General features: G+C 70.7%; 53 protein-coding genes (2 of these 53 running past the window's edge). 29 read left to right on the top strand and 24 right to left on the bottom strand.

Translation table 11 applies throughout. From position 1 onward, the window contains the following. On the bottom strand, positions 1 to 993 hold the 5' end (the start) of the coding sequence (locus ACFYPM_RS03485; RefSeq protein ID WP_387190822.1) for a serine/threonine-protein kinase. 1071 nt of this gene lie to the left of the window's left edge; the window shows 993 of its 2064 coding nt (coding positions 1–993); its start codon is at positions 991 to 993; its stop codon lies beyond the left edge, outside the window. Between the two features lie 206 nt (positions 994 to 1199). On the opposite strand from ACFYPM_RS03485, the gene ACFYPM_RS03490 reads away from it, so the two are divergent. Both ACFYPM_RS03490 and ACFYPM_RS03495 read left to right on the top strand, forming a co-directional pair. Next, complete coding sequence (locus tag ACFYPM_RS03490) at positions 1200 to 2783, top strand: methylmalonyl-CoA mutase (RefSeq protein ID WP_387190824.1); 1584 nt, start codon at positions 1200 to 1202, stop codon at positions 2781 to 2783. A 439-nt stretch (positions 2784 to 3222) separates the two neighbouring features. After that, the gene (locus ACFYPM_RS03495; protein WP_387190826.1) at positions 3223 to 4482 is read left to right on the top strand and encodes an amidohydrolase; all 1260 of its coding nucleotides are present in this window, start codon (positions 3223 to 3225) and stop codon (positions 4480 to 4482) included. Here the strand turns inward: ACFYPM_RS03495 and ACFYPM_RS03500 are convergent. Continuing rightward, the gene (locus ACFYPM_RS03500; protein ID WP_387191452.1) at positions 4439 to 5437 is read right to left on the bottom strand and encodes a DUF4349 domain-containing protein; all 999 of its coding nucleotides are present in this window, start codon (positions 5435 to 5437) and stop codon (positions 4439 to 4441) included. The two genes, ACFYPM_RS03495 and ACFYPM_RS03500, sit on opposite strands and share 44 nt — an antisense overlap. Before the next feature lie 93 nt (positions 5438 to 5530). Here ACFYPM_RS03500 and ACFYPM_RS03505 point away from each other — a divergent pair, with 93 nt between their 5' ends. The 3 genes from ACFYPM_RS03505 (at position 5531) to ACFYPM_RS03515 (ending at position 7993) form a co-directional block, all read left to right on the top strand. Beyond that, the gene (locus tag ACFYPM_RS03505) at positions 5531 to 6163 is read left to right on the top strand and encodes an MBL fold metallo-hydrolase (protein WP_387190828.1); all 633 of its coding nucleotides are present in this window, start codon (positions 5531 to 5533) and stop codon (positions 6161 to 6163) included. 4 nt (positions 6164 to 6167) lie between these two features. Next, positions 6168 to 7145, top strand: coding sequence for a hypothetical protein (locus ACFYPM_RS03510; protein ID WP_387190830.1), 978 nt, complete (start codon positions 6168 to 6170; stop codon positions 7143 to 7145). Between the two features lie 104 nt (positions 7146 to 7249). Continuing rightward, complete coding sequence (locus tag ACFYPM_RS03515) at positions 7250 to 7993, top strand: hypothetical protein (protein WP_387190832.1); 744 nt, start codon at positions 7250 to 7252, stop codon at positions 7991 to 7993. 75 nt (positions 7994 to 8068) lie between these two features. On the opposite strand, the gene ACFYPM_RS03520 is transcribed toward ACFYPM_RS03515, so the two are convergent. Next, complete coding sequence (locus ACFYPM_RS03520) at positions 8069 to 8524, bottom strand: gamma-glutamylcyclotransferase (protein WP_387190835.1); 456 nt, start codon at positions 8522 to 8524, stop codon at positions 8069 to 8071. Between the two features lie 106 nt (positions 8525 to 8630). Between ACFYPM_RS03520 and ACFYPM_RS03525 the strand changes: the two genes are divergently transcribed. After that, entirely contained in the window at positions 8631 to 10034 is a 1404-nt protein-coding gene (locus tag ACFYPM_RS03525) for an NAD(P)H-quinone dehydrogenase (RefSeq protein WP_387190837.1), read from the top strand. Here ACFYPM_RS03525 and ACFYPM_RS03530 read toward each other — a convergent pair. Both ACFYPM_RS03530 and ACFYPM_RS03535 read right to left on the bottom strand, forming a co-directional pair. Continuing rightward, the gene (locus ACFYPM_RS03530) at positions 9991 to 10629 is read right to left on the bottom strand and encodes a DUF998 domain-containing protein (RefSeq protein WP_387190839.1); all 639 of its coding nucleotides are present in this window, start codon (positions 10627 to 10629) and stop codon (positions 9991 to 9993) included. The genes ACFYPM_RS03525 and ACFYPM_RS03530 overlap by 44 nt on opposite strands. 152 nt (positions 10630 to 10781) lie before the next feature. Continuing rightward, complete coding sequence (locus tag ACFYPM_RS03535; protein ID WP_387190841.1) at positions 10782 to 11408, bottom strand: DedA family protein; 627 nt, start codon at positions 11406 to 11408, stop codon at positions 10782 to 10784. Positions 11409 to 11928: 520 nt separating this feature from the next. On the opposite strand from ACFYPM_RS03535, the gene thrS reads away from it, so the two are divergent. Next, on the top strand, positions 11929 to 13146 hold the full coding sequence (gene thrS / locus ACFYPM_RS03540) for a threonine--tRNA ligase (RefSeq protein ID WP_387190842.1): 1218 nt from the start codon (positions 11929 to 11931) through the stop codon (positions 13144 to 13146). 64 nt (positions 13147 to 13210) lie between these two features. Here the strand turns inward: thrS and ACFYPM_RS03545 are convergent, their stop codons facing one another. The 5 genes from ACFYPM_RS03545 to ACFYPM_RS03565 all read right to left on the bottom strand — a co-directional run bounded on the left by ACFYPM_RS03545 (position 13211) and on the right by ACFYPM_RS03565 (position 21542). After that, a complete protein-coding gene (locus ACFYPM_RS03545) occupies positions 13211 to 15145 on the bottom strand; it encodes an ABC transporter ATP-binding protein (RefSeq protein WP_387191454.1) in 1935 nt (644 codons plus the stop codon). Between the two features lie 152 nt (positions 15146 to 15297). Next, positions 15298 to 17031, bottom strand: coding sequence for an ABC transporter ATP-binding protein (locus tag ACFYPM_RS03550; protein WP_387190844.1), 1734 nt, complete (start codon positions 17029 to 17031; stop codon positions 15298 to 15300). Beyond that, positions 17025 to 17507, bottom strand: a complete 483-nt coding sequence (locus tag ACFYPM_RS03555) for a MarR family winged helix-turn-helix transcriptional regulator (RefSeq protein ID WP_387190847.1) — start codon at positions 17505 to 17507, stop codon at positions 17025 to 17027. Before ACFYPM_RS03555 ends, ACFYPM_RS03550 begins: the two co-directional genes overlap by 7 nt. Before the next feature lie 735 nt (positions 17508 to 18242). Next, the gene (locus tag ACFYPM_RS03560; RefSeq protein WP_357368583.1) at positions 18243 to 19682 is read right to left on the bottom strand and encodes a GuaB1 family IMP dehydrogenase-related protein; all 1440 of its coding nucleotides are present in this window, start codon (positions 19680 to 19682) and stop codon (positions 18243 to 18245) included. 108 nt (positions 19683 to 19790) lie between these two features. Then, entirely contained in the window at positions 19791 to 21542 is a 1752-nt protein-coding gene (locus tag ACFYPM_RS03565) for an acetyl/propionyl/methylcrotonyl-CoA carboxylase subunit alpha (protein ID WP_387190849.1), read from the bottom strand. A gap of 139 nt (positions 21543 to 21681) precedes the next feature. On the opposite strand from ACFYPM_RS03565, the gene ACFYPM_RS03570 reads away from it, so the two are divergent. The 3 genes from ACFYPM_RS03570 (at position 21682) to ACFYPM_RS03580 (ending at position 24150) form a co-directional block, all read left to right on the top strand. Next, entirely contained in the window at positions 21682 to 22296 is a 615-nt protein-coding gene (locus tag ACFYPM_RS03570) for a PadR family transcriptional regulator (RefSeq protein ID WP_387191456.1), read from the top strand. 121 nt (positions 22297 to 22417) lie between these two features. Then, positions 22418 to 23377 carry an ATP-binding cassette domain-containing protein gene (locus tag ACFYPM_RS03575; RefSeq protein ID WP_387190852.1) on the top strand — a complete coding sequence of 320 codons (960 nt, stop codon included), beginning with the start codon at positions 22418 to 22420 and terminating at the stop codon, positions 23375 to 23377. A 17-nt stretch (positions 23378 to 23394) separates the two neighbouring features. Next, the gene (locus ACFYPM_RS03580; RefSeq protein WP_357241564.1) at positions 23395 to 24150 is read left to right on the top strand and encodes an ABC transporter permease; all 756 of its coding nucleotides are present in this window, start codon (positions 23395 to 23397) and stop codon (positions 24148 to 24150) included. Between the two features lie 220 nt (positions 24151 to 24370). Here the strand turns inward: ACFYPM_RS03580 and ACFYPM_RS03585 are convergent, their stop codons facing one another. The 5 genes from ACFYPM_RS03585 to ACFYPM_RS03605 form a co-directional block, all read right to left on the bottom strand. Then, a complete protein-coding gene (locus tag ACFYPM_RS03585; RefSeq protein ID WP_357572485.1) occupies positions 24371 to 25024 on the bottom strand; it encodes an O-methyltransferase in 654 nt (217 codons plus the stop codon). Further along, on the bottom strand, positions 25021 to 25689 hold the full coding sequence (locus tag ACFYPM_RS03590) for a Maf family protein (protein WP_387190855.1): 669 nt from the start codon (positions 25687 to 25689) through the stop codon (positions 25021 to 25023). The genes ACFYPM_RS03585 and ACFYPM_RS03590 overlap by 4 nt, the downstream gene beginning before the upstream one ends. A gap of 266 nt (positions 25690 to 25955) precedes the next feature. After that, positions 25956 to 27110, bottom strand: coding sequence for a type VII secretion-associated serine protease mycosin (gene mycP / locus ACFYPM_RS03595; RefSeq protein ID WP_387190857.1), 1155 nt, complete (start codon positions 27108 to 27110; stop codon positions 25956 to 25958). Between the two features lie 1381 nt (positions 27111 to 28491). Then, positions 28492 to 28956, bottom strand: coding sequence for a hypothetical protein (locus tag ACFYPM_RS03600; protein ID WP_387190859.1), 465 nt, complete (start codon positions 28954 to 28956; stop codon positions 28492 to 28494). Positions 28957 to 29044: 88 nt separating this feature from the next. Further along, a complete protein-coding gene (locus ACFYPM_RS03605) occupies positions 29045 to 29239 on the bottom strand; it encodes an acyl-CoA carboxylase subunit epsilon (protein WP_387190861.1) in 195 nt (64 codons plus the stop codon). A 90-nt stretch (positions 29240 to 29329) separates the two neighbouring features. On the opposite strand from ACFYPM_RS03605, the gene ACFYPM_RS03610 reads away from it, so the two are divergent. Both ACFYPM_RS03610 and ACFYPM_RS03615 read left to right on the top strand, forming a co-directional pair. Further along, the gene (locus tag ACFYPM_RS03610; protein ID WP_387190863.1) at positions 29330 to 31324 is read left to right on the top strand and encodes a protein kinase; all 1995 of its coding nucleotides are present in this window, start codon (positions 29330 to 29332) and stop codon (positions 31322 to 31324) included. Between the two features lie 89 nt (positions 31325 to 31413). Continuing rightward, positions 31414 to 31647, top strand: a complete 234-nt coding sequence (locus ACFYPM_RS03615; RefSeq protein ID WP_387190865.1) for a hypothetical protein — start codon at positions 31414 to 31416, stop codon at positions 31645 to 31647. A gap of 83 nt (positions 31648 to 31730) precedes the next feature. Here the strand turns inward: ACFYPM_RS03615 and ACFYPM_RS03620 are convergent, their stop codons facing one another. Further along, a complete protein-coding gene (locus ACFYPM_RS03620; protein WP_387190867.1) occupies positions 31731 to 32483 on the bottom strand; it encodes a GH25 family lysozyme in 753 nt (250 codons plus the stop codon). Between the two features lie 126 nt (positions 32484 to 32609). Beyond that, the gene (locus tag ACFYPM_RS03625; protein ID WP_387190870.1) at positions 32610 to 33161 is read right to left on the bottom strand and encodes a Uma2 family endonuclease; all 552 of its coding nucleotides are present in this window, start codon (positions 33159 to 33161) and stop codon (positions 32610 to 32612) included. Between the two features lie 101 nt (positions 33162 to 33262). Between ACFYPM_RS03625 and ACFYPM_RS03630 the strand changes: the two genes are divergently transcribed. From ACFYPM_RS03630 to ACFYPM_RS03645, 4 genes are all read left to right on the top strand, one after another. Beyond that, on the top strand, positions 33263 to 34006 hold the full coding sequence (locus ACFYPM_RS03630) for a M50 family metallopeptidase (protein WP_387190872.1): 744 nt from the start codon (positions 33263 to 33265) through the stop codon (positions 34004 to 34006). Between the two features lie 21 nt (positions 34007 to 34027). After that, on the top strand, positions 34028 to 35011 hold the full coding sequence (locus ACFYPM_RS03635) for a ketopantoate reductase family protein (protein ID WP_387190874.1): 984 nt from the start codon (positions 34028 to 34030) through the stop codon (positions 35009 to 35011). Positions 35012 to 35073: 62 nt separating this feature from the next. Beyond that, the gene (locus ACFYPM_RS03640; RefSeq protein WP_387190876.1) at positions 35074 to 35574 is read left to right on the top strand and encodes a SigE family RNA polymerase sigma factor; all 501 of its coding nucleotides are present in this window, start codon (positions 35074 to 35076) and stop codon (positions 35572 to 35574) included. Next, complete coding sequence (locus ACFYPM_RS03645; protein WP_387190877.1) at positions 35567 to 36424, top strand: hypothetical protein; 858 nt, start codon at positions 35567 to 35569, stop codon at positions 36422 to 36424. The genes ACFYPM_RS03640 and ACFYPM_RS03645 overlap by 8 nt, the downstream gene beginning before the upstream one ends. Before the next feature lie 42 nt (positions 36425 to 36466). Here the strand turns inward: ACFYPM_RS03645 and ACFYPM_RS03650 are convergent, their stop codons facing one another. Then, entirely contained in the window at positions 36467 to 38050 is a 1584-nt protein-coding gene (locus ACFYPM_RS03650) for an acyl-CoA carboxylase subunit beta (protein ID WP_387190880.1), read from the bottom strand. Between the two features lie 84 nt (positions 38051 to 38134). On the opposite strand from ACFYPM_RS03650, the gene ACFYPM_RS03655 reads away from it, so the two are divergent. Both ACFYPM_RS03655 and ACFYPM_RS03660 read left to right on the top strand, forming a co-directional pair. Continuing rightward, positions 38135 to 39010, top strand: a complete 876-nt coding sequence (locus tag ACFYPM_RS03655; RefSeq protein WP_387190883.1) for a biotin--[acetyl-CoA-carboxylase] ligase — start codon at positions 38135 to 38137, stop codon at positions 39008 to 39010. A gap of 118 nt (positions 39011 to 39128) precedes the next feature. Further along, positions 39129 to 39701: a PH domain-containing protein gene (locus tag ACFYPM_RS03660; protein WP_387190885.1), complete on the top strand. Its 573-nt coding sequence runs from the start codon at positions 39129 to 39131 to the stop codon at positions 39699 to 39701. Between the two features lie 49 nt (positions 39702 to 39750). On the opposite strand, the gene ACFYPM_RS03665 is transcribed toward ACFYPM_RS03660, so the two are convergent. The 3 genes from ACFYPM_RS03665 to ACFYPM_RS03675 form a co-directional block, all read right to left on the bottom strand. Continuing rightward, positions 39751 to 40494: a MaoC/PaaZ C-terminal domain-containing protein gene (locus ACFYPM_RS03665; RefSeq protein ID WP_387190888.1), complete on the bottom strand. Its 744-nt coding sequence runs from the start codon at positions 40492 to 40494 to the stop codon at positions 39751 to 39753. Continuing rightward, entirely contained in the window at positions 40491 to 41192 is a 702-nt protein-coding gene (locus tag ACFYPM_RS03670; RefSeq protein ID WP_387190890.1) for a GtrA family protein, read from the bottom strand. The genes ACFYPM_RS03665 and ACFYPM_RS03670 overlap by 4 nt, the downstream gene beginning before the upstream one ends. 63 nt (positions 41193 to 41255) lie before the next feature. Then, positions 41256 to 41792, bottom strand: coding sequence for a GtrA family protein (locus tag ACFYPM_RS03675; RefSeq protein ID WP_387191458.1), 537 nt, complete (start codon positions 41790 to 41792; stop codon positions 41256 to 41258). A gap of 439 nt (positions 41793 to 42231) precedes the next feature. Here ACFYPM_RS03675 and ACFYPM_RS03680 point away from each other — a divergent pair, with 439 nt between their 5' ends. From ACFYPM_RS03680 to ACFYPM_RS03695, 4 genes are all read left to right on the top strand, one after another. Then, on the top strand, positions 42232 to 44076 hold the full coding sequence (locus tag ACFYPM_RS03680; RefSeq protein ID WP_387190892.1) for a phosphoenolpyruvate carboxykinase (GTP): 1845 nt from the start codon (positions 42232 to 42234) through the stop codon (positions 44074 to 44076). A 37-nt stretch (positions 44077 to 44113) separates the two neighbouring features. Further along, positions 44114 to 44959 (top strand): hypothetical protein, encoded by an 846-nt coding sequence (locus ACFYPM_RS03685; protein ID WP_387190895.1) that lies wholly within the window; start codon positions 44114 to 44116, stop codon positions 44957 to 44959. A gap of 614 nt (positions 44960 to 45573) precedes the next feature. After that, positions 45574 to 46734 carry an NAD(P)/FAD-dependent oxidoreductase gene (locus tag ACFYPM_RS03690; RefSeq protein WP_387191460.1) on the top strand — a complete coding sequence of 387 codons (1161 nt, stop codon included), beginning with the start codon at positions 45574 to 45576 and terminating at the stop codon, positions 46732 to 46734. Between the two features lie 31 nt (positions 46735 to 46765). Then, positions 46766 to 47536 carry an isoprenyl transferase gene (locus ACFYPM_RS03695; RefSeq protein WP_357572497.1) on the top strand — a complete coding sequence of 257 codons (771 nt, stop codon included), beginning with the start codon at positions 46766 to 46768 and terminating at the stop codon, positions 47534 to 47536. Between the two features lie 39 nt (positions 47537 to 47575). On the opposite strand, the gene otsB is transcribed toward ACFYPM_RS03695, so the two are convergent. The 3 genes from otsB to ACFYPM_RS03710 form a co-directional block, all read right to left on the bottom strand. Then, on the bottom strand, positions 47576 to 48400 hold the full coding sequence (gene otsB / locus ACFYPM_RS03700; protein WP_387190899.1) for a trehalose-phosphatase: 825 nt from the start codon (positions 48398 to 48400) through the stop codon (positions 47576 to 47578). Positions 48401 to 48467: 67 nt separating this feature from the next. Then, complete coding sequence (locus ACFYPM_RS03705) at positions 48468 to 48821, bottom strand: hypothetical protein (protein ID WP_387190902.1); 354 nt, start codon at positions 48819 to 48821, stop codon at positions 48468 to 48470. A 161-nt stretch (positions 48822 to 48982) separates the two neighbouring features. Beyond that, on the bottom strand, positions 48983 to 49426 hold the full coding sequence (locus ACFYPM_RS03710) for a helix-turn-helix domain-containing protein (protein WP_387190905.1): 444 nt from the start codon (positions 49424 to 49426) through the stop codon (positions 48983 to 48985). Between the two features lie 264 nt (positions 49427 to 49690). Between ACFYPM_RS03710 and ACFYPM_RS03715 the strand changes: the two genes are divergently transcribed. From ACFYPM_RS03715 to ACFYPM_RS03745, 7 genes are all read left to right on the top strand, one after another. Next, positions 49691 to 50035: a hypothetical protein gene (locus tag ACFYPM_RS03715; RefSeq protein ID WP_387190907.1), complete on the top strand. Its 345-nt coding sequence runs from the start codon at positions 49691 to 49693 to the stop codon at positions 50033 to 50035. 31 nt (positions 50036 to 50066) lie between these two features. Further along, the gene (locus tag ACFYPM_RS03720; RefSeq protein ID WP_357076516.1) at positions 50067 to 50402 is read left to right on the top strand and encodes a hypothetical protein; all 336 of its coding nucleotides are present in this window, start codon (positions 50067 to 50069) and stop codon (positions 50400 to 50402) included. A 415-nt stretch (positions 50403 to 50817) separates the two neighbouring features. Continuing rightward, positions 50818 to 52233, top strand: a complete 1416-nt coding sequence (locus ACFYPM_RS03725) for a PhoH family protein (RefSeq protein ID WP_357241654.1) — start codon at positions 50818 to 50820, stop codon at positions 52231 to 52233. Positions 52234 to 52510: 277 nt separating this feature from the next. After that, complete coding sequence (locus ACFYPM_RS03730; RefSeq protein ID WP_387190911.1) at positions 52511 to 53188, top strand: lytic transglycosylase domain-containing protein; 678 nt, start codon at positions 52511 to 52513, stop codon at positions 53186 to 53188. Between the two features lie 107 nt (positions 53189 to 53295). Then, positions 53296 to 53949 (top strand): rhomboid family intramembrane serine protease, encoded by a 654-nt coding sequence (locus ACFYPM_RS03735; protein WP_387190913.1) that lies wholly within the window; start codon positions 53296 to 53298, stop codon positions 53947 to 53949. Between the two features lie 106 nt (positions 53950 to 54055). Continuing rightward, on the top strand, positions 54056 to 55024 hold the full coding sequence (locus ACFYPM_RS03740; protein WP_387190915.1) for an NAD(P)/FAD-dependent oxidoreductase: 969 nt from the start codon (positions 54056 to 54058) through the stop codon (positions 55022 to 55024). A 65-nt stretch (positions 55025 to 55089) separates the two neighbouring features. Further along, positions 55090 to 56543: the 5' portion of a hypothetical protein gene (locus ACFYPM_RS03745; RefSeq protein WP_387190917.1), read on the top strand. 217 nt of this gene lie beyond the right edge of the window; 1454 of the gene's 1671 nt are visible here — the first part of the coding sequence; its start codon is at positions 55090 to 55092; the stop codon falls past the right edge of the window.

A 56543-nucleotide genomic window follows, 5' to 3' on the forward strand; every position in this document is an offset into this window, starting at 1 on the left:
CTGGTTGTCCGGCTTCGGCTCCGGCGCGGGCGGCGGGAGGACGGGCACCGGAGGGCGTTGCTGCACCGGCACCACCGCGTAGGGGTCGGTGACCGAGTGCACCGCGGTGGCGGTGCTGCCGAGCGGCCCGGCGAGCAACTCGCGCAACATGGCCCGGGAGGTGTGCACGTCCAACCGGCGGGCCGGGTCCTTTTCCAGCAGGCCCATCAGCACGCGGGTCAGCGGGCCGCTGCGCTGCGGCGGGGCCGGTGGGTCCTCGACCACGGCGTGCATGGTCTCGATCGGGTCACCCTTGTCGAACGGGGGTCGACCCTCCACCGCCGTGTAGAGCGTCACACCCAGTGAGAAGAGGTCGCTCGGCGGACCGAACTCCTGGCCCATGGCCCGCTCGGGCGAGATGAAGTGGGGTGAGCCGAGCACCATCCCGGGGGTGGTGAGCTGCACGTCGGTGGGCATCCGGGCCACCCCGAAGTCGGTGAGCACGCACCGGCCGTCGCTGCAGATCAGCACGTTTGCCGGTTTGACGTCGCGGTGCAGGACGCCGATCGCGTGCGCCACCTCCAACGCGCCGAGCAGCGCGATGCCGATCTTGGCGACGGCGCGGGGCGCGACCGGCCCGTCCTCGATCACCATGTCGGCCAGGCTGCGGGCGTCCAGCAGCTCCATCACGATCCACGGCCGGCCGGCTTCGGTGACCACGTCGTACACCTGCACGACGGCCGGGTGCTGGATGGCGGCGGCGGCCCGCGCCTCGCGCAGGGTGCGTTCGTACATGGCGTCGCGGTCGCTGGGGGCCAGCCCCGGAGGCAGGACGACCTCCTTCACCGCCACGTCGCGGCGCAGCAGGGTGTCGGTGGCACGCCACACCGTGCCCATGCCGCCGTTGCCCACCGAGGACCGCAGCGCGTACCGGTCACCGATGGTGGTGCCGGGTGCTGCGCGGCCGTTGGCGGGACTGACGGGTCCGCCGCTCCACGTCGGGATCTGAGTCACAGAAAAGCCACCGGGGGAAATCGAGGAGGGCTGGGACACAACCCCCCTATCTTGCTGGTTCCGACGCCCGATGCGAAAGCCGACGCGACGCACGTTTGTCGAACTCGACAGAAAGTGCCTCGTCGTTCACCTCCTGTCGACGGCTCGGAACGGGCTGTGCGGTATCCCTCACCCGACGACGAGCCGGCGCGTCCTACCATCCGGGGATGAACCAACGGCGGTCAAGCGAGTCCGATTTTCCGATCAAGGGCGTCTACACGGGCGCGGACCTTCCGGAGGACCTGGACTCCCGGCTGGGCGTTCCCGGCGAGTTTCCGTACACCCGGGGGGTCTACCCCACCATGTACACCTCGCGTCCGTGGACCATGCGCCAGTACGCCGGCTTCGGCACCGCCACCGAGTCCAACGCGCGGTACCACCAACTGCTGCGGGCCGGCACGATGGGCCTCTCGGTCGCGTTCGACCTGCCGACCCAGATGGGCTACGACTCCGACGAGTCGATCGCGCACGGCGAGGTCGGCAAGGTGGGTGTCGCCATCGACTCCATCGAGGACATGCGGCTGCTCTTCGCCGACATCCCGCTGGACCGGGTCTCCACCTCGATGACCATCAACGCGCCCGGCTCGGTGCTGCTGCTGCTCTACCAGCTCGTCGCCGAGGAGAACGGGGTGCCCGGCTCGGCGCTCAACGGCACGATCCAGAACGACATCCTCAAGGAGTACATCGCCCGGGGCACGTACATCTTCCCGCCGAAGCCGTCGCTGCGCCTGGTCGCGGACACGTTCGCGTACTGCCGCAAGGAGGTGCCGAAGTGGAACACCATCTCCATCTCCGGCTACCACATGGCCGAGGCCGGCGCGACGCCCGCGCAGGAGATCGCGTTCACCCTGGCCAACGGCGTGGAGTACGTGCGGGCGGCGCTGGCCGCCGGGCTCGCGGTCGACGATTTCGCGCCCCGGCTGTCGTTCTTCTTCGTGGCCCGCACCACACTGCTGGAGGAGGTGGCGAAGTTCCGCGCCGCCCGGCGGATCTGGGCCCGGCTGATGCACGACGACTTCGGCGCGAAGGATCCGAAGTCGATGATGTTGCGCTTCCACACGCAGACCGCGGGCGTGCAGCTCACCGCGCAGCAGCCGGAGGTGAACCTGGTCCGGGTGGCGGTGCAGGGGCTGGGCGCGGTGCTCGGCGGCACGCAGTCGCTGCACACCAACAGCTTCGACGAGGCGATCGCGCTGCCCACCGAGAAGGCGGCCCGGCTCGCGCTGCGTACCCAGCAGGTGCTGGCGTACGAGACCGACCTGACCGCCACCGTCGACCCGTTCGCCGGCTCGTACGTGGTGGAGGCGATGACCGCCGAGATCGAGGCCGCCGCGCTCGAGTTGATGGAGCGGGTGGCCGATCACGGCTCGGCGGTGGACGCGATCGAGGCCGGGTTCCAGAAGCGGGAGATCGAGCAGTCCGCGTACCGGATCGCGCAGGAGATCGACTCGGGTGAGCGGGTGGTGGTCGGGCTCAACCGGTTCACCGTGGACGAGGAGGAGCCGTACGAGCCGCTGCGCGTCGACCCGACGATCGAGGCGGGCCAGGCCGAGCGGCTGGCGCGGCTGCGCTCCGAGCGCGACGGCGCGGCCGTGACGCGGGCCCTCGCCGACCTGCGGGCCGCCGCGGAGGGTTCGGACAACGTGCTCTACCCGATGAAGGAGGCGCTGCGGGCCCGGGCCACCGTGGGTGAGGTGTGCGGGACGCTGCGCGAGGTGTGGGGGATGTACCGGCCCACCGATCGCTTCTGACCGTCCCGGTCGCGGTGTGTCCGTCGGGCCGGGGGGGTACCGGACCGGAGGAGCACGGACGCACACGGTGTGCGCCCGGGGTGGACGGCTCCGTGTGAGCGTCCGTATCCGGCTCGTTGCGGAGTGTGGTCGGCTAATTGTCGGAGTGTCAGTTCATCACCCCGACTAATGCGACAATTTACACCAGGATCCGCGCGTGTTCCGCCGGATCCGGAGCCGCCGCGATCGGTTACGCGTTGTAGGAGGTGAGGGGCGGATGTCGGCGTTCGATAGCGATCTACCTGCTGTCCCACACATCTCCGAGCGCTCCGAACTGGGCGTTCCTGACGCTGCGCGGTCTGATCATTACCGTAACGAGGTTGCGCAGCGTCACCGCCGGAGGTCTAGGCTGTCTGCTGTCCCCGATGATCCATCCGTTTCTACTGATCGAGAATTCGACGTGACGAGTGCGTTGACGCTGCCCACGGATGGCCAGTTGGCGTCGTCCTGGCCGGAGCTGCCCCCGGGCTCCCAGCCACTGCCCCGCGAGCTGGACCACCTCCTAGCGCTCCGAGTGCCGGGGCTGATCGCTACCCGCCGTCACCTCCACTCGCACCCTGAGCTTTCCGGCTCCGAGTTCGAGACGGCCGCGCTGATCGCCCGGGAGCTCTCGCTGGCCGGGCTCAACCCGCGCCTGCTGCCCAAGGGCAACGGCGTGATCTGCGACGTCAACGGCCGGCCGGACGGCCCCGTGGTCGCGCTGCGCGCCGACATCGACGCCCTGCCCCTCGACGACTCCAAGGACGTGCCCTACCGGTCGACCGTGGCGGGCGTCTGTCACGCCTGCGGCCACGACGTGCACACCACGATCCTGCTCGGCGTCGGCATGCTGCTGGCTCAGCTCGCCGACCTGGGTGAGCTGGACGGGCGGGTCCGGCTCATCTTCCAGCCGGCCGAGGAGATCCTGCCCTGCGGCTCGCTGGAGGTCATCGAGGCCGGCGGCCTGGACGACGTGGTGCAGATCTTCGCGCTGCACTGCGACCCGAACCTGCCGGTGGGAAAGGTCGGCCTGCGGGTCGGCCCGATCACCGCAGCCGCCGACAACGTCACCGTCCGGCTCTCCGGTCCGGGAGGGCACACCGCCCGGCCGCACCTGACCGTCGACCTGGTCGACGCGCTCGGCCGGCTGGTCACCGAGGTGCCCGCCCTGGTCAGCCGCCGGGTGCCGGCCAACAGTGGCCTGCTGCTGGTCTTCGGCCACGCCTCGGCCGGCACCCGCTACAACGTCATCCCCTCCGAGGCGAGCGCCTCCGGCACCCTGCGGGTGATGGACCGCGACACGTGGGAGTTGGCCCCCAAGATCGTCGCTCAGGTGGTCCGGGACGTGATCGCGCCGACCGGCGCCACTGTCGACCTGGAATACCTGCGCGGCCGGCCACCGGTGTCCAACGACGCGCGGGCCATCCAGGTGCTGACCGCCGCCACCGCCGCCGCGCTCGGCCCGGAAGGGATCGCCGAGACGCCGCAGAGCATGGGCGGCGAGGACTTCTCCTGGTATCTGGAGTACGTCCCCGGCGCCCTCGCCCGGCTCGGCGTGGGTCGCTCGGGTCCCAACGTCGACCTGCACCGGGCAAGCTTCGACGTGGACGAGCGGGCCATCCCCGCCGGCGTACGCGTCATGGTGCAGACCGCGCTGCGGGCACTGGCGGCGGCGCGCTGACCGGAGCGGTCGGCATGGAGGCCTTCTTCCGGCGACGCAGCACCAACAGCAGCACCGCCACCGGTACGCCAATTGCCAGAAGCCACGGCAGCAGCGCCCCCAGCACGGTGAGCAGGACGGTCAACGAGGCGACGAACGCCTTCCAGCCGCCCTTGAGCCCGACCAGGAAGCCGGACTCGGCCTTCTCCTCGGTGGCCTTGGCCGCCGGCCCGACAAGGGTCACCGTGATCGTGGAGAGGGCGGTCAGGTCGGCCAGTCGCCGTTTCTTGGCCTCCAACGACGCCAGGTCGGCCTCACGGCGACCCAACTCGTTCTCCAACGACACCAGGTCGGTGATCGAGCTGGCGCGGGCCAGCAACCGGCGGGCGCTCTCCACCCTGGCCCGCTGACTGGTGATACGCGCGTCGAGGTCGACGATCGCCTCGGTGGCGTCCTCGGTGCTGATCTCCCGGCTCAGCTGGCTGCCGTGCTCCGCGATCTCGTCCACCACCTCGGTGAACTTCTCCGCCGGCACCCGCAACTGCAACTCGGTCACCGCGTCGGCACCGGCACTGCGCCGCTGGTCACCGCCGATGAAGCCACCGGCGCGGGTGACCAGGGCGCTCACCTCCCGGGCGGCGGCGTCCACATCGTCCACCTGCACCCGCATCGCACCGGTGTAGATGATGGCGCGCTGGTCGACCCGCAGGTCCGGCGCCCCGGTGCCGGCCTCCTGGGGTGCCCCGGCCCCGGCCTGCTGCCGGTCCTCGGCCTTGGCCGCCTCGGGCGCTACCGCCGCGTTGTCCCGCGCAGCGTCGCGGTCCGCCGCCGGTGGGGCGGCCGCCGTGTCCGCCGTTCCGCTGTCGCCGGCCCCGCACCCGGTCAACACCAGCGCCGCCGCCAGCGCCGTTACCGCCAGCAGTGTGCCGTGGCGTCGTACCACCTGTCCGTCCATCCCCGCTCCCCTCGTCGTGATCCGGTGTGGCGATAGCTCGGACGCGGCGCACACGTCGGCCGGTTCCGGCAGACTGCGCTGAGGACGTCACGATTCGATAATCGAGGAGTCACGATGCGGCTCACCAAGTACGCCCACTCCTGCCTCCGGATGGAACACGACGGGGGAGTGCTCGTCGTCGACCCCGGGGTGTTCGGCGACTCCGCGTCGGCGTTGGACGGCGCGGACGCGGTGCTGATCACCCACCTGCATGCTGATCACCTCGACCTGGCCGCGGTGCGCCAGCAGCTCGACCGGCGGCCGTTCCCGATCCACGGGCCGGCCTCACTCGCCGAGACCCTGGGCGACACCGCCGAGGTGTTGCACCCGGTCACGCCCGGCGAGTCGTTCACCGCCGCCGGGGTCGCCGTCCGGGCGTACGGGGGACGACACGCGGTGATCCACCCCGACATCCCCGTGGTGGACAACCTCGGTTACCTGATCAACGACGTGGTCTACCACCCGGGCGATTCCCTGGTGGTGCCCGACGAGACTCCCGTCGACACGCTCTTCGCGCCGATCCACGCCCCCTGGTCGAAGTTCTCCGAGGTGCTCGACTTCATCCGCGCGGTCGCGCCCCGGCGGGCGTACGCCCTGCACGACGGCCTGCTCAACGACAACGGTCTGCGCGTGCTGAACGGGCAGTACACCGCGCTGTCCGGCACCGAGTACCAGCGGCTGGAGCCCGGTAGCCGGGTGGACGTCTGATCCGATGCCCGGCCCGTCAGCGGAGCTGGTGCAGCAGCTCTACCGCATCCCACCGGACCGGTTCGTGGCCGCCCGGGACGCCGCCGTGGCCGATGCTCGTCGTGCCGGCGACCCGGGCGCTGCCCGACAACTGGCCCGGCTACGTCGCCCGACGGTGGCGGCCTGGCTGGTGAACCTGCTCGCCATCGAACGCCCGGAGCTGGTCGCCGACCTGGTCGGACTCGCCGATGCCCTGCGGACGGCCCAGCGGGAGCTGCGTGGGCCTCGACTGCGGGAGTTGTCCGCGCAGCGCCGGGCGGTGGTCGCTGCCCTGGTCGCCGAGATTCGCAAGCTCGCGGCGGCGGAGCCGGACGCGCCACCGGCTGGTCGGCTGCCACTGGCCGAGGTGGAGTCGACGCTGAACGCGGCGTTCTCCGACGTCGACGTCGCCGAGCAGGTCCGGGCGGGCCGCCTGCTCCGGGCGGCCAGCTACGCCGGCTTCGGCGAGGTGCCCCGGCCGCAGCTGAGGTTGGTCACCGGCGACGACGACGAGGAGCCCGAGGAGGAACGCCCCGCCCGCCGACCGGGTGCCCAGCGAGGGCGTCCCGAGGCGGTGCCCCGCGCGGATCGGGCTGCGGAGCGTGCCGAGCAGGCCGCGCACCGGGCCGCCCGTGCCGAGCGGGCCCGGCAGCGCCGCGCCCTGGATCGGGAGTTGGCCAAGGCCCGGACCGACCAGCAACGCGCGGAGGTCGAGCTGACCGAGGCGGCCGGACAGGAGCGAAACGATGTTGCCGTACTCGATGGGATCGAGGCCGAACTGGCCGAGCTGGAGCGGCGGCGGGCGGTCGCCGAGCAGGATCTCAGCCGGGCCAAGCTCGCTCGGCGTGCCGCCGAGCGAGCGGTCACCGTGGCTCGGCGGCGCGCAGGCGAGGTCGAGGCGGCGGTCGAGGCGTTGGCGGCCGAAGAGGGGAATGCGGACGAGGACGGTGGCGCGGGAGACTGACCATCGATGGACGACGACGGGTGTGCGGGCCGTCCAGGGCGGGTGACCCCGGATCGGGGCCTCGTCGTGGTCGATGGATCGGGTTGCCCGAGAGGGCCGCTCGGATGACACCGGAGCAGGTTGCTGCCGCCAGCAAGCCGGTCGTACTCGACCTCGGCGACGCGTTCACCCGGGACCCGGCCACGTTGCGCCGTGCCCGACTGCTCGGCATCTCCGGCTGGGCGTTCTACATCAGTGGTCGGGCTGGCGCACTGGGCGATGTGCGGGCCGAGACGGCCGCCGCGGCGCTGGGGTTCATCGCCCCGGACGCGGTCGCCGACGGGTGGGACGCCGCCGCCCGGATCGTCCCGCCGGTCGAGGTGGCGGCGGCGAGCCTCGCCGAGTGCTGCCGATGGGGCGCGCAGCAGCTCGACGCCCTGCCCGGCACCGAGCGCCTGGCGTTCCTCGTCGAGCGTGCGGTGGTGGCGGCGGACGCCAGCGCCATGCCGCTCTTCGCCGCGTGGCGGGCCATGCCGCTGCCGGATCTCTCCGCCGGCGCCCGCAGCGCCGCCGGGCTGCGACTGCTCCGGGAACACTTCACCGGTGCCTACCTACTGGCGGTACGCGCCGCCGGGATGACACCGCTGGAGGCCGTGCTGGCCGGGCCGGAGGGGGAGGCCGGGGCGGTGGCCTGCGGCTGGCCCCCGCCCTACCCGCCGATCGGGCCGTTGGTGCGCCGGCGACTCTGGGCGGAGGCGGTGACCAACCGTCTCGTCGCGCCCGCGTTCACGGCCCTCGGTCCGGCTGCCGGCGCGGAGCTTGTCGAGTTGCTGCACCGCACCCGGGCCGACCTCGCCGCCGGTGTGTGATTGACGACCCTCGTCGCACCCGACCCGCGCTCCGCTCGGCGGCGGGAGCAGACTGGGGAGGTGCGATACGCGCTGCTACGCCGACGCGGTGCCGGTGGGGCGGGACCGCAACTCGGTGACGTAGTCGTCCGGGGCGCCCGCCTTCTCGGCGGCGTTCGCGATCTCGGACAGATACCACGACGTCGGCAGGCCGCCCTCGTACCCGTTGAAGACGTAGATCCACGCGGTCACGTCGCCGTCGAGGGTGGAGACCCGGACGTGCAGCTTGCGGTACGTGCCGGCGGTCACCCCCTCGATCTGGTCGAGCTGATCCGCGTCGTAGGGGTGGATGTCGTAGAGCGCGACGAAGACCCGGTCACCGGGCGACTCGACCAGGGTGCTGACCGCACCCTCCCAGCCGATCACGTCCGCGCCGGCGAAGGTCAGCCGCCAGCCTTCCAGCCAGCCGGTGCCCACCATCGGCGAATGCGGACAGTAGGCACGCATCCGGGCAGGGTCGAGATTTGAGCCGTAGGCGGCGTGATGACGCACGGCGATGACGATAGCCCGGCGGACGGGTGGGGGAGAATACGACTGTGCGTGTCGAATGCGCTCGGGAGAACAAAGTCACTGTGAGCTTGGACGAAGGGCGAACGCTGTGAGCCGGATCGTGATCATCGGTGGGGGGCCGGCCGGGTACGAGGCGGCGCTGGTCGCCGCCCAGCTGGACGCCGATGTCACCGTGGTGGAGGCCGACGGGGCCGGCGGGGCCTGCGTGCTCTCCGACTGCGTGCCGTCGAAGACCTTCATCGCCAGCTCCGGGGTGGTCACCGGTTATCGGGACACCGAGGAGTTCGGGGTGCACTCGGACGGCCTGGAGGCGGTCACCGTCGACGCCCGGGCCGTGCACGAGCGGGTCAAGCGACTGGCGTTGGCGCAGTCCGCCGACATCCACGCCAAGCTCCTCAAGGCCGGCGTCACCTTCGTGGCCGGCACCGCCCGGCTCGGCGAGGACGCCCTCGGGCACACCCACCTGGTCGTCGTGACGCCCGCGGACGGCGGGGAGGAATACGCCATCGCGGCGACCACCGTGCTGGTGGCCACCGGCTCGACACCCCGCCAGCTGCCCACCGCCGTACCGGACGGCGAGCGCATCCTGACCTGGCGCCAGGTGTACGACCTGCCGGAGCTGCCCGAGCACCTGATCGTGGTCGGCTCCGGTGTCACCGGCGCGGAGTTCGCCAGCGCCTACCTGGCCATGGGGGTCCAGGTGACCCTGGTGTCCAGCCGGGACCGGGTGATGCCGCACGAGGACGCCGACGCCGCGTCCGCCATCGAGCGGGTGTTCCGCAACCGGGGCATGGAGATCCTCAACAACTCCCGGGCCGACGCGGTACGACGTACCGCCGACGGCGTCGAGGTGGAACTCTCCGACGGCCGCAGGGTCACCGGCTCGCACGCGCTGATCACCGTCGGTTCGATCCCCAACACGGCCAACCTGGGCCTGACCGAGTACGGCGTCGAGCTGGGCCGGGGCGGTTACGTGACCGTCGACCGGGCCTCCCGGACCAACGTGCCAGGCATCTACGCCGCCGGTGACTGCACCGGCGTGCTGCTGTTGGCCAGCGTCGCCGCGATGCAGGGTCGGATCGCCATGTGGCACGCCCTCGGCGAGGCGGTCCGCCCGTTGCGGCTGCGTACCGTCGCGGCGAACGTCTTCACCGACCCGGAGTTGGCCACCGTGGGCGTCTCGCAGGACGAGGTGGACGCGGGCAAGACCCCGGCCCGGCAGGTGATGCTGCCGCTGTCCGGCAACGCCCGGGCGAAGATGGACGACCTCTCCGACGGCTTCGTGAAGTTGTTCTGCCGTCCGGCCAGCGGCCAGGTGATCGGCGGTGTGGTGGTCGCCCCGAAGGCCAGCGAGCTGATCCTGCCGATCACGATGGCGGTGGAGAACAACCTGACGGTCAACGAGCTGGCCCAGACCATCACCATCTACCCGTCGCTGTCCGGCTCGATCACCGAAGCAGCGCGCCAGCTGATGCTCCACGAGTTGGAGTGACCCTCCGGGTCTGGATCACCGCCACCGTGGCCAGGACCGCCACCTCGGTGAGGATGAGCAGGCGTTCGGCCAGACCGATGAGCATTCGGTCGCCGGGGTAGGCGGACCAGATCATGGCCCCCGCCAGGGCGAGGCTGAGCAGGACGAGGGTGCGGAGCGTCCGGGCCGCGGGGGCCAGGGTCGGCCGGCGGGCGAGCAGCCAACCGCTGAGCGGCAGCGCCAGGAAGGCGACCACCGAGGCGTACCGGTGCAGGTAGGCCTCGGTGGTCATGGCGGTGCCCGGCTCGTTGGTCGGCACCACCGCGGCGAGCAGCAGCCCGGCCACCCACGCGCCGAGCAGCAACTCGGCCGTCCCGGCGCGCGGTCGGGGTGGGCCGGTGCGGCGCAGCCCGTACAGCAGCGCCACCGTGGCGAGGGCGAGCACCACCATGGCCACGTCGATGACGCCGCCCCGGTCGGAGACCGCGAAGTCGCTGATGGTCAGCGTCCAGGGGCTGAGGTCGTCGTTAACTTCGAGGTGACCGATCACGGTGAGCAGCGCCGCCACGGCGATCCCGCCCAGGGCCAGCAGACCGGTGTTCCGGGTTCCAGGCATGCCTCAGCCTGTCGCCGCGGGCACCCCAGCCGGATCCGGGAAGCCCACCGAAATCGCCCCGAGAGGCAACCCCTAGAGACCCCCCGGCCCACCTTCCGCGATCTTGCACTTCCGGTCGCCCTTATGCGCGACACGCCCCAAATGCGAGGACACTAAATGCAAGATCGCGGGGCAGGCGAGGGCGCGGCGGCGCGGGCGTGGCGGGCGCTGACCAGCGTCATCGCCCATCCCGCTGCGGCGAAGCCGACCGCGGCGGCGGTGGCGATGATGGCCAGTCGCCACGCCGACTCGGTGAGCGCGGTGCCGCCGAGGTGCCCGACCAGCGCGCCGTAGGTGGCCCAGCCCAGCGCGGCGACGGCCTCGTAGAGCACGAACAGCCGATACGGGTAACGGCTGCGACCGGCCGAGAAGCAGGCCGCCATCCGGCCGCCGGGCACGAACCGGCAGAGCAGGATGACCATCGGCCCGGGTTGGCGGAGCCCCTTGGTGACCCGACTGGCCATCCGACGGGCCCGGCTCAGCTCGGCGTGCCGGGGTGCCCGCCGGTCCGGTGCGTTGCGCCCGAGCAGGTAGCAGGCCAGGTCGCCGGCGAAGACACCGAGTGCACCGACGGCGATGGTGACCGGCAGGTTGAGCCCGCCGTAGACGGTGAGCGCACCACTGGTGATCATGACGATCTGGGTGGGGATCACCGGGACGAAGGCGTCCGCGATCAGGAGGGCGAGCAGCACCAGGTACGCCCACGTCGGCGATGCGACGTCAGTCAGTAGTTCGGGCACGCCTGCCACCTCGCCGGATGCGGCCGATTGGGTGTCTTGAGCCTGACGGCGTGTCCGGCGTCACGGAGGACAGGCCCGGCCCGTCGTGACGGTCGACACGACGGGGGCCACCCAGGTTCAACGAGGTCAACCGATCTCGGGTGACGGGTTCGTCGCCCGTCCAACCCGTCCGGTACCGGGCGGCAGAACGGCGCACGTCGGCGTACCGTTGACGGGCGCGGCCCATGCCCGTCGGGTCCCCCGTTCCTGACGATTCGGGCCGCCAGGGCCGCCGGCGGGTCCCGCGCCGGCGGCCCACCCCTCTGCTCGCCGCCGCAAATCCGGGTGCGTCCCCGGTTGCCCCGCGAGTACGGTCGCCGTATGCGCAGCGCGGTTGTGGTGACCACGACGCCGGGAATCCCCGGCGCGCCGCTCTGACGTAACCACAGTCGACCAGGCCCCGGGGCGATCCGCCCCCGAGGGCCGCGCGCCGAACGGAGCCCAGGTCGCCTCCGGGTCGTACCCGATCCAGGAGCCCGACATGATCGACCACCGTAGGCTCGGCCGTGAGCTGGACCTCTTCGTCTCCGATCCGCTGGCCGGCGCCGGCCTGCCGATCTGGCTGCCGGCCGGCGCTGCCGCCCGGCACGCCGTCGAGGAGTACGTCCGGGAGTTGGAGCGCCGCTCCGGCCACCGGCACGTCTACTCGCCGCCGCTGGGCAAGCGCGAACTCTTCGAACTCTCCGGCCATCTCGGCTACTTCGCCGACGACATGTTCCCGCCGATGCGGCTCAGCGCCGACGACGAGTTCGTGCTCCGCCCGGCGCTCTGCCCACACCACGCGCTGGTCTTCCGGGCGCGGGGCCGTTCCTACCGGGAGCTGCCGCTGCGGATCGCGGAGCTGGGCGGGATGTACCGCTCGGAGCGTTCCGGGGTGCTCGGCGGGCTGGCCCGGGTACGGGCCATCTCGCTCAACGACGCGCACACCTTCTGCGCCCCCGAGCAGGTGGGCGGGGAGGTCGTCGAGATCCTCCGACTGATCCGCGCCGCGCACGCCGCGCTCGGCGTCCGCCCGGCCGGCTTCCGGCTCTCGTTGCGCGGGCCGGGGGAGAAGTACGTCGGCGAGGACGCGCAGTGGGCCCACGCGGAGGAGTTGCTCCGGGGCGCGCTGGCCGGCGTGGAGTACGTCGAGGCGCCCGGCGAGGCCGCCTTCTACGGCCCGAAGATCGACATTCAGATCGTCGACGCGGCCGGCCGGGAGTCGACCATCTCCACCATCCAGCTGGACTTCGACAAACCCGAGCGGTTCGACCTGTCCTACACCGACTCGGACGGCAGCCGGCGTCGACCGGTCATGGTGCACCGCAGCCTGGTCGGCAGCATGGAGCGGCTCTTCGCGTACCTGATCGAGGTGCACGAGGGCGCCTTCCCGGCCTGGTACGCCCCGGTCCAACTGGTGTTGCTGCCGGTCGACGCCGGCCAGGCCGACGCGGCGGCCGATCTGGCCCGCCGGGCCGTCGACGCCGGCCTGCGGGTCGAGGTGGACGGCGTCGGCTCGCTGGGTGCCCGGATCCGGGACGCGGCTCGCCGCCGCGTCCCGTACCTCGGGGTGTTGGGTGCCCGGGAGGCGGCCGACGGGCGCCTCGCGCTGCGCCTGCGTGGCGGCCGGGCACTGGACCCGATGCCCGCCGACGCGGCGTTGGCCCTGATCGGCGGGCAGGTCGCCGCCCGCGCCGCCGAGCTGCTCCCGGCGGGCTGACCCACCCGCCGAGCCGGGGTGGGTCGCCGTCGGTCGCGTGGCGCGCACGGCGGCGACCCGCCCCTCAGACCGACGCCGGCTGGGCGGCGGGCTCGGCCGGTTCCTCGTCGGCCACGGCACCGGTGAACTGGGAGCGGTAGAGCCGGTGGTACGCGCCGTGGGCGGCGAGCAGTTGCTGGTGGCTGCCCTGCTCGACGATCCGGCCGTCCTCCATCATCAGGATCAGGTCGGCGTCGCGGATGGTGGAGAGGCGGTGCGCGATGACGAAGCTGGTCCGGTCCGAGCGCAGCGCGGCCATCGCCCGTTGCAGCAGCACCTCGGTACGGGTGTCCACCGAGCTGGTGGCCTCGTCCAGGATCAGCAGCGACGGCTCGGCGAGGAACGCGCGGGCGATGGTGATGAGCTGCTTCTCGCCGGCGCTGACGTTGCTGCCCTCCTCGTCGATCACGGTGTCGTAGCCGTCCGGCAGGCTGCGGACGAACCGGTCCACGAACGTGGCCCGAGCGGCGGCGAGGATCTCCTCCTCGGTGGCGTCCGGGCGCCCGTAGGCGATGTTGTCCCGGATGGTGCCGCCGAACAGCCAGGTGTCCTGGAGCACCATGCCGATCCGGCCGCGCAGGTCGTCGCGGCGCATTGTGGTGATGTCCACCCCGTCGAGGGTGATCCGGCCGGCGTCCAGCTCGTAGAAGCGCATGACCAGGTTGACGAGCGTGGTCTTGCCGGCGCCGGTCGGGCCGACGATCGCCACCGTGTGCCCCGGCTCGGCGACCAGCGACAGGTCGTCGATCAGCGGCTTGTCCGGCTCGTAGCGGAACGAGACGCGCTCGAACTCGACCCGCCCGTGCGGGTCGGCGACCCGGGCCGGCTGAGGCGGGTCGGGGGTCTGCTCGTCCGCGTCGAGCACCGCGAAGACCCGCTCGGCCGACGCCACCCCGGACTGGAGCAGGTTGGCCATCGAGGCGAGCTGGGTGAGCGGCTGGGTGAACTGCCGGGAGTACTGGATGAACGCCTGCACGTCGCCCAGACTCATCGTGCCGGAGGCGACCCGCAGCCCACCGACCACGGCGATCGCCACGTAGCTCAGGTTTCCGATGAACATCATCGACGGCATGATGATCCCGGAGACGAACTGCGCCCCGAAGCTCGCCCGGAACAGCTCCTCGTTCTTCGCGTGGAACGCGGCCTCCACCTCACGCTGCCGACCGAAGACCTTCACCAGCTCATGACCGGTGTACGCCTCCTCGATCTGGCCGTTCAACTCGCCGGTGTGCGTCCACTGGGCGATGAACTGCCTCTGCGAGCGCTTGGCGATGCGCTGGGTGACGAGCACCGACAGGGGCACCGCGACCAGGGCCACCAGGGCCAGCAGCGGTGAGATCCAGAACATCACGGCCAGCACGCCGACGACGGTCAGCAGCGAGGTGAGCAGCTGGCTCAGCGTCTGCTGGAGGCTCGTCGAGATGTTGTCGATGTCGTTGGTGACCCGGCTGAGCAGCTCGCCGCGGGGCTGCCTGTCGAAGTACGGCAGCGGCAGCCGGTTGAGCTTCTCCTCCACCTCGGCGCGCAGCCGCAGCACGGTGCGCTGGACCACGCCGTTGAGCAGCCAACCCTGCCACCAGGACAGCACGCTCGCGGCCAGATAGAGCCCGAGGGCCAGCAGCAGCACCCGCTTCAGAGCGGTGAAGTCGATGCCCGTGCCGGGCACCACGTCCATCCGGGCCAGCATGTCGGCGAAGCTGTTGTTGCCGCTGGCCCGCGCCGCGGCGACGGCCTGCTCGGCGGTGGTGCCGGCGGGCAGGTCCCGGCCGATCACCCCGGTGAAGATCAGGTCGGTGGCGTGGCCGAGGATCTTCGGCCCGGCCACGCTGAACCCCACGCTCACCAGGGCCAACGTGATGATCGCGGCCAGGTGCAGCCGGTGCGAGCGCAGCCGGCCGAGCAGCCGGCGGGCGGACGGCCCGAAGTTCATCGACTTCTCGGCGGGCATTCCGGCACTCATCCACGGCGGACCGCCGCCGGGACGGCCTGGCGGCAGCCGCTTCGGCGTCGCCGCGCCGCCGCCGGGCGCCGACGCGTCCCCTCCCGGTGTCCGCTCGTCGCCGGCCGGCTTCTGACTGGGTACGGCCGCGGTGCGCGGCTCGTCGCGCTCGCTCACGCCGCCACCTCCGTCGTCTGCTGGGACGCCACGATCTCGGCGTACGTCGGGCAGGTCTCCAGCAGTTCCGCGTGTCGTCCCACTCCGACGACCCCTCCGTTCTCGAGAACGATGATCTGGTCGGCGTCGATGATCGTGGAGACCCGCTGGGCCACGATCACCACCGCGGACTGCGCGGTGATCGGCCGCAGGGCGGCTCTGAGCCGCGCGTCGGTGCCCAGGTCGAGCGCCGAGAACGAGTCGTCGAAGAGGTAGATCTCCGGCTCTCGGACCAGCGCCCGGGCGATGGCCAGGCGTTGCCGCTGCCCACCGGAGACGGTGGTGCCGCCCTGGGCGATCGGTGCCTCCAGGCCGCCGGGCATCTGGGCCACGAAGTCCCGAGCCTGGGCGATCTCCAGTGCCGCCCACAGCTCCTCGTCGGTGGCGTCCGGGTTGCCGTAGCGCAGGTTGCTGGCGACCGTCCCGGTGAACAGGTACGGCCGTTGCGGCACCAGACCGATCCGCCGCCACAGCTCGTCCGGCGCCAGCTCACGCACGTCCACCCCGTCGACGAGCACCGCACCGGCGGTGACGTCGACCAGGCGGGGGATCAGCGACAGCAGGGTCGTCTTGCCCGCGCCGGTGCTGCCGATGATCGCCGTGGTGGTGCCCGGGGTGGCCCGGAAGGAGATGTCCCGCAGCACCGGCTCGACCGCGCCGGGGTACTGGAAGCGCACCCCGCGCAGCTCCAACTCGGCCCGGGTCGCCAGCTCGCTGACCGGCTCGGCGGCGGGGACCACCGAGGAGTCGGTGTCCAGCACCTCGACGATCCGTTCGGCGCAGACCGCGGCCCGGGGCACCATCATGAGCATGAAGGTGGCCATCATCACGGCCATCAGGATCTGCATCAGGTATTGCAGGAACGCGGTGAGCGCGCCGACCTGGATCGCGTTGGCGTCCACCCGCTGCGCGCCGAACCACAACACCGCCACGCTGGAGACGTTCAGCACCAGCATGACCACCGGGAAGATCAGCGCCATCAGCCGGCCGGTCCGCAGCGCGGTGGCGGTCAGGTCGGCGTTGGCGACGCCGAAACGGTTCGTCTCGTACGGTTCGCGAACGAACGCGCGGACGACCCGGATGCCGGTGATCTGCTCGCGCAGGACCCGGTTGACCGTGTCGATGCGGGTCTGCATCAGCCGGAACCCCGGCACCATCCGACGGATGATCGCGCCGAGCGTGACGGCCAGGACCGGCACACTCACCAGCATCAGCCAGGAGAGCCCGACGTCCTCGCGTAGCGCCATCACCACGCCGCCGACGCTCATGATCGGCGCGGCGACCAGCATGGTGCAGCTCATCAGGACGAGCATCTGCACCTGTTGGACGTCGTTGGTGTTGCGGGTGATCAGCGAGGGTGCCCCGAACCGGGCCACCTCCCGGGCGGAGAAGCGGTTGACGTGCCCGAACAGCGTGGCCCGGACGTCCCGGCCGAAGCCCATCGCGATCCGCGCGCCCAGGTAGACCGCGGCGATCGAACAGACGATCTGGATCAGGCTGACCAGCAGCATCCACCCGCCGGTGTGCACGATGTAGTCGGTGTCCCCCCGCGCCACGCCCTTGTCGATGATGTCGGCGTTGAGGCTGGGCAGGTAGAGCGAGGCCATGGTGCCCACGAACTGGAGCAGCACCACCGCCAGCAACTGTCGTTGGTAGGTGCGCAGTTGGTTGCGCAACAGTCGGATCAGCACGCCGGGTCCTTCGGATCGGTAGGGCGGCTGGTCATCCGCGGGTCGTCCCCGCTGCCGATGACCTCTAGCAGGAACTCCCGGATCACCTGGGCCTTCGCCGGGTCGGCGTCGACCGAGGTGATGGGGCGTCCGGAGTGGATCATGGCCGTGAGTGCCGCCACCCGCTCCCGACCGGCGGGGGTGATCGCAAGTCGGATGCTGCGCCGGTCGCTGTCGTCGCGCTGCCGCTCGACCAGCCCGTCCCGGGCCAGCGTGTCCACGATGCCGGTCAGGGTCGCCGGGCGGACGAAGCCCATCTCGGCGACCTCCCGGTGGGGCAGCTCGCCGTGTCGGGCGAGCGTCATCAGGGTCACCATGCCTGCGTGGGTGAGACCGTGTTCCTCGGCGAGGTAGCGGTTCCACCGCTGCTCGACGAGGTGCCCGGCCACCAGCAGCAGCCGGCCGAGCGGCACGTCCTGGAGGGTCACGATGTCCACGGTGAGCACCTTAGCTCCCTGATAGTCAGGGGCCAAACGAAATTACCGCAGCAGTGGCCACGAACACGATCTGCGGGACCGTGCGCTGTGGGATCGGCGTCACCGGAGGCCCGGCGAGGGTCAACCTCCGGCGGGCAGCCGAGACGTTGGCGGGGCCGGCCTGCGCACCGCGCTCGCCACCCAGGGCTTGGGTTGCCGGCGGCGGGGGACGACCTGTTGGCCGCCGGGGTCGCGTACGTCGACCTCGCCGTCGGCCACCGCGCGCACTTCGAGGTGATGTCCCGGCGGGAGCCGTACCGGGCCGACGATCCCGAGCTGACCGCCCCGCGGGTCGGGCCAGGCCGCTCGCCCCGCTCCTCCCCCGCTTGCACATGGGGCAATTACCACGACAACCCCGTTGCCTAAGGCGCAATGACTGTTCGCCACCGATCCTGCATCGCGATCTTGCACTTTCTGCCCCGACATTAGGGTGCATTCCGTCCTAAATCGGCGACAGAAAGTGCAAGATCGGCGCGATTCTCCAAGCCCCGATAGGCAGCACAGCGGGTTGAGCCGTCGGCCACGGTCCTGACGCAACGGCGTTGATTGCCACGACGGGCCGATGCGAGGCGCAATGACCTCATGATCGACGTGGGTGGGTGGGTGGGTGGGTGGGTGGGTGGGTGGGTGGATGGTGGGCGGGTGGGCGGGTGGATGGTGGGCGGTTGGTAGGTGAGTGGGTGGGTGGGTGGTGCGTTACCAGCTTGTGGGTAGGGGCATTCCTTCGGTGAACCCGGCGGCGCTCTGGACGCCGACGATCGCGCGTTCGTGGAACTGCGTCAGGTTTCGCGCGCCGGCATAGGTGAAGGCGCTGCGTACCCCGGCGATGATCTCGTCGATCAGGTCCTCGACGCCGGGTCGGACCGGGTCCAGGTACATTCGCGCCGAGGAGATGCCCTCCTCGAAAACCGCCTTACGAGCCCGGTCGTAGGGACTGTCGTCGGCGGTACGGGCACTGACCGCCCGAGCCGAGGCCATCCCGAAGCTCTCCTTGTACCGCCGACCGTCCGGCTCGGTGTAGAGGTCGCCGGGGGACTCGTAGGTGCCGGCGAACCACGAGCCGATCATCACGTTCGACGCGCCGGCGGCCAGCGCGAGCGCCACGTCGCGGGGGTGCCGTACGCCGCCGTCGGCCCAGACGTGCCGACCCAGTTGCCGGGCCGCGGTCGCGCAGTCGAGCACGGCGGAGAACTGTGGCCTACCCACGCCGGTCATCATCCGGGTGGTGCACATCGCGCCCGGCCCGACGCCGACCTTGATGATGTCCGCCCCCGCCTCGACGAGGTCGCGTACGCCCTCGGCGGTGACCACGTTGCCGGCCGCGACCGGCACCCCCGGGTCCAGCTTGCGGACCGCCTGGAGTGCCGCGATCATCCGCGACTGGTGGCCGTGCGCGGTGTCCACGACCAGCGTGTCCACCCCCGCCTCCAGCAGCGCGGCGGCCTTACCTGTCACGTCGCCGTTGATCCCGACGGCCGCCGCGATGCGCAGCCGGCCCCGGTCGTCGACGGCCGGCGTGTAGAGGGTGGCGCGCAGCGCGCCCTGGCGGGTCAGCACCCCGACCAGCCGACCGTCGGCGTCCACCACCGGGGCGAGCCGGCGACGGCCCGCGGAGAGCAGCTCGAAACCGGTACGCGGGTCGGCGTCCGCCGGGACGGTGTGCAGCTCGGTGGACATCACGTGGCGGAGCTGGGCGAACCGATCCACTCCCGTGGTGTCCGCCTCGGTGACCACACCCAGCGGTCGGCCGGCGTCGTCGACGACGATCACCGCGGCGTGCGAGCGCTTGGGCAGCAGATGGATGGCGTCACCCACGGTCTCCGTGGGACCCAGGGTGATGGGCGTGTCGTAGACCAGGTGCCGCTGCTTGACCCAGGCGACGACATTCGCCACCACCTCGATCGGGATGTCCTGCGGAATCACCGCGATCGCGCCCCGGCGGGCCACCGTCTCGGCCATCCGCCGGCCGGCCACCGCGGTCATGTTCGACACCACGAGCGGGATGGTGGTGCCGGTGCCGTCACCGGTGGACAGGTCGACGTCGAGTCGGGAACCCAGGTCGGAGCGGGCCGGCGCCATGAAGACGTCGGTATAGGTCAGGTCGTGCGCGGGAGCCGCGCCGTGAAGGAACCGCACCCGACCATCATTGCCGCTCCTGGCCGCCGCTGCCGGGTCCGGTGCCGCAGACCACTCCCGCCGCGCGACCTGCGGTCGGGACGGACCCTTCGTGCGAGGTGCCCCGCGTCAGGCGATGGTGCAGATGGGGGCACCGGCGGTGATCACGGCGCCGACCTCGGCGCTGAGGCCGCCGACCGTACCCGCCTTGTGCGCGTGCAGCGGCTGCTCCATCTTCATCGCCTCCAGCACCACCACCAGGTCGCCCTCGGCCACGGTGTCGCCGTCGGCCACCGCGATCTTGACGATGGTGCCCTGCATGGGTGAGGTGAGCGCGTCGCCGCTGACCGGGGCACCGGCCTTGGCGCCGCCGCCGCGCCGGGTCGGCTTGCGGGTGGCGGGTGCCGCGGTGGTCGTACTCCCGCCGAAGCCGGCGGGGAGGCTGACCTCGATGCGCTTGCCGCCCACCTCGAGCACGACGGTGTCGCGTTCGGCCGGCGCCTCGGCGGCGCCGGCGGCGGCGCTGAACGGCCGCACGGTGTTGTGGAACTCCGTCTCGATCCACCTGGTGTGCACGGTGAACGGCTCCGCGGTGAACGCCTCGTCCCGCACCACCAGCCGGTGGAACGGCAGCGCGGTGGCCATCCCGTCAACGATCATCTCGTCCAGTGCGCGGCGGGCGCGTTCCAACGCCTCGGTCCGCGTCTCACCGACGATGATCACCTTGGCGAGCAGTGAGTCGAAGTTGCCGCCGATCACGTCGCCGGCCGAGATGCCGGTGTCCACCCGGACGCCCGGGCCGCTGGGCAGGCGCAGCGCGGTGACGGTGCCCGGGGCGGGCAGGAAGTTACGGCCCGGGTCCTCGCCGTTGATCCGGAACTCGATGGCGTGCCCGCGCGGCGTCGGGTCCTCGGTGGTACGCAGCTTCTCGCCGTCGGCGATCCGGAACTGCTCGCGGACCAGGTCGATGCCGGCGGTCTCCTCGGTGACCGGGTGCTCGACCTGGAGCCGGGTGTTGACCTCCAGGAAGGAGATGGTGCCGTCCCGGCCGACCAGGTATTCGACAGTGCCGGCGCCGTGGTAGCCGGCCTCCCGGCAGATCGCCTTGGCGCTGTGGTGGATCTGGGCCCGCTGGGCGTCGGTGAGGAACGGCGCGGGGGCCTCCTCCACGAGCTTCTGGTGCCGACGTTGCAGCGAGCAGTCCCGGGTGCCCACCACGATCACGTTGCCGTGCTGGTCGGCGAGGACCTGCGCCTCGACGTGTCGGGGCTGGTCCAGGTAGCGCTCGACGAAGCACTCGCCCCGGCCGAACGCCGCGACCGCCTCCCGGGTGGCCGACTCGAAGAGCTGGGGGATCTCCTCCATCGTCCGGGCGACCTTGAGGCCGCGCCCGCCGCCGCCGAAGGCGGCCTTGATGGCGACCGGCAGGCCGTGGTCGGCGGCGAACGCGATCACCTCGTCCGGGCTGGCCACCGGGTCCGGGGTGCCGGGGACCAGCGGGGCGCCGGCGCGCTGGGCGATGTGCCGGGCGGTGACCTTGTCACCGAGGTCGCGGATCGCCTGCGGGGTGGGGCCGATCCAGGTCAGCCCGGCGTCGATGACCGCCTGGGCGAAGTCGGCGTTCTCACTGAGGAAGCCATAACCCGGGTGTACGGCGTCCGCGCCGGCCCGTGCGGCGACGTCGAGCAGTTTGTCGATGCGCAGGTACGTCTCGGTCGCGCTGTCCCCGCCGAGCGCGTACGCCTCGTCCGCGAGGGTGGTGTGCAGGGCCTCGCGGTCGGAGTCCGCGTACACGGCGACGCTGCCCAGGCCGGCGTCGCGGCACGCACGGATCACCCGGACGGCGATCTCGCCGCGGTTAGCGATGAGTACCTTGCGCACCTTCGTGGCTCCTCCCCGGCAGGTTACTGACGGGGAGTGTATCGGCCGCCCCGGTGACCCTAACGATCGCTCAGTGTGGAATGCGGCACTCACCCTAGTCAAATTTGGCTATTACGCTTGTGCGGTGTCTGCGACTCGAATGATGATCCTCGGTCTGGTGCGGTGGATGCAGCCCGTGCACGGCTACGACGTACGCCGCGAGCTGTTGAGCTGGAGCGCCGACAAGTGGGCGAACGTGCAGCCCGGCTCGATCTACCACGCGTTGCGCAAGCTCACCGAGGAGGGGCTGCTCCGAGCCGTCGCCACCGAGCAGGTGGGATCCCGTCCGGCCCGCACCACCTACGAGGTGACCCCCAAGGGTGAGGACGAGTTCGAGACGCTGCTGCGCAACCTCTGGTGGAATCTCGGCGAGCCGGCGGACCCCTTCGCGGTGGCCTTCTCCTTCCTGCCCGCCATGCCGCGCGCCGAGGCCGCGGCGGCCCTGCGCAACCGGGCCAATCTGCTGCGCGCCGGTGTCGAGTCGATGCGCGCCTCCCTCGAGTCGGACTGGGTGCGTAACCGCAAGCCGGTGCACGTGGGTTGGATGTTCGAGCTGTGGGCGGTGCGGGCGGAGGCGGAGATGGGGTGGTGCGAGCGGATCGCGGCGCGGATCGACTCCGGAGTGTCGTACCTGCCTGCTGAGCTGGAGAGCGCCGAGGGTTGGTCGGGGTGGAAGGGGCGTCCCGAGTCGACGCCTCCGACTCCGACGGAATAATCAACGTTGACTAAAGAAGCTATATCGCGTTAGCCTGCTGACGGCACAGCGGGGGAGTGCGCCGTCCGGCGTCGTCCCACCCGACGGCCGGCGCGGCCGGCCCGAACGACCAGGAGCAAAAATGATCGAGACCAGGGGGCTGCGGAAGTCGTTCCGCTCCCGCGCGGGTCGAGAGACAAAGACGGTGGACGCCGTACGCGGCGTCAACCTCGAGGTCGCCGAGGGTGAGATCTTCGGCTTCCTCGGCCCCAACGGCGCAGGCAAGACCACCACGCTGCGGATGCTCGCCACGCTGATCGAGCCGGACGGCGGCGAGGCCACCATCGCCGGAGCCGACCTGCGCAAGGACCCGGCCGAGGTGCGTCGGCGGATCGGCTACGTCCCGCAGGGCGGCAGCACCTGGGACGAGTCCACCGCCCGCGACGAGCTGGTCCTGCACGCCCGCATGTATGGCATCAGCAAGGCCGACGCGCAGCGCCGCGCCGTCCGCGCGCTGGAGGCCTTCCAGCTCACCGAGTACGCGGACCGCAAGTGCAAGACCTACTCCGGTGGTCAGCGTCGGCGGGTCGAGATCGCGCTGGGCATCATCCACGAGCCGAAGATCGTCTTCCTGGACGAGCCGACCACCGGCCTCGACCCGCAGAGCCGCGCGCACATGTGGGACGAGATCCGTCGGCTACGCCGCGACGGGATGACCGTCTTCATCACCACGCACTACCTTGACGAGGCTGACGCCCTCTGTGACCGGATCGCGATCATGGACAACGGCGAGGTCGTGGCCGAGGGCACGCCGGCCGAGCTCAAGCGCGAGATCTCCGGCGACGTGGTGCTTGTCGGTCTCGACCTGTCCGCGACCCCGCAGGCCGCCCAGGTGCTCGACGCCGAGCCGTTCGTCAACAAGCTGGAGACCATCGACGAGGGCGGCCTGCGCCTCTACGTCGACGAGGGCGCCGTCGCCATCCCGCAGGTGCTGCGCAGGCTCGACCACGCCGGGCTGGATCTGCGCTCGATCGAGCTGCACCGACCCAGCCTGGACGACGTCTTCCTCACCAAGACCGGTCGCTCGCTGCGCGAGTCCTGACAACCCGGAGATCACTCATGAAATTCGCCCGTGACACCTGGCTGATCTTCCAACGCCAGACTCAACTCCTCCTGCGCAACCCGGTCTGGGTCTTCGTCGGCGTGTTCCAGCCGGTCATGTACCTGCTGCTCTTCGCACCGCTGCTCAAGCCCGCACTGAACGCGCCCACCCAGGCCGCCGCCTACAAGATCTTCGTACCCGGTCTGCTGGTGCTGCTGGCGATCTTCGGCGGGCTGTTCCAGGGCTTCGGCCTGATCGCCGAGCTGCGTGCCGGCGTCATCGAACGCTCCCGGGTCACCCCGATCAGCCGACTCGCCCTGCTGCTCGGTCGCTCGCTGCGCGACGTCGTGTCGCTCGTCGTGCAGGCGATCATCATCACCCTGCTGGCGCTGCTGTTCGACCTGCGGGTGTTCATCGGGGACCTGCTGCTGGCGTACCTGATGCTCGCCCTGATCGCCCTCATGACCTCGGCCGTCTCCTACGGCGTCGCTCTCAAGGTCAAGAGCGAGGACGCGTTGGCCCCCCTGATGAACACCGTGGCGCAGCCGGTGCTGCTGCTCTCCGGCATCCTGCTGCCGCTCACCTTCGCACCCGGCTGGTTGCAGGGCATCGCCAACTGGAACCCGTTCTCCTGGGCGGTCGACGGCACCCGGGCACTGTTCGCCGGTGACCTGGGCAGCGACAAGGTCTGGCAGGGCCTGAGCATCACGGCGGTCCTCGCCGCGCTGGGCGTCTACTGGGCCGCCCGACAGTTCGCCCGCAGCGTCCGCTGACCCGACCTGGACTCGACCAGCCTCGGCTGGTCGAGTCCACGGGCCGTTGACCTGGTCGAATCGGGGCCTTGGCTTGATCGGCTCGGCGACCCCGGCTTGATCGGCTCGGCGGCGGCCTTGGCTTGATCGACTCGTTTTCCTGTAAGTCGGGGTGTCCCACCGGGTGGGGTGCCGCGACTTCCAGGCACTCGAGGTGATCAAGCCGGTCAGGCGTCGGCCGTCAGCGCACCCGGGCGAGGGTGAGGCCGTCCGCGATCGGCAGCATCACCGGATCGACCCGCACGTCGGCCACCACCTCATCGTTGAAGGCGGCCATCGCCCGGTCGCCCTCGTCCTGCGGCGCGACGATCCGCCCGCCACGCAGGACGTTGTCGACCGCGATCACCCCACCGGGCCGCATCCGAGGCACCAACTCGGCCCAGTAGACCGGGTAACCCGTCTTGTCGGCGTCGATGAACGCGAAGTCCAGGTAGCGCTCGTGCGGCAACTCCCGCAACGTCTCCCCGGCCGGGCCGATGCGCAGCTCGATCCGGTCCTGCACGCCCGCCCGAGCCCAGTAGCGCCGGGCGATGCCGGTGAACTCCTCGGAGATGTCGAAGCAGGTCAGCCGCCCACCCTCGGGCAGCCCGCGGGCGATCGCCAGCGATGAGAGCCCGGTGAACGTGCCAATCTCGACAGCCTGCCGTACGTCGAGCAGCCGGGTGAGGAACGTCAGAAAGGCGGCCTGCTCGGGTGCCACCTGCATCGTGGCGTGTTCTGGTAGCACCGAGCGGGTCTCCTCGGCCAGGTCCCGAATGATCTCGTCGGGCGGGGAGCCGTGGGCGACCAGGTAGGAGTGCAGTTCGTCAGTCAGCGGGATCGACTTGGTGGTCATGAGCGGACGTTACCGACCGACTCGACCGACTGGCCCCCCGGCGCGACCTTCGTCCACAGGTCGGTGATCCGTAGGTCGAGTTCCGCGAGGAGTCGACGCAGCAGCGGCATCGACAGCCCGACCACAGTCCCCGGGTCGCCCTCGATCCGCTCCACGAACGCCCCGCCCAACCCGTCGATCGTGAACGCGCCGGCCACCGCCAGCGGCTCACCACTTGCCACGTACGCCGCGATCTCGTCATCGCTGATGTCCGCGAAGTGGACAGTGGTCGAGGCGACCGCCTCCGCGCGCCGCCCGGCGGAAACGTCGACGAGGCAGTGCCCACTGTGCAGAACGCCGCTACGCCCCCGCATCCGCAGCCACCGCCCGGTGGCGTCCGCAGGGTCCGTTGGCTTGCCGAGGATCTCCCCGTCGAACGCGAGCACCGAGTCGCAGCCGATCACCAGCGTCCGCTGGCCGGCGCCGGGGCTCAGCCGGGTCAACACCGCCTGCGCCTTGAGCCGCGCCAACTCCAGGCACAACTCCTCAGCCCGATCGGTCACCACCAGCGACTCATCAACCCCGCTGACCAGCACATCTGGCTCAATTCCGGCAGCCTGCAAGATCTTGCGACGGGCAGGGCTCGCCGAGGCGAGCACGAGGCGGAGCGGCAGAGTTTCGGACACCCATCCGACGTTACCGGCAACCACCCCCACAACGACTCCCACCACGCACCGACCCACACGACCGCACGAACCGCCGCACGAACCGCCGCACGAACCGCGGGCGAACCGCCGGGCGAACCGCGGGCGAACCGCCGGGCGAACCGCGGGCGAACCGCCGGGCGAACCGCCGGGCGTGATCGACTCGCCTTCGTTGATACCGGGGTGTCGCACCGCCCCGGACACCGCAACATCAAGGAACCCGAGTCGATCGCCGCGCTGTCGCCAAATCAGCGACTAATCCTGGGCGGCGGATCATCGCCGCGCCGCCGCCGCCGCGCCACCACCGCCCATCCGACCCCCGCAGCCAAGATCACCCCAAGCGTGACCAGGCCACGCGCCGTCGCGCCACCCTCGTCGTCACCCGGCTGGGCTCCAGCCGTCGTCGGGCCGGCCGACGCGTTCAGAGATTCAAACCCCAGCGGCGGTACGTCCGCCGTCAGCGCCGCCACCAGATCGATCACGCCGTAGCCGTACTCGTCGTCACGCCCAGGTGGGCCCTTGTCGATCGCCGTCGCCATGAGCCGGTGCGCCACCTCCCGCGCCGGCAGGTACGGGTACTTGGACCGGATCAACGCCACCGCCCCCGCCACGATCGCCGTGGCGTCAGAGGTCCCAGTGCCTTTGCGGTACTTGCCATCGATGCTCGTGCTGTATATATCGACCGCAGGCGCAACCACATCAATCTCCGGGCCAGTCACCGAAACGGCCGCGCGGTTCCCGTCTCGATCGACTCCCCCAACGGCGATAACCCCATCTTCGGATGCGGGATAACCAACTGCGGCGTCCTGTGGACGATTGCCGGCCGAGGCCACCACTACTACATCCGCCGCGAGTGCTGTCTTGATGGATTGTTGTAGTGGAATCCCTGCGCCGCCCACTGAAGATATACTAATTATGTCAGCCCCCTTGCGCACGGCGAAGCTGATGCCGGCAGCCAGTTTATCGGGTTCTCCCTGACCGCTGGCGGGCGTATCGCGAATGGGCAAAATGTGCGCGTCTGGGGCTATGCCTAGAGCGCCCAATGTGGATCCTTGACCATGTGCGGCAATCAATCCGGCCATGCCTGTGCCGTGACTGTTCTGGTCATTTTGGCCGTCGCCGCCATCGATGACGTCAGTTCCTGGAAGAAGGTTTCTGTGAAGGTCGGGGTGTGGTTGAACGCCGGTATCCGGGACTGCGACGATCACTCCCGCTCCTCGCGAGATGCGTTGGGCATCGGAGGCTTTGAGATATTGGAGGTGCCATTGGTCAGACCGGACACGTTCGATACCACCAGGTGCATATTGTGGATATTGAGCCCTACCTGGTGTGGGGAAAGCTGTGGACAGCATCACCAATAAGCTGACCACCGATAATCCGGAAGCCTGTCTGGTTAATCTCATTACCTATCGAAGCCGATAGCTGGGCCAGGGTCATGCGGGCCGTGTTCTTCAGGGGGGCGGACGATAGGTTCTACCCCCTGATCAGTCTCCCAAGGATGGTCAGCGTCCCAGCCGCGTCGTCCTTCGCCCTCTCCGCTCCTACTGGGGCGGCCAGACGAGTAGCCAGCGCCTGGGCCGGAGGTGGTAGTTCCATTGAAGCCGGGAGCGCCACCGATCGGCGGTAACTGCTGTCCTCCGGCTAGGCTCCGACCTCCGCCCGGGCGCGAGCCCGCCCCGCCGGTCGGCGTAGTCCCGGCGCCACCGCCGCCGATTACACCGCCGATTGGATTTACTCGTCGTGTTGGACCGGAGCCGTTGACGGGCTGACTTAACCCGAGGTTGGGCGCGCCACCAATGAGGCCATTCGGCGGCATTGATCGTGCCGTTGGAGGTGGTGTATGCGACACGGCATTGTTGTTCCCGTTCAATGGCCGACTAATCGTTGCAGATGTTTTACCCGAAGCTGGGTTTGGGGAATGAGCTATCGGCCCGGACGGCAGCGCTGCGGGCGACCCGATGCCGGCTGCTGGAGCTGGCACTCCAGCCGCAGCTACTCCAGCGTTCGTCGGAGACTGCGCGACTCCGGAGCTGGCGCCGCCAAGTACCGGTCCTACCACGGGGGCCGCCTGGGCCGATTGCTTGCCACTTGACGAACTAGGCCGGGTTGAACGGGGAGGCGCACCAACGGCCATGGGCATCGGCAGAATTGGAGGGATTATAGGTGCGGCGTTGTCATAAGCGTCAGGGCCTGAGGGATCCCGTCTTGGGCGCGGTGGTGCTGCTGGTGGTTTTTGAAGGGTTGCTTGGGCTTGTTGGAGTTCGCCGCTGAGGTTGAACATCGCCGCTCGTGCCTGAACGTTGAGCCGTTCCAGGTCCGCATCGGTGACGGGCGATTCGGTGACCCGGTTGCCCATCACCGCTTTCGGGTCGGCGGCCATCGACTCGTAAGCCTGCTTCTTCTGGGACTTGGTCGCGTACTCCTCGTGGATCTTGCGGAGCGCGGCGCGGGTGGTGCCGATGGCCTGGGTGGCGGCGGCGAGCGCGGTGTAGTTCGCGGCGGCGGCGTTGTGGGTGCGCTGTACCTTGTCAACCAGTTCGTCGAGTTCGGCGAGGTAGGTGCTGGAGGCGGCGCTGGTTTCGGGTGGCCACGCCTCGGCGAGCCCGCGCCGGTATTCCTGGAGGCGGCTGAGGTGGGTCTGCGCCAGGTCGCAGACCTTGCGCCAGCCGGCGACCTGCTTCCAGTGGTTGTCGGTCTCGTGGTCCTGGAGGCAGGCCCACATGCTGTTGACGTCCATCAGGTGCCAGTCGGTGAGGCCGGAGGTGCGGCCGGAGTCCCGTTTGATCATGGCAGAAGCACCGGCCCTTCGGTGTCGGCGTCGGGGCCGGTCGGGTCGGTCAGCATCGGTGTGGGGCCGCCGGGCAGCATGCTGGTCGGGTCGGCGAGGGCCTGTCGCACGTCCACCAGGCGGGCGGCGGTGAAGGCGTCGCTGTCGGCGTACCGGGTGGCGACCTGATCGGCGGCGGCGGCCAGGTGGCCGGTGGCGCCGCGGACGGCGTAGACCATGTCGGCGGTGGCCTGTTGCGTCTCGTGGTGCGCGTGCAGGAACGTGACCAGCTCGACGAAAGCGTCGCACGGGTTGGGCAGCCGCGCGGACATGTCTTCGGCGATGTACGGAAGGTGCGGCGCGTAGTTGCTCTCGACCTCGGCGGCGAGCCGGTCGGCGAACTCTCTGAGCTGGCTGATGTCGGCCTCGACGCCGCCGTAGCCGCGCAGCCAGGGCGCTGGCCGGTCCTCTTTGGGGATCACGGGTCCTCCCTCGCTGTCACGGCACCGTCTCCCTGAGTGAGGGTAGCGTCTGCACGCACCACTGGCAGCCCCCGCCCGGAGGGTCGGTTCAGCGAGGCAGGCCGGCGGCGCGCCACCCGCCGGAGTTGGCCGGCCGACCGCTGCGCGCCCAGGCGGACGCGGTCGTCGGCGCGGGTGCGGCGGTTGGGCGGGATCGGACGATGATCGCCCCCACCAGTGCGGCCAACTCCTCCGCGGTGGGCACGCCACGGACCACCCGGATCAGCGGCTCTTCGGCAGACATGACGCCAGGGTACGCGGCGCGAAGTTACCGGAAGCGCACAGTGGCGTGCCGGCGGTGTGAGCGTCGGTGGGTCCGGGTACCGTCTCACCGATGTCGAACGCGCTCCCCCAACTTGTCGCTGACCGATACCGGCTTCTGTCGCCGCTCGGCCAGGGTGGCATGGGCCGGGTGTGGAAGGCGCGCGACGAGGTGCTGCACCGGGACGTCGCCATCAAGGAGTTGGTGCCGCCGCCGGGTCTCACCGACGAGGAGCGCCGGGAGATGCGCGAGCGCTCCCTGCGGGAGGCGCGGGCCATCGCCCGGCTCAACCACGCGAACGTCGTCCGCATCTTCGACGTGCTGCGCACCGATGGTGATCCGTGGATCGTCATGGAGTACGTGGCGTCGAAGTCGTTGCAGGACACTCTCGCCGAGGACGGCCCGGTGTCGGTGGCCCGCACGGTGGAGATCGGCCTCGGCGTGCTGGGTGCGCTCAGTGCCGCGCACAAGGCGGGCGTCATGCACCGCGACGTCAAGCCCGGCAACGTGCTGATGGGCGAGGACGGCCGGGTGGTGCTGACCGACTTCGGTCTCGCCACGATCCCGGGCGACCCCAACGTGACCCGCACCGGGATGGTGCTGGGCTCACCCGCGTACATCTCGCCGGAGCGGGCCCGCGACGGCACCGCCGGTCCGGAGGCGGACCTGTGGTCGTTGGGAGCGACGCTCTACGCGGCGGTAGAGGGCAAGTCGCCGTACGCCCGGCCGTCGGCGATCGGCACCCTCGCGGCGCTGGCGACCGAGCCGATTCCGCCGCCGAAGAACGCCGGTCCGCTCAAGGCCGTGCTCAACGGGCTGCTCCGCAAGGACCCGAACGAGCGGATCACCGCCGAGGTGGCGGAACGCCTGCTGCGCCGCGCCGGTGGCAAGCGTGCGCGCGGGATCTCGCTGCTGGACGGCGTACGCCGGCCTGGGCCGAACGGCCCGCGCGAACCGCGCCCGCCGCTGGTCCCCGCACCGCGACCGGCGCAGAGTGCCGACCGGCCGGTGTCGCCGCCGGCTGCCGCCGCGACCTCGGTTGCCGCTGCTGCGGGCCCCGCTGGCGATGCCACGCCGACGACAGTCGTTCCCTCCGGCGAGCATTCCGACCCGACCGCGGTGGTGCCGGCCGAGCCGACCGCCGTGATCGAGAGCCCGTCCGATGCCGACCCGACCGCGAAGGTCACGGCCACGGCCGACACGACCGGCGACGGTACGACGAGCGTCGGCGACGGTACGGCGAACGTCGACGACGAACCGACTGTGGTCGACGGACCGCCGGTGGCCCCTGAGCAGCGCAAGCCGACGACGCCGACGTCGCTCATGCCGCCGGTGAGCCCGGCCGGGCGCGCGGCGGTCACGGCGTTCGACGGCACGAAGCCGAACAACACCCGACGCAACGTGCTGATCGGGGCGCTTGTGGCCCTGCTGCTGATCGGCCTCGTGGTGATCGTGCCGATGCTCACCAAGGGCGACGACAACGAGACCCCGCAGGCCGGCCCGACGACCGGTGCGGCCGCGACGTCGGCGCCGGCGCAGTCCTCGGCTCCGGCGGCGCCTCCGCCCACCACGGGCGCACCGAGTGCGTCGCCCTCGGCCACGCCGTCGACCGACCCGAACGCGCTGCCGGCGGGTTGGACGCTGCACGAGGGGTCGACCTTCTCCATTCCGCTCCCACCCGGCTGGAGCGGCCGTCAGACCAGCTCGGACACGGCCGTCTTCAACCAGTCCGGCGGGCCTGGCAAGATGCTGGTCCAGTGGATTTCCACCCCGAAGAAGGACGCGGTCGCCGACTGGAAGGAGAAGGAACCGTACCGTCGGAATCTGGTCACCAACTACCAGTTGGTGGGCAGCATCAAGGCCTGCGACTGGTATCGGACCTGCTCCGACTGGGAGTGGTTGGAGACCCGGGACAACACCCGCATCCACGTGCGCAACCGGGGCTTCGTAACCGCCACCAACCGGGGTTACGCCATCCGGTGGGAGATTGCGGAGAAGGACTGGCAGGCCAACCTCGCCACCTTCGACCAGATCGTCAAGGGCTTCAAGCCCGATCGGGTCAACTGACTCGGCCCCTCCGCACCTGTGCGAATCTCTCTCGCATGATCTTGCGTCGTTCGGGGTATCTGATCTCCAACGACGGAGGGAGGTGCGACATGGGTCACCGCTACAGGAACGCCCGGCCCCGGCTGGCACTGTGGATGCTCGTTGCACTCGGCGATGTGGCACTGCTGCTGATCAGCGTTGGGCTTCCGGTACTCGTCGCGCTGTTGGGCGTCGTTGCCATCGCCGTTGGTGCGGTAGGCGTCCGGCGGCTCAGCCGGCGGGACGCGCTGGTCCGCGAGGATGCTCCGGTGATGGTGCCGGCGTTGAGCCGACGGCGGGCCTGACCCGTACCCGGTGGCGTGGCGGCAGCCGGACCGATTGTCGACCGTTGTGGTGACCGTCGATCCCGCTGCCGCCAACGGACCGATCAGGTGTTGTTGGCCAACGCGATCAGTCGACTGCGGTCACCGTTCCAGTAGTTGCGGTCCACGTTGCCGCTGATCCCGGAGACGACGCCGGTGCTCGTGTACTGCCAGAAGCTCCACACCGGTGCCCCGGCCGGCAGCGCTCCGGGCGCGCTCGACCAGCGGGCCAGCCACAGCGGGTGGTTCGCCCACGGGCCGGTCCAGCTGCCGGTGCACTGGTTCCACCAGCTCGTCGTGGTGTAGATGACCGCGTACCGGCCGGTGCGGGAACGGTAGGTGTTCAGGAAGTCCTGCACCCAGTTGCGCATGCCGGTGGTGCTCAGGCCGTAGCAGTAGCCCCCGCTGTACGGGTTGGCCTCGATGTCCAGCGCCGCCGGGAGGGTGCGGCTGTCCGCCGACCAGGCGCCGCCGTTGGAGGCCAGGTAGTTGGCCTGGGTGGAGCCGGCGGAGATGTTGGGCCGGGCGAAGTGGTACGCCCCGCGGATCACACCGGCGTTGTACGAGTTGACGTAGTTGGCGTTGAAGTTCGGATCCTTGTAGGTGGTGCCCTCGGTTGCCTTGATGAAGGCGAACTGGATGCCCGCGTTGCGGACGCTTGTCCAGTTGATGCTGCCCTGGTAGCGGGACACGTCGATGCCGGGTGTGGTGGCGGCGGCCGCCGGTCCGGCGGTCGCGACCAGGGCCGCCGCCGCGGTGGCGAGGACGGTGAGGCCGGCCGCGAACGCGCGGCGCAGCGATGACGAGGTACGGGCCATGAATGCCTCCAAGGACGTCGCTCTATCGACAACCATCTTTGGAGGTAAGTACCCTAGATCACAATGGTGACTGAAGAAAGCTTCATCGACGGGCGTCGGTCGGACAGGCGACCGGAGCGCAAGGAGTCAGCCCGGAGTGGCCGGGTCGAACTGCCAGCGGAACGGCTCGACGACGCTCAGCGTCTCGCCGGCCTTGGCCACCTGGTCCTCGACGTAGTGCTCACCGTCGAGCCGGAACAGCCGCAGCGAGTGACCCTCGCCGTCCTGCTCGACCAGCAGGTACCAGGGGATCCGCGCGATGGCGTAGAGCTGCATCTTGACCAGCCGGTCGGCAGCGGCGTTGCCGGGCGAGACGATCTCGCCGACGAGCACCACCCGGTCGGGGTCGAGGAAGGTGCCGTCGTCATCAACATCGGTCACAACGAGGTCCGGAATGACGACTCGATCGATGCCGAGCCGGACGTTGATCGCTTCGAAGACCGACAGCCCGTGGAGGTCTGCCGCTGCTTCGATGCTGTTCGCCAGCCGGCGCGACACCCGCTGGTGCCGTCGGCTCGGGGCAGGGCTCACCAAAAGGCTTCCGTCGAGCAGTTCGATCCGGTCCGGCGTTTCGCCCAAGGCGAAGTAGTCGGCCTCAGTCCACAGGCCGATGTGCGGCTCCAGGGGCGCTGCGCTCACCCGCGTTCACCTACCGCTCGACTCGCCACCCGATCAGTCTTCCAGGATACGAGGCGGTGCTCCGGGAGCGACACGGAACGCCGCCGGTAGGCTCGCGCCCCATGATGTCGATCGACGGACTGGGCGAGACCTGGGACACGCTGTTCGGCGCTCAGCCGGACCCGCCCCCGCTGCTGGTGCTGATCACCGCGGCCGTCGCGCTGGTGGTGGTGTCCACCCGGCTGCCGTGGCGGGTCGCCCGCAACGCCATCACCATCGCGCACGAGGGCGGGCACGCGCTCGTCGCCCTGCTCACCGGGCGCAAGCTGCGCGGCATCCGGCTGCACTCGGACACGTCCGGGCTGACGCTCTCCGCCGGCCGTCCCACCGGGCCGGGCATGATCCTCACTCTGCTCGCCGGGTACGTCGCCCCGCCGCTGGTCGGGCTGGCCGGTGCCTGGCTGCTCGGCGGCAACCGGATCACCCTGCTGCTCTGGGTGGCGGTGGCGCTGCTGCTGGCCATGCTCGTCCTGATCCGCAACGTCTTCGGAGTGGTGTCACTGCTGGTCACCGGCGCGCTGGTGTTCGCTGTCTCGTGGTACGCCACGCCGCAGGTCCAGGCCGCGTTCGCGTACGTCGGGGTGTGGTTCCTGCTGCTCGGCGGGGTGCGACCGGTGGTGGAGCTGCAACGGCTGCGGTCGCGGGGGCGGATGCCCGCCTCGGACGCCGACCAACTCGCGGGGCTCACCCCGTTCCCGCCGCTCTTCTGGGTGGCGGTCTTCGCGCTTGTCAACCTGGCCGCCCTGGTGGCCGGCGCCCTGCTGCTGACCGGCCCCATCCTCACCAGCGCCGGCCTGACGGTCTGACCCAGCGGGCAGAATGAGGCCATGCGATACGTGATCATCGGGGCGGGTGCGGTCGGCGGGACCATCGGCGTACGGCTGGCCCAGGCCGATCGGCACGTGACAGTGGTGGCCCGCGGTGCCCACCTGGACGCGATCCGGGCGCGGGGTCTGACCCTGCGGCAGCCCGACGGCGAGGTCACCGCCCGGCTCGCGGCGGTGGATCGGCCCACGGACCAGCCGCTGCCGGCGGACACGGTGCTGATCCTCACCGTGAAGTCGCAGGACACCGCCGGCGCGCTGGGCGCCTGGGTGGACGCGCCGGTGGCCGGCGGTGGCACGGCCGGCGAACGTCTGCCGCTGGTGACCGCGCAGAACGGGGTGGCCAACGAGCGGGCCGCGCTGCGGCTCTTCGCCGACGTGCACCCGGTCTGCGTCTGGCTGCCGGCCACCCACCTGGACCCGGGCGTGGTGGTGGCGAACGGCTACCCACACCCGGGGATGCTCCACATCGGGCGCTGTCCCGAAGGCGCCGACGACACCGACCGGGCGATCGCCGCCGATCTGAGTGCCGCCGGGTTCGTCGCGCCGGTCCGCGAGGACGTGCTGCGCTGGAAGTACGGCAAGCTGCTCAGTAATCTGGGCAACGGCCTACAGGCGCTGCTCGGTCGGGACATCCCGGCGGCGTTGGCCGAGCGGGTCCGCGCCGAGGGTGCTGCCGCGCTCGCCGCCGCCGGGATCGCGCACACCTCGCCGCCGGAGGAGAAGGCCGAACGCGGCGATCTGGTGCAGCAGCGCCCGGTCGACGGCGAGGCCCGCTCGGGTGGCTCCACCTGGCAGAGCCTGGCCCGGGGCACCGGCTCGACCGAGGTCGACCACCTCAACGGTGAGATCGCGCTGCTCGGCCGGTTGCACGGCGTGCCGACGCCGGCCAATGTCGCCGTGCAGCGGGCCGTCCGTCGGGCGGTCCGGGAGCGGATCGCGGCCGGCGCGTTCCCGCTCGCCGAACTGGAGAAGATGATCTCCTGATCGGGGCAACCGATGACCCGGCCCGGCGCGTGTTCCCTGCGACCGACACGGGGAGGCAACGGGTGCCGGACGTCGACGAGTTCGACGAGTTCTACCGGGGGAGCCGGCAACGGCTGCTCGGGTTCGTCTACGCCCTGACCGGTGACCGGGTCGAGGCTCAGGACGCCGTGCAGGAGGCGTACATCCGGGCGTGGCAGCGCTGGTCGACGGTCCGTGGGTACGACGATCCGGAGGCGTGGGTGCGGGTGGTGGCCAGCCGGGTCGCGGTCAGCCGGTGGCGTAGCCTGCGCAGCCGGGCCCGCGCGTACCTGCGGCACGGTGCCACCGAGAGCGTTCCCGGGCCGGGCACCGACACCGTCGAGGTGGTCGCGGCTCTGCGTCGGCTACCCGAGGAGCAACGCGTCGCCATCGCCCTGTACTACCTGGTCGGCATGCCGGTCGCCGACGTGGCGCGGGAGACGGCAGCCCCGGTGGGCACCGTCAAGGCTCGACTCTCCCGGGGGCGCGCCGCGCTCGCCGGCCTGCTCGCCGTCTCTGACCTGGAGGAGGCCACCGATGCGTGACGAGTTTGACCTTGTAGAACGGATCCAGCGGGACTTGCACGAGGTGCGCTGGCTCGGCCCGGAGGAGATCCGTGCCCAGGCCCGTCGCCGCGGCCAGCGCAGAGTCGTCGTGGCCACCGCCGTCGTGCTGGCCCTCGCCGGGGTCTCCGCCGTGGCGGTGGCGGCTCCGGGGAAGTCGCCGTCGCCGGCTCTGCCGGCAGCCTCGGCATCGCCGGCCCGGCACGAGATCACCCTCGACGCCCTGCTGCAACCGACCGACCTGCCACAGCCCGTCAATGTGCGGCTCAGTCAGTCCGGGTTGGGTGAGCCGGTCATGCTGGATCCGATGCTCGGCTCCTGCCGGACGAGCCAGGGGCTGTCGAACGGCTGGCAGCCGTCGATCCTGTCCCGCTCGCAGACCTTCGTGCCGGAGCGCGCAGTCATAAATGCCAGCGAGAGCGATGGTCGGGTCACGCAGGATCTCTTCAGGTTGGTGCCCGAAACGGCCACACAGCTCCTCGCCACCATGGACGACCTGGTCGCCCCGTGCGCCGCCTGGACCAGCGTCGGAGGCTACAAGGTTGGGGATGCGACGGGCACCGGGGCGGCGATGCACCACTGGGCGGTGGTCCAGCGGGGTTTCGCGGGCGACGGCGCCGCGCTGCTGCTGCACACCGGTTCGCAGCCCGTTGATCAGAAGACGGGCGAGCCCATCGGTGCGGCGCCCGGGCCGACCAGCACCGCCGTGGTCCGGGTGGGCGACCTGATCACGGTGCTCAGTCTGCGACCGACCGGCACCGAACTGGATCTGCGTCGCCTGGCGGAGGTCGCCGCCCGCCGGATGTGCGTCGCCGCCAACCCGGCCTGCTGACCGGACCCACCGCGACCAGGGGCCACCGAACGGCGGCACCGCTCAGAGCGGGATGTTGCCGTGCTTCTTGGGCGGCAGGGTCTCCCGCTTGGTCCGCAGCACGCGCAGTGCCCGGACGATCTGGGTGCGCGTCTCGTGCGGTGCGATCACCGAGTCGATGTAACCGCGCTCCGCCGCCACGTACGGGTTGGCCAGGGTGTCCTCGTACTCGGCGATCTTCTCGGCCCGGATCGCGGCCGGGTCCTCGGCGCTGGCCAACTCGGAGCGGTAGAGGATGTTCACCGCGCCCTGCGCCCCCATCACGGCGATCTGGGCGGTGGGCCAGGCGAAGTTCAGGTCCGCGCCGAGGTGCTTGGAGCCCATCACGTCGTAGGCCCCGCCGTACGCCTTGCGGGTGATCACGGTGACCTTGGGGACGGTGGCCTCGGCGTACGCGTAGATGAGCTTGGCGCCTCGGCGGATGATGCCGTCCCACTCCTGGCCGGTGCCGGGCAGGAAGCCGGGCACGTCCACGAAGGTCAGCACCGGGATGTTGAACGCGTCGCAGGTGCGCACGAACCGTGCGGCCTTCTCCGACGCGGCGATGTCCAGGGTGCCGGCGAAGTGCATCGGCTGGTTGGCGACGACGCCCACCGGGCGGCCCTCCACCCGGCCGTAGCCGACCACGATGTTCTGCGCGTAGAGCGGCTGGACCTCCAGGAACTCCCCGTCGTCGAGGACGTGCTCCAGCACCGTGTGCATGTCGTACGGCTGGTTGGCCGAGTCCGGGATCAGCGTGTCCAGCTCCCGGTCCTCGTCGCTGATCGCCAGGTCGGCGGGCGCGTCGAAGACCACCGGCTCGTCGAGGTTGTTCGACGGCAGGTACGACAGCAGCGCCTTGACGTAGTCGACCGCGTCGTCCTCGTCGGTGGCGAGGTAGTGCGCGTTGCCGCTGCGCGTGTTGTGCGTGCGGGCGCCGCCCAACTCCTCCATGCCGACGTCCTCGCCGGTCACCGTCTTGATCACGTCCGGGCCGGTGATGAACATGTGCGAGGTCTGGTCGACCATCACGGTGAAGTCGGTGACCGCCGGGGAGTAGACCGCGCCGCCCGCGCAGGGTCCCACCACCAGGGAGATCTGCGGGATGACGCCGGAGGCCCGCACGTTGCGGAAGAAGATCTCGCCGTAGAGGCCGAGCGAGACCACGCCCTCCTGGATGCGGGCGCCGCCGGAGTCGTTGATGCCGACCACCGGGCAGCCGATCTTCATGGCCAGGTCCATCAGCTTGACGATCTTCTCGCCGAAGACCTCACCGAGCGAACCACCGAAGACCGTGAAGTCCTGCGCGAACACGCACACCTGCCGGCCGTCGACAGTGCCGTAGCCGGTGACCACACCGTCGCCGTACGGGCGGTTGCGCTCCAGCCCGAAGGCCGTGGACCGGTGCCGGGCCAGTTCGTCGAGTTCGACGAAGGAGTCCTCGTCGAGCAGCATCCCGATCCGCTCGCGGGCGGTCCTCTTGCCCCGCGCGTGCTGCTTCTCGACCGCGCGGGCCGACCCGGCGTGCACCGCCTCGTCGACCCGGCGCTCCAGGTCCGCCAGCTTGCCCGCGGTGCTGTGGATGTTGGTCCCGGTCTCGGTAGTCACCCTGGGAATATAACGATGGTTCAGGTCGGCGCCGCTGTGCAGTACCCCTCAGTGTCGGCGCCGCCACCGCCGTAGGCTGGCGGAATGTCGGGCTCCCCGTACACCGATCTGGACCGTCCGCCGCTGTCGGCGGCGCGGCTGCGTCGCGCGTTGGTCGCGCCGAACGGGCCGTGGACCCGCCTGGAGATGCACGCCGAGACCGGCTCCACGAACGCCGACGCGGCCGAGGCGGCCCGGGCCGGCGAGCCCGAGGGTCTGGTCGTGGTGGCCGAGCGGCAGACCGCCGGGCGTGGCCGGCGCGGTCGGGTCTGGCAGTCGCCGCCCCGGGCCGGCATCGCGACGAGCGTGCTGCTGCGGCCCGGCGTGGCCGTGCCGGACCGCGACTGGCGTCCCGTGCCACCCACCGGGTACGGGTGGCTGCCGTTGCTGGCCGGCGTGGCGCTGGTGGAGGCGGTGGCCCGGCTGGCCGAGCTGGACGCCACCCTGAAGTGGCCCAACGACCTGCTGATCGACGGCGCGAAGTGCGCGGGTGTGTTGGCCGAGGCGGTGCCCGGGCGGGTGCCGGACCAACCGCCGGCCATCGTGCTCGGCATCGGGCTGAACGTGACGCTGCGCGCCGAGGAGCTGCCGGTGAACCCGACCGGGCTGCCGGCCACCTCGTTGCAGTTGGCAGGTGCGGCGGCGACCGACCGGGACCCCCTGTTGCGGGCACTGCTGCGCTCGGTCGCCGACTGGTATGACCGCTGGCGCTCGGCGGGTGGCGACGCGGTCGCCAGCGGCCTGCGCGACGCCTACCTGGCGGCCTGCGCGACGATCGGCCGTGAGGTACGCGTCCTGCTCCCCGACGGCGAGACCGTGACCGGCACCGCCAGCGGAGTGGACCCGGACGGCCAACTTCAGCTCGCCACCCCGACGGGCGCCCGAACCCTGGCCGCCGGAGACGTCCTGCACCTGCGCTGACCACCCGTTCGAAAGACGTGCAAGATCACGGACAGCGGGTGGGGCCGCGTGGCGGATGTCGTGGTGGCGCCTGGGGGTTTACCGTCTGCGCGTCGGAAAAATGGCGATGGAGGTTGTCGTGGCGTTCCCTGAAGACGTGCTCACCGCGGACGAGCATGTCGTGCTCCATCTGCACCCGCACTGGAAGGCGCTGATTCGGCCGATCGCGGTGCTGGTGCTGGCCATCGCCGCGGTGGTGGTCGGCGTGCTGCTGCTGCCCGAGAGCGGTGGCGGTTCGGTCGCGCTGGCCGTGATCGGAGTGATCGCCCTGGTCGGGGTGCTCTGGCTCGGGCTGTGGCCGTTTCTCATCTGGCGTACCACCCACTACCTGTTCACCAATGAGCGGGTGCTGATCCAGCAGGGTGTCTTCTCCCGCGACCGGCGCGACCTTCCGCTCACCCGGGTCAACGACCACGCGATGAACCAGCGGTTCGTCGAACGTCTGCTCGGCTGCGGCACGCTCACCATCGAGTCGGCAGGTGAACGCGGCCAGTCGGTGCTCGCCGACGTGCCGAGTGTCGGCAAGGTGCAGACCACCCTGTACGAGTTGGTCGAGGCGCAACACGACAAGCACTCGCTCGGCGACGGGGAGATGCGCGACATCCTCGCCGACATGCAGGACGGCAAGCCGCTGCGGGACACCACGACCTGATCCGGGTCGGGTGCCGTGGCGGCCCGCCGCCGCAGTGTGTCGGGGCGGGTCAGCCGGGTGGTTCGGCCCGGGGTGGGCCGTTGGCGGGTCGCTCCGGGCCGATCTCGGCCGAGCCCGCGTCCGGCGGCCCATCCGCCGGCCGGCCGGCGTCGGACGGGTCGCTCCCGGTTGCGTCGGCCTCGGTTGCGTCGGCTTCGGGTGCGTCGGCTTCGGCTGGGTCGGCCTCGGGCGCGTCGGTCTCGGCCGGGTCGGGCGCGTCGGCTTCGACTGAATCGGCGTCAGGCGCGTCGGCGTCGCCTGGGCGGACGGCGAACCAGCCACGGAAGCGGGTCCGCAGCACCTCCTGCTCGGGCCGATCGTCCGGGCCCAGCCGCAGCATGGTGCCGGTGAGGCTGACGGTGCCGAGCCCCGGGCGTGCGCTCGACGGCCGGGCGCCCATCACGTCGACCCGAACGGCGAGCCGGTCACCGGCGCGCACGGGGGCGAGCCAGCGCAGCTCCTCCAGGCCGGGGGAGGCGTCCGCGGCGGCCCGGGACAGCAGGTGGTCGACGTACGCGCGCATGAACAGGCTGACTGTGTAGAAGCCGCTGGCGATCAGCCCACCGTGCCGGCTGGCCCCGGCCAGGTCGGCGTCGACGTGGTACCACTGCGGGTCGAAGCGTCGCGCGAAGGCGACCATCTCGTCGCCATCCACGCTGACCACACCGAGGTCGACGGTGAGCCCCGGGACAAGATCCTCGAAGAACAGCTCGGCGGGCTGCCCAGTGCCGGAGCGGGCGTCGGGTGTCGTCACCGGCGGGGCGCGCGGCGGGTGCTGACGTGCAACTCCGCGGCGAGCTCCGCGTCCAGGTCGGCGGCGGGGCTGACGCTCAACCGGGGGCGACCCTGGGTCGGCGCGCCGGCCGGCGGGTCGGCACGTCGCGCGGACTCCGCCTCCTCCAGCTCCGACACGGATTCGGCCAGTTCGGCGACCGGGTCCATCTCGGCCATCGTGTCCCACTCGTCGCGGGGGATGTCGTGCCAGGTGGGCTCGGGCTTCGCCTCGTCGTCGTCGACAGCGACGGGCTGGAAGACGAAGGTCCGGTACGACCAGAACCGGAACAGCGTGGCCAACAGGACACCGGCGGTCTTTGCCACGTTCAGTGCCAGCAGGCCGTGAACGCCGAGGCCGTACTTGGCCGCCGCCACGGCACCCAGCTCGATGAGCAGGCCAGCCCCGTTGAAGAGGAAGAAGAGGACGTACTCCCGGCGCATCGCCGATTTCGGGCGATCCCGGTACGTCCAGTGCCGATTCATCAGGTACGACGTGATCGTGGCGACGACCGTCGCAATCACCGACGCCTTCAACTGACCATTGACGAAAACGGTCAGTGCAAGGGCATTGAACACTGCGTAATTGATGACGGTGTTGATGCCACCGACGATGCCGAACTTGAGCGCCTCGTGGATGAACTTTTGCCAGCGCTCAGGCAGCAGGCGGACAAGACGCATGCGAAACACCTTAGGGCAGTCGGTGTGACCGGCGATCACCGGCCAAACGGGGTGAGCGGCAGGTCACGCCCTGCGGTCGGGATCGGGTCTTACCTCTGGAACGGTCCGGGTTCCCGCTTCGACGAAGACGAACCGCCGGTACGACCAGAATCGGAACAGCGTGCCGAGGCCCGTGCCGACGACGTAACTGGCGACGTTGTCGGCCAGGCGCGTCTGGAACACGGCCGGCCAGACGCTGCCGAGCCCGTACCTGCTGATCGCGAGGCAGGCCACCGCGATGCCGAGACCGACGACGTTGAAGAAGAAGAACAGCGCGTACTCGCGGGCCGGGTTGCTGCGCTGGCGGTGCCGCCAGGTCCAGAACCGGTTGCCCACGAAGGCGACGGAGGCCGCGATGATGGTCGAGATCGTCTTCGCCGTCAGCTCCTCGACGCCGCGCGTGCTCGTCAGGTAGTTGAAGAGCGCGAAGTCGACGAGGAAGGCGACGCCGCCCACGGTGGCGAACTTGCTCATCTCGCGGACGAGGTGACCGAAGCGGTCCAGCAGCTTGCCAACCAGACCCGGTCGGGTCTGCCGGGGACCCGGTTGCTCCCCGGTCATCGTGGCGGCCACGGAGCGAGCCTACCGGCTCCGGGCCAGTCCGAGGGGGAGCTACGGCAAGCGGGCGTGGTCGCCCGGCGCAGCTGATCACTGTGTGCGAAACCGTCGTACGCAGCGTAACCAATTGGGAGGACTGACGCGCCTCGGAACGGGAATCCACGCACCGGTCGCCGGGGCAGGTCCACGGCCCGACCGCATCAAGCGTCCGCCGGGGTGCACAACAAGATTTGCGTGAAACTGCGCAGGAAAGCGGGTATCAGATCGTGATGCCGCAGCGTGGCCGTAGCTTGTGCAGTTCTTCACAACCAGTCCCACTGACTCGGAAGGCTGCCCGGTTTACGCTGAGGCCAATCCCAGGTTTCCACGAAGGCGACGCATCGCGCCGCTGAGTCTCGTGCATCCCATAGATCGGTCAGCGTCGACCACAAGGAGATGTGTCATGGTTGCTCCGGCTGTTGTGCGGGGTATTGATCAGGCCCCGACGTCCCATCCGAAACTGCTCGTCTGGGTCCGTGAGGTCGCGGAACTGACCACCCCCGACCGGGTCGTCTGGGTGGACGGGTCCGACGAGGAGTGGCGCCGCCTCACCGACGAGCTGGTCGAAGCCGGCACGCTGATCCGGCTGAACCCGGAGAAGAAGCCCAACTCGTTCTACGCGCGTACCGACCCGACGGACGTCGCCCGGGTCGAGGAACGCACCTACATCTGCTCCGTCGACGAGGCGGACGCCGGCCCCACCAACAACTGGATGGCGCCGGCGGAGATGAAGCGGACGATGACCGAGCTGTACCGCGGCTCGATGCGGGGCCGGACCATGTACGTCATCCCGTTCGTCATGGGTCCGGTCGAGGCCGAGTCCCCGATGTTCGGTGTCGAGATCACCGACAGCCCGTACGTGGTCGCCTCGATGCGCATCATGACGCGGATGGGCACCCGCGTCCTCGAGGCGTTGGGCGACGACGCGGACTTCGTGCACGCGTTGCACTCGATCGGCGCCCCGCTCGCCCCCGGCCAGCAGGACGTCGCCTGGCCGTGCAACGAGACCAAGTACATCTCGCACTTCCCGGAGAGCCGGGAGATCTGGTCGTACGGCTCCGGTTACGGCGGCAACTCGCTGCTCGGCAAGAAGTGCTACTCGCTGCGGATCGCCAGCGTCATGGGTCGCGACGAGGGCTGGCTCGCCGAGCACATGCTGATCCTCAAGATCACCTCGCCGGAGGGCAAGGTCCACCACATCGCCGGCGCGTTTCCCTCGGCCTGTGGCAAGACCAACCTGGCCATGGTGGAGCCGACCATCCCCGGTTGGAAGGTCGAGACCATCGGCGACGACATCGCCTGGATGCGGTTCGGCCCGGACGGCCGCCTCTATGCCGTCAACCCGGAGTACGGCCTGTTCGGTGTCGCGCCCGGCACCGACTGGAAGACAAACGCCAACGCCATGCGCACCCTGGACCGGGGCAACTCCGTCTTCACCAACGTGGGCCTCACCGATGACGGTGACGTCTGGTGGGAGGGCATGGGGGAGCCGCCGGCGCACCTGATCGACTGGAAGGGCAACGACTGGACGCCGGAGAGCGAGGGCCTGTCCTCCCACGCGAACAGCCGGTTCTGCACCCCGATCACCCAGTGCCCGATCCTTGCCGACGAGTACTTCGACCCCAACGGCGTGCCGATCGACGCGATCCTCTTCGGCGGCCGTCGTAAGGACACCATCCCGTTGGTGACCGAGGCCCGCGACTGGGTGCACGGCGTCTACATGGGTGCCACGCTCTCGTCGGAGACCACCGCCGCCGCCTCCGGCGCGGTGGGCGTGGTCCGCCGCGACCCGATGGCGATGCTGCCGTTCATCGGCTACCACGCCGGTGACTACTTCCGGCACTGGATCGAGATGGGCAAGGGCACCGACGGCGACGAGGCGAAGCTGCCGAAGATCTACTACGTCAACTGGTTCCGCAAGGACCCGGACGGCTCCTTCCTGTGGCCGGGCTTCGGGGAGAACTCCCGGGTGCTCAAGTGGGTCGTCGAGCGGATCGAGGGCACGGCCGACGCGGTGGAGACCCCGGTGGGGATGGTGCCGACGCCCGAGTCGCTGGACGTCGAGGGCCTGGACATGACCCCGGAGGACGTCCGGATCGCACTGAAGGTCGACCCGGACGAGTGGCGCGACGAACTGCCGATGATCACCGAGTGGTTCGAGAAGTTCGGTGACAAGCTGCCGGGCGTGCTCTGGGCCGAGTTGGACGCGCTGCGCGCCCGACTGGACGCCGCACAGCCGCAGCGGTAGGTGTGAAGAGCGCCCCTCGCGGGCAACAACGGATCCCATGAGGACGGCCGCCGAGACCCAGGTCCGGCGGCCGTCCGCCGTCCGGGTGCTCACCTTCCTGCTCGCGACGACTGCGGCGGCCACCGTCGTGGTCGAGCTGCTCAACTGGTGGTACGCCCCGGAGCAGGGCTTCGGGCTGGCCGTCCGGACCGGCTGGGCGATGCTGCGCTCGTTCGGCTTCCTGCTGCTGATCGGGCACGTGCGCCGGGGTCGGACGGTGGCCCGCCCGTTCGGGCTGATCCTCGCGGTCACCACGGTCTTCGCGGTCGGTCGGCTGATCGTGCCCCGGCAGGGGGTGCCGCCGCTGCCCGGCCTGCTCGGCTTCGCCGTGCTCAGCGCACTCTGCGTGGCGGTGGTCTGGCTGCTGTACCGCTCGTCCGCGTTGGCCGGGCACCTGGTCCGGCACCGGCCCCGCCTCGTCATCGACCGGGAAGGCATCTCCTGGCGGGAGACCCCTCCGCGCCGACCGCAGGCCAGTGCCTGGCTGCTGACCAGCCGGGTGGCGGCGTTCACCTACAGCCCGCTGATGCTGGTGCCGGCCCTGGTGGCCGGGGGATCCATCCTGGACGGGCGGCTGACCGCACTACCGGCCGTGCTGCTCTGGTTCGGCGCCGGCATCGTGGCCAGCTATGCGGTGCTGTTCTGCACCGCGTTCCTGATGCGGGGCAAGGACTGGGCGCGGGGCCTGCTGGTCGGCGTGACCCTGGTCGTGCTCGCCGTGGACCTGCCGCTGTGCTGGTGGCTGCTGGGCGTGGACGGCCTGGTCCGCGACGGCGCCCCACTGCTGGCGGCAGCCGCACTGGCCCTGTACGGCCTACGCCGAGCAACCCTCACCCCACCCTGACCCCCCCGCCCGCCCCTCCCTCCCTCCCTACCCCACCGTCGATCTTGCACTTTCTGTCGCGACATAGGGAACGAAAGGCCCCAAAGCGGCGACACAAAGTGCAAGATCGCGGGATTGGTGGTGGTGACAGTGGGGGTGGTCCGTCGGCTCGGCCCCGACGGATCCACTCTGGGCGGCGGAGGGGGCCGATGTCGAGCGGATCGGCCGCACCGCCCTCACCGAGGTGCGCGAGGCGGTCACCGGCTACCGCGAGCACAGCTTCGCCCGGGAGCTGGAGAACGCCCGGGCCGTCCTGGCCGACGTCGGCATCACCGTCACCGTGCGGGGGACGGGGAATCTCGACGTCGACACCGACGACGCGTTCGGTTGGGTTCTCCCGGAGGGAGTGACGAACGTGCCGCGACACAGCCGGGCGTCGCGTTGTGACATCGAGGTCGACACCGATGCCGACGGGTCGGTGCTGACCATCCGGGACAACGAAATTCGGCCGTGCGGCATCGGCCGAGGCGAGCGGCGAGCGGGCAGGATGGCCGGTGGTGACGGTCACCTCACAGCGACCGCTGCCGACGGTGCGGGCGGATGGCCGGGCGGGTGGCGAACGGGCCGTGCCGCCGATGAAAGGGAGTTGCGCGGTGAGCGACGAGTTCGACGTGGTGGTGGTGGGAGCGGGGCCGGCCGGGGCGGCCGCCGCGTTGACGGCGCGGCGGGCGGGGGCCAGCGTGCTGCTGCTGGACCGGGCCGACTTCCCCCGGGACAAGGCGTGTGGCGACGGGATCGCCGCGCACTCGGTGGATGTGCTGACCGAGTTGGGGGTGACCGAGGCGGTGGCGGGTTACGCGCCGCTGCCCGCGTTACGCATGATCGCGCCGGGTGGCGGTGCCGTGGCCCGGGCGTTGCCCCGCCCCGCGTACACCGTGCCCCGGGAGGTCTTCGACGCGCGCCTGGTGGCGGCGGCCGTGGCGGCCGGCGCGCAGTTGCGTCGGCACACCGTGCGCCGGGTCGAGCCGCGCGCCGACCGGGTGGTGCTCGACGGGGAGGTGTCCGGGCGGGTGGTGGTGGGCGCCGACGGCGCCGGGTCGGTGGTGCGTCGGGCGCTCGGCCACCCGCAGAATCCCGACCGGCACCTGGCGCTTGCCATCCGGGGGTACGCGCCGGCGCTGCCCGGCCCGTCCGAGCAGCTCATCGTCACCTCGAAGGCGCGCTGGCCGGCGTACGCCTGGTCGTTTCCGATCGGCGACGGACGGGCGAACGTCGGGTACGGGGAGGTGCTGCGCGGTGAGTCGCTGAGCAGGGCCTACCTGCTGGACCGGCTGGCCGCGCTGCTGCCCGGCACCGACCTGGGGGCGGTGACCGCGTTGCGCGCCCATCACCTGCCACTGTCCACCCACCGGCCAACGCCGGGGCGGGGGCGCACGCTGCTGGCCGGAGACGCGCTGTCACTGATCAATCCGTTCACCGGGGAGGGCATCTTCTACGCGCTGCTCTCCGGTGCGCTCGCCGGTGCGGCGGCGGCCGAGGCCCCCGAGGCGGCAGCCGGGCGCTACACGCACGCGTTGCGTCGCCGCCTCGGCACGCACCTGCGGCACAGTTCGGTCGCGGCCTGGTTGGCGCGTCGCGGCCGAGTGGTGGACGCGGCGGTCCGGGCCGCCCGGCGCGACGACCGGGTGTTCTACGACGTGGTCGAGCTGGGACTGGGTGACGGACGCCTCACCGCCCGTACGCTGGCGATGATCGGCATCGGTCTGGGCGGCGGGGATGGGGCTCCGAGGCGGTGATCTGGGCGAAGGGTCGCTACGCTGCTAGGTGATGACGCTGCGGGACCTTATCTACTCCGTGTACGAGCGCCGGCTCACGGCGAAGCTCGCGGGTAAGCCGGTGCCCCGGCACGTCGGGGTGATGTGCGACGGCAACCGCCGCTGGGCGAGGGAGATGGGCTTCGTCGACCCGAACGACGGACACCGGGTCGGCGCGGCGAAGATCAAGCATGTCCTCGGCTGGTGCGACCAGGCCGGCGTGGGGCACGTGACCCTCTACCTGTTGGCCACCGACAACCTGCGCCGACCGGCCAGTGAGCTGGACCCCCTCCTCAAGATCATTGAGGATCTGGTGGTGGAGCTCTCCGAGGAGGGCAACCCCTGGCGGCTGCGCATCGTCGGGGCGCTCGACCTGCTCCCGGCGCAGACCGCGGCGGCGCTCAAGGGCGCCGAGGAACGCACCCGCGAGCGCACCGGGGGCGCGGAGGTCAACATCGCGGTGGGCTACGGCGGTCGGCGGGAGATCACCGACGCGGTCCGTTCGTTGCTGTTGGAGCACGCCGCCTCCGGCGGCACCATCGAGGAGTTGGCCGAGGTGCTGGACGTCGAGCACATCGCCGAGCACCTCTACACCCGTGGCCAGCCCGATCCTGACCTGGTCATTCGCACCAGCGGGGAGCAGCGGCTGTCCGGCTTCATGCTCTGGCAGTCCGCGCACTCGGAGTTCTACTTCTGCGAGCTCAACTGGCCGGATTTCCGGCACATCGACTTCCTGCGCGCACTGCGCTCGTACGCGACCAGGCAACGCCGCTACGGCGCCTGAACCGGCGGCGGGCGACGTGTCCGTCGCCGCTCGGCCGGGTCAGGGCAGGTGGGTCAGTGCCTGGGTGAGGAAGTCGCCGAGGGCGGCCGGGGACTCGATCGTCAGGTCGGCGGCGTTTGCCACCTCGTGGCCGGTCTCCGGGTTGGCCACGGCCACGCAGATGCCGAGGAAGTCCGGGTCGGCGGCGGCGCGGGCGCGCAGCGCGGCGAAGGCCTTGATGTCCGAGACGTCGTCACCGAAATACCAGGCGCCGGTGGCACCCTTGATCGCCTCGCCGATGACCATGCCCTTGTCCCGGTCGACAGGCGGTTTGAGCTCCAGCACCATCCGCCCGGCCTGCACGCGCAGCCCCAGGCGGTCGGCCTGCGCCTGCCCCCACTCCTGCACGGTCGAGCCGAGCTGCGGAGCGGTACGCCAGTGCAGGGCGACGGAGAGCCGCTTGTATTCCACGAGCGTGCCGGGTGGCAGCTCAGCCCGCGCGAGGTCGGCCAGCTCCGCCATGGTCGGCACCCAGGGCAGCGCGGCCGGCTCGGTGACGGTCTCCCCGCCCGAATGGCTGTGCTCCAGCCCGTAGAGGCCGTAGAGGTCCACGCCGGTGAGCCCGCCGAGCTGATCCCGAAGGAACTCGACGGGTCGGGCGGAGACGATCGCGACCCGCTGCACGACCGGGGCGAGTGCCTCGATCGCGGCCAACGCCTTGGGAGCCGGGCGTACCGCGGTCGGATCGTCGTCGACGGGCGCGAGCGTGCCGTCGAAGTCGAAGAAGAGCACGGTCCCGGCCGCCCGGCTGGCGGTGATCCGCCAGGCCTGGTCGGCGTTCAACGGGGTTCCCGGCTGGTGATTGCCCAGATTCAACGGCGGCACGCGCGTCAGCGTACCCCGGCGATGAGGGCTCATTCCTGGCCGAGCGGACCCGTTACGCGGTAGGCGATCAGCGTTCGGCGGCTCCTCGTCCACGTCGGCCGAACGGCACCACCGCCGCGTCCTGGCCGTGGCTCAACAGGTAGCCCTCCACAAACCCGGTGTTGCGATCGCCGGTGTGGTTCTCGATCTCGTTGAGCCGTGCCACCAGGAACTCGGTGAGCGCGCTGATCCGGTCGTTCATCCGCTCGTGCAGCTCGGCGACGACGGCCAGGACGACCGCGGTGCCGGCGGTGATGAGGACGAACAGGTTCACGAGCAGCGGGAGCTGCCCGCCGTCGACCGCGAGGGTCACCGCGTTGCCGGTCGCCCACAGTGTCATCGACACCGTCGCGACCACGACTGCCAACCACTTCAGGGTCATGGACAGACCCCTCCTTTGTCCCGCAGGGCTGGGTTCGGCCTTGTCCCGTCCCCCCGCCGATGACGAGCCCAAGCAGTACGAGTACGGACGCTAGCGTGCCCGTTCCGGCCCCGGAGGCAAACGAATGAACCTGACCAGGCGTTCTTTCGCCATCTGAGGAACTAGCCTGCTTGATTGCCTCTATTTCGGACATCGACTGGCAGCGTTGGGCGGTATGCGAGATATCTGATGGTTTCGCGGATGTGGAACTTCTCCGCGTCCGAGACGTTCGGGTCGACCAGACGGCGGAGCAGGGCCTCCACGTCCGGGTCCATCGGAGGGGCGGGCTGGCCACCGCGAGGGCCGGCCGCGGTGCGGTCCCAGCCGAGTGCGGCGAAGGCGGCCGCCGGATTCAGACCCAGGCCCTCGGAGAAGGCGACCACCCGTTCGGCTTCGGGGTCGCTGGCCCAGTCGCCCCGGACCCACCGGTTGATGGTCTGCCGGGAGACCCCGGTGCGCCGGGACACCTCGGTGCCACTCCAGGCTCGGGTCGCTCGTGCCTCGTCCAGGGCGCGGCGGACGAAGGTGGCGAAGGCGATTTTCCGCGCATTGGCCGTCTCGGTCACCCCGTGACCGTACGGCCAGCCGGTGACGAGCGCGCGCCCCGGCTCGCCACTGTCACGCCTACGTGACGGTAGCTTCAGATTTCCGGTAAACGATTCAGTGCCACTGTCGAGGGGTGTCACGCGGGCAGAATAGATGCCCGTAGTGGCAAGCGTAAGCGGACGAAAAGCTGATACTGTCACGCCCATGGGACAATCTACGGTGTGTCACGTGCATGAGACGATTGGTGCTCACATGCGTCACACCCCCGGTTCGGAGGGGGTGTGGTGACCGAGCTCGCCACCCGCGCCCAGGCCTTCGGGCTGATCGCCGAGGGGGTGGCCGCGGGGCTGACCGCCCCCTGGCGCCTCTACCTCGCCCGAGGCTGCCGCTACCTGTCGCTGAGCGTCGGCGACCGCGCCGAGTGGAACGCCTGGCGTACCCATCTCGGCTGCCCGGAGCTGAGCGTCCGGGTCTACGACGCCGGCGGCGAGATCCGCCGGTCCTCGGTGGCCGAGATCATGCTGGACGGCTGCCGGATCAGCGTCGAGCTGGTCGAGGAGGTCAGCACCGACGACCTGGACCGGCTGCTCGTCGCGGATCCCACCACGACCGAGCCGGAGGAGAAGTGACCGGGCGTCCGGGCCGGGCCGGGGTCGCCCGATGAGCCCGTTTCTCGCGGTATTTCTCGTCCTGGTGCTCGGCGCGACCAGCTACGCGGCCGGCCGGTTGCACGGGCAGCTCAGCTACCGCATCGGCTACCGCTTCGGCTACCGGCAGGGCTACTTCGACGGTGACCGGGGCGCCTGGAACCGCCGTCGCCGCGACGCCCAGGCCGCGATCGCCTCCGCCCTGTCGGTCTCCCCGGCGGGCGTCGTCCGCTCGGCCAGCACCGTCGCCCGCCCCGGCACCACGTACACCGGCTCGTCGTTCAGTGCGCCGGCCGCCCCGATCACCGGGCGGCACCCGACCGGCACGCTCGTTCGACGTACCGGTTGAGGTCGGTCGGCGGGCACGATCCCGCCGACCGACACCACCGACGCGGTGCGTCGTCCGCGGCGGACACGCACCGTCGGGGTCACGTCAGACCGGTGACGGTGACCCCAGACCGGCCGGGGTGCGCGCAGGGGGCATGCATCCCGGCCGGTTCCGCCGCGCCCACCGCCGGCCTTCCCGGTGGTGAGGGACCCCGCGAAGCCGTGTTCACACGCCCGTCTAGGTAGATCCACGTCGGCCCCCTAGCCGGAAGGGTCCGGCGGGGCTAGCGTCTAGGCATGGCACGGGGTTCTCCCGAGCCAGCCGGTCCGCCCGGATCTGCGACCTCGCGCATGGGGTTCCGCATCCGACCCCGTGTCCCCGGGCACCGGAGGAGGCGGAACACGGGTGGCGGATGCCCATCCGTCGGAGCAGGCCTGTGACGACTCGCCGTACCACCGCCGGTGCCGACCAGACCCCGGCCGCGACTGCCACGAACCGCCGTGCCACCAGGAGCCGCCGCACGGCGGCCGCCGCGCCGGCCGACCCGAAGGAGCCGCGACCAGCCGGCCAGGCCTTTGTCCTGGACACGTCCGTGCTGCTCTCCGATCCGGCGGCGTTCCACCGGTTCGCGGAGCACGAGGTGGTGCTGCCTCTGGTGGTCATCACCGAGCTGGAGGGCAAGCGGCACCATCCGGAGCTGGGCTGGTTCGCCCGGCAGTCGCTCCGGATGCTCGACGACCTGCGGGTCCGGCACGGTCGACTCGACCGACCGGTGCCGGCCAACGACGTCGGCGGCACCCTGCGGGTGGAGCTCAACCACACCGACGACGGCGTGCTGCCACCCGGTTTCCGGACCGAGAGCAACGACGCCCGGATCCTCTCCGTCGCGCTCAACCTCGCCGGCGAGGGCCGGGAGGTCACCCTGGTCAGCAAGGACATGCCGCTACGGGTCAAGGCGGCCTCGGTGGGCCTGCGGGCCGACGAGTACCGCCACGGTCAGGCCAGCGACCCGACCTGGACCGGCATGTCCGAGATGGATCTGACCGAGGAGCAGATCGGGTCGTTGTACGCCGGCGAGACGCTCGACCTCGACGAGGCGGCCGGTCTGCCCTGCCACACCGGTCTGGTGCTGCACTCGGGGCGGGGCTCCGCGCTCGGCCGGGTGCTGCCGGACAAGTCGGTCCGGCTGGTGCGGGGCGACCGGGAGGCGTTCGGGTTGCACGGCCGCTCGGCCGAGCAGCGCATCGCCCTCGACATGTTGCTCGACGAGTCGATCGGGATCGTGTCGCTGGGCGGCCGGGCGGGCACCGGCAAGTCGGCGTTGGCGCTCTGCGCCGGGCTGGAGGCGGTGATGGAGCGCCGCCGGCACAAGAAGGTGATCGTGTTCCGCCCGCTGTACGCCGTCGGCGGCCAGGAGCTGGGCTACCTGCCCGGTTCGGAGTCGGAGAAGATGTCGCCGTGGGCGCAGGCGGTCTTCGACACGCTCGGCGCGGTGGTGCACGAGAACGTGCTGGAGGAGGTCACCTCGCGGGGCATCCTGGAGGTGCTGCCGCTGACCCACATTCGGGGTCGCAGCCTGCACGACGCCTACGTGATCGTGGACGAGGCGCAGTCCCTGGAGCGCGGGGTGCTGTTGACGGTGCTGTCCCGGATCGGGCAGGGCTCCCGGGTGGTGCTCACCCACGACGTGGCCCAGCGGGACAATCTGCGGGTCGGTCGGCACGACGGCGTGACGGCCGTCATCGAGGCGCTCAAGGGTCACCCGCTCTTCGCACACGTCACCCTCAGCCGTTCGGAGCGGTCGCCGATCGCCGCGATGGTCACCGATCTCCTGGAGGACATCCCGATCTGACCGGTGCTTTTGTGGGGTTTTGTCCGCATTAAACCTGTGGCACAGATCACAAACGCGCCGGTCGGTTTCCCATCGGCCTCACTGTGCGCAATCGTGTCCCACGAGCGTCCACGCACCACCCGGATCGTTGGTGATCGTTCGTCGCGAGGCGGGCGACATCGGCGGCGGTCGGTGTGTCGGCGCGACCGGCAATCGGTCGGGGCGCTCGTGGCACGGTTGGCAGCCCACCTGTGGCCTGGCCGCGCCACGTCCTTGCTCCCGACGAAGGGACCACTTCGTGAGTCGGCTGTGGAGCCGGTTGGGTGCCCGTACGGCTGCTGTCGCCCTGCTGTCCGTGGGCGTTGCCGGCGGCTTCTACCTGGGCGAAGACCGGGAAACCCAGCAACAGGGCCTGACCGAGCAGGTCAGCCGCGAGATCGACCAGGCCGACCTCGCGTACCAGCGGGAACGGCAGTCCGCCCACCAGGTGCAGGTCTCCAAGCAGCGTGCCGCCGAGTACCAGGCCAAGCTGCGGGCGGCGCAGGCCGCGAAGGAGGCCGCCGAACGGGCCCGTCGGGCCGAGGCCGCCGCGGCGTCCCGCAAACGCGAACGCGCGGCCGCCGATGCGCCCGCCAAGCCGTACGACGGACCGATCCCGGCGTCCTGCGAGGAATACAGCGGCAACCGCAAGACCGGCTGCGCCCTCATGGTCGACTCGGGCTTCGGCATCTCCGAGTTCCCCTGCCTGGAGAAGCTCTGGACCAAGGAGAGCGGCTGGAACCACAAGGCCGCCAACAACTCGTCCGGTGCGTACGGCATCCCGCAGTCCCTGCCGGGCAGCAAGATGGGTTCGGTCGCCTCCGACTGGCGGACCAACCCGGCCACCCAGATCAAGTGGGGCTTGGGCTACATCAAGGGCAGGTACAAGACGCCCTGCGGCGCCTGGACCTTCTTCCAGAACAACAACCACTACTGACAGCTCTCGAAGGCGGGGCGGGTGGGTCTCCACTCGCCCCGCCTTGGCGCGTACTTCGGACGGGACGTGAGTGGCGGTCGGCCGCGTTTGCTGATAGCAGTTGTGGAGTGACCCTGCACCCGTCAAGCGGCGACCCCTACCGGTTCGGCACCGAGGCGTTCTACGCCGCGCTCGGCCGGGCGTTCGTCGCCATGTGCGCGGTCGTCCCGTTCCTCTTCCTCATCGAGGCCGTCGACCAGGGGCTCGCGTTCGGCCTGGACGCCAACGCCGGCATCATCCCGCAGCGCATCGAAGGGTTGGACGGGGTCTTCTTCTCCCCGTTCCTGCACCACGGCTTCGACCACCTCTACAGCAACAGCATCCCGCTGATCCTGCTGGGCACGTTCGTCCTGGCCGCCGGTGCCCGCCGCTTCCTCTGGTCGACCCTGGTCATCATCCTGGTCAGCGGGCTCGGCGTCTGGTTCACCGGCTCGCCCAACTCGGTGGTGGTCGGCGCCAGCGGCGTCATCTTCGGCTACCTGGGCATCCTGCTCACCCGGGGCATCGTCGAACGCAGCTGGTGGAACTTCGCGGTCTTCCTGCTGGTCGGCCTGCTCTACGGCTGGCAACTGGTCGGCATCCTCCCCACCGACGAGCAAATCTCCTGGCAGGGTCACCTGTTCGGCCTGCTCGGAGGGGTGGTGGCGGCGATCCTGTTCCGCCGTCGACGCCCAGCGTTGGATGGGCCGGACTACTCGGGTGACACCCTCCGCCTGCCCTGACCAATTCCCCGGCGCGCCCCGGAAGGGTGCTTGCCGGACCACCGCCACCCGCCTACCGTCGAAGATCAGCCAGCGTTGATCCGTAAGCGGAAAGCGACGGTACGCCATGCGCGAAGTCGATGTCGCCGTAGTCGGGGCCGGTCCGGCCGGTCTCTTCGCCGCGTACTACGCCGGGTTCCGAGGTCTGTCGGTGGCGGTGATCGACGCGCTGCCCGAGCCCGGCGGCCAGGTCACCGCCATGTACCCGGAAAAGTTGATCCTCGACGTGGCCGGCTTTCCCGCCGTCAAGGGCCGGGACCTGGTGGCCAACCTGGTCGCACAGGCCGCCCCGTTCGCACCGCAATACCTGCTCGACACCCGTGCCGAGAAACTCTCGTACGTCGACGACCGCCCAGTGCTCGGCCTGGCCGGGGGTGAGCAGCTCGGCTGCGGTGCGGTCGTGGTCACCGGCGGGCTCGGCAGCTTCAGCCCGCGGCCGCTTCCGTGCGCCGACGGCGCTCCCGGCACCGGGATCGTCTACTTCGTCACCGAGCCGGCCGCACTGGCCGACCGGGACGTGCTGATCGTCGGTGGTGGCGACTCCGCCTTCGACTGGGCGTTGGCGTTGCAACCACTGGCCCGTTCGGTGACCCTCGTGCACCGCCGGGAAAAGTTCCGGGCGCACGCCTCAACTGTCGCGCGAGTGCTGTCCCTGCCCGTGCGGGTGATGGTCAACGCCGAGGTCAGCCGGCTGATCGGGGAGGGCGTGGTGACCGCCGCCGAGGTGACCGTCCGCGGTGGTGCCACCGAGACACTGCCGGTGGACACCGTGGTCGCCGCGCTGGGCTTCACCGCCGATCTGGGTCCGCTCGCCGAGTGGGGGCTGCGTCTGGACCGCCGGCACATCCTGGTGGACAGCGCGATGGCCACCAACCTGCCCCGGGTCTTCGCGGCGGGCGACATCACCGAATACCCGGGCAAGGTGCGGCTGATCGCCACCGGCTTCGGCGAGGCGGCGACGGCTGTCAACAACGCGGCCGTGGCCATCGACCCGAGCGCGCACCTCTTCCCGGGACACTCCTCCGACGCCGGCTGACCGTCGGTATCGGACCCAGACCGACCTGAGTCCGGATCGAGACAGGTCAACCGGATCCTGTCCGGATGACGGGTTCCGACACACCGCAGGACGGCGCACCCACCACGCTGTCCTGGCTCTGCCATCCGGCCACCCTGATCGCCCTGGTCCTGCTGCTGGTCAACGACCACGTGCTGAAGGCGGCCCACCCCGGCCTGCTGACCGGCAAGCTGAGCGACGTCGCCGGCCTGGTGCTCGCCCCGCCGCTGGTCGCGGTGCTGCTGACCCTCCTGGCGCCGCGGATGCCGGCCCGGGTCGCCGCGCTGGCCGGTCTGGTCGCGGTGGCCGCCGGGTTCGCGCTCGTCAAATCCAACGGGTACGCCGCCGAGTTGGCCTCGTCGGCCTGGACCGTGCTGGCCGGGCCGTCGCTGGTCCGGGCCGACCGGGCCGACCTGCTGACCCTGCCGGCGCTCGGCCTGGCCTGGTGGAGTTGGACCCGGTCGCGCCGCCGACCCGTGCGCCAGCGGACCGCCCGGCTGGTCCGACTGCTTGTGGTGCTGCCACCGGCGGTCCTGGCGGTAGCCGCCACCAGCCCGATCTACTATCCGTACGCGGTGAGCACCGCGGCGCTCGACGGCCACCCGGCGATCTCGGTCGGCAGCGGCTACAGCAACTCGGACTGGCCGGCCAGCCCGTTGGACGGGCAGTGGGCGGTCAGCGAGGACGGCGCGGCCACCTGGCGGCCGGCCACGGAGGACGAGCAGCGGCGACTGTCCCGCCAGGAGGTGGGGCAGCAGCAGGCGTGCGCGTCGGACGCGCCCCGGCGGTGCTACCGGATCGTCACCGGGCACCTACGGGTCGAGGAGAGCGACGACGCCGGTGCGACCTGGCGGGTGGCCTGGGAGGTGCCCGACGAGCAGCGGGAGGAGTTGGCCCGCCGGTCACCGAACCCGGGCGATGTCCAGCGCCACTTCGCCTCCCGCGATCTGGTCGTCTATCCCCACGCCGGGGGTGGTCACGAGGTGCTCGTCGCCAACGGGCGGGACGGGTTCCTCCGCCGCCTGCCCGACGGTGGGTGGCAGCGCGACGGATTCCTCTTCGAGGATGGGCAGGTCGGCACGTCGTGGGGCGAACCACCTCGGCTGGGTGGTGGCGGACCCGGCGACCGCCAACTGGACCTGTTGCTGGCCGTCGCGCTGGCGCTGACTCTCGGCTGCGCGGTCACTGCGCTCGCCGGTCATCTCGCGATCCGCCGTGCTGGAGGTCCGCGCTGGTGGGGGGTCGTCAGCAGTGCGTCGATGCTGGTCGCGGGGATGGTGTTGACCGCGGCCTGGGAGCGCGACGACGACACCCTGGCGTTCATGGCCGTGCCGTTCGTGCTGGTGGTGGGCGTTCTCACCGCAGTGGCCATGATCGTTCGAGCCTCCTACCAGGGCGCTCTGCGGCGCTGGATCGGCTGGGTGCTCAGCGGGCTCCTGCTCACCGCGTTCCTGGCTGGGCTGCCGCTCGTCGGTTGGCTGTACGGCACCCCGTCGCGGAC

The sequence above is a fragment of the Micromonospora sp. NPDC005203 genome (assembly GCF_042872705.1).
GTDB lineage: Bacteria > Actinomycetota > Actinomycetes > Mycobacteriales > Micromonosporaceae > Micromonospora.

What these genes read in the sequence shown, in the direction of transcription:
- ACFYPM_RS03490 (WP_387190824.1), top strand. Translation starts at nt 1,200, where the DNA reads ATGAACCAACGGCGGTCAAGCGAGTCCGATTTTCCGATCAAGGGCGTC.
- ACFYPM_RS03505 (WP_387190828.1), top strand. Translation starts at nt 5,531, where the DNA reads ATGCGGCTCACCAAGTACGCCCACTCCTGCCTCCGGATGGAACACGAC.
- ACFYPM_RS03510 (WP_387190830.1), top strand. Translation starts at nt 6,168, where the DNA reads ATGCCCGGCCCGTCAGCGGAGCTGGTGCAGCAGCTCTACCGCATCCCA.
- ACFYPM_RS03515 (WP_387190832.1), top strand. Translation starts at nt 7,250, where the DNA reads ATGACACCGGAGCAGGTTGCTGCCGCCAGCAAGCCGGTCGTACTCGAC.
- ACFYPM_RS03530 (WP_387190839.1), bottom strand. Translation starts at nt 10,629, where the DNA reads ATGCCTGGAACCCGGAACACCGGTCTGCTGGCCCTGGGCGGGATCGCC.
- thrS (WP_387190842.1), top strand. Translation starts at nt 11,929, where the DNA reads ATGATCGACCACCGTAGGCTCGGCCGTGAGCTGGACCTCTTCGTCTCC.
- ACFYPM_RS03545 (WP_387191454.1), bottom strand. Translation starts at nt 15,145, where the DNA reads ATGAGTGCCGGAATGCCCGCCGAGAAGTCGATGAACTTCGGGCCGTCC.
- ACFYPM_RS03570 (WP_387191456.1), top strand. Translation starts at nt 21,682, where the DNA reads ATGATGATCCTCGGTCTGGTGCGGTGGATGCAGCCCGTGCACGGCTAC.
- ACFYPM_RS03575 (WP_387190852.1), top strand. Translation starts at nt 22,418, where the DNA reads ATGATCGAGACCAGGGGGCTGCGGAAGTCGTTCCGCTCCCGCGCGGGT.
- ACFYPM_RS03580 (WP_357241564.1), top strand. Translation starts at nt 23,395, where the DNA reads ATGAAATTCGCCCGTGACACCTGGCTGATCTTCCAACGCCAGACTCAA.
- ACFYPM_RS03585 (WP_357572485.1), bottom strand. Translation starts at nt 25,024, where the DNA reads ATGACCACCAAGTCGATCCCGCTGACTGACGAACTGCACTCCTACCTG.
- mycP (WP_387190857.1), bottom strand. Translation starts at nt 27,110, where the DNA reads ATGAGATTAACCAGACAGGCTTCCGGATTATCGGTGGTCAGCTTATTG.
- ACFYPM_RS03605 (WP_387190861.1), bottom strand. Translation starts at nt 29,239, where the DNA reads ATGTCTGCCGAAGAGCCGCTGATCCGGGTGGTCCGTGGCGTGCCCACC.
- ACFYPM_RS03610 (WP_387190863.1), top strand. Translation starts at nt 29,330, where the DNA reads ATGTCGAACGCGCTCCCCCAACTTGTCGCTGACCGATACCGGCTTCTG.
- ACFYPM_RS03615 (WP_387190865.1), top strand. Translation starts at nt 31,414, where the DNA reads ATGGGTCACCGCTACAGGAACGCCCGGCCCCGGCTGGCACTGTGGATG.
- ACFYPM_RS03620 (WP_387190867.1), bottom strand. Translation starts at nt 32,483, where the DNA reads ATGGCCCGTACCTCGTCATCGCTGCGCCGCGCGTTCGCGGCCGGCCTC.
- ACFYPM_RS03630 (WP_387190872.1), top strand. Translation starts at nt 33,263, where the DNA reads ATGATGTCGATCGACGGACTGGGCGAGACCTGGGACACGCTGTTCGGC.
- ACFYPM_RS03635 (WP_387190874.1), top strand. Translation starts at nt 34,028, where the DNA reads ATGCGATACGTGATCATCGGGGCGGGTGCGGTCGGCGGGACCATCGGC.
- ACFYPM_RS03645 (WP_387190877.1), top strand. Translation starts at nt 35,567, where the DNA reads ATGCGTGACGAGTTTGACCTTGTAGAACGGATCCAGCGGGACTTGCAC.
- ACFYPM_RS03655 (WP_387190883.1), top strand. Translation starts at nt 38,135, where the DNA reads ATGTCGGGCTCCCCGTACACCGATCTGGACCGTCCGCCGCTGTCGGCG.
- ACFYPM_RS03670 (WP_387190890.1), bottom strand. Translation starts at nt 41,192, where the DNA reads ATGCGTCTTGTCCGCCTGCTGCCTGAGCGCTGGCAAAAGTTCATCCAC.
- ACFYPM_RS03675 (WP_387191458.1), bottom strand. Translation starts at nt 41,792, where the DNA reads ATGACCGGGGAGCAACCGGGTCCCCGGCAGACCCGACCGGGTCTGGTT.
- ACFYPM_RS03680 (WP_387190892.1), top strand. Translation starts at nt 42,232, where the DNA reads ATGGTTGCTCCGGCTGTTGTGCGGGGTATTGATCAGGCCCCGACGTCC.
- ACFYPM_RS03685 (WP_387190895.1), top strand. Translation starts at nt 44,114, where the DNA reads ATGAGGACGGCCGCCGAGACCCAGGTCCGGCGGCCGTCCGCCGTCCGG.
- ACFYPM_RS03690 (WP_387191460.1), top strand. Translation starts at nt 45,574, where the DNA reads ATGAAAGGGAGTTGCGCGGTGAGCGACGAGTTCGACGTGGTGGTGGTG.
- ACFYPM_RS03695 (WP_357572497.1), top strand. Translation starts at nt 46,766, where the DNA reads ATGACGCTGCGGGACCTTATCTACTCCGTGTACGAGCGCCGGCTCACG.
- ACFYPM_RS03705 (WP_387190902.1), bottom strand. Translation starts at nt 48,821, where the DNA reads ATGACCCTGAAGTGGTTGGCAGTCGTGGTCGCGACGGTGTCGATGACA.
- ACFYPM_RS03720 (WP_357076516.1), top strand. Translation starts at nt 50,067, where the DNA reads ATGAGCCCGTTTCTCGCGGTATTTCTCGTCCTGGTGCTCGGCGCGACC.
- ACFYPM_RS03740 (WP_387190915.1), top strand. Translation starts at nt 54,056, where the DNA reads ATGCGCGAAGTCGATGTCGCCGTAGTCGGGGCCGGTCCGGCCGGTCTC.